Genomic DNA, 57,671 nt, shown 5'->3' on the forward strand with positions numbered 1-57,671 from the left:
CCGCAGTGGTTATCCGGTATTCACACCTGTGAATTATAAAAACAATGAAACCAACGGGCAAATTCCGCGGAGATTACGTTACCCACGTAGTGATTATGATGTGAACAGAACGAATATAGAAGCGGCAAATGCGGTTCAGGAACATGATGTTTTTATGACGCTGGTATGGTGGGATAAGCCATGAAAAATGCTGTTGAGCGCATTTAAAATCAAAAACACTTTTAGTTATTAATAATAAAGAAGTGGCTATCTCATTTGAGAGATAACCACCTTTTTATGCTGAAATTAGACGTAAATCCTTTACAGGTAAGAGATGTATTGGGGGCTTGCTGTTTTTCGCCAGATTGTTTGGCTGAGGAGTTTCGCATTTGTTTATACGGAATCGATTCGATAAATGTATTCGTTACGTTTATTTTAAGGCATTTTTAACAGTGTGACTTATTACGGATTGTGATGCTATTTTGATAGCTAAGAATAGTATTTTCTCTTTCTTAACGAGCTGTTAACTGAAAATAAAAAAATTGTTAAATCTTTTTTGCACTTCTCATAATTATCCCTAAGTTTGAAACCATTATTCTGACGGGTATGATAAACTTGGTGTGAAAAAGAAAAGTGAAAGAGATAMACCAGTTTTTTTTTAAGGTAGCATGCTAAAACGTTTTACCACTAATATGATGTCAAAATAACAATTAATGCCAATGGAGTAATTCCATTTTTTATTTAAGGACGGAAATCACGTATTTATCAAAAGGATACCTGTGCAATGCAGGTAACTATGATAGCGGAACCTCTGTGTCTTTTGCTTATGTGTCTGATTCACTTGTTATAATTCACTAAACCAAAAGGAAGCTATGCGAAGATCACTTCTTCTCACCACGTTGCTTTTCTTATGCTGCTGTATCACTGCGTGGGCGCAGGATAAGAAAACTTTTACGGGAGCCGTAAAAGATGCACAAGGAACGCCTTTGCCAGGCGTAACTGTAAAAGAGAAAAACGCCTCCAACGGTGCTACCACAGGCGCCGATGGAACATTCAAAATCCAGGTAGCACCTACTGCTACACTCGTTTTTTCCTATATCGGATTTATCAACCAGGAAGTAGCTGTTAATGGACAGTCTACCGTAAACATTGTATTAAAAGAAGACAACAAGAATCTGAACGAAGTGGTGGTAACCGCTATGGGTATTAAGAGAGAAGCCAAAGCATTGGGTTACTCTGTTAGTACTGTAACTTCCAAAGAAATCACTGAAAGTGGAAGCACTAACTTCGCTTCTGCATTGTATGGTAAAGCCGCCGGTGTGAAAATCGTTTCTGCTCCAGGTGGTGCCGCCAGTGGTGTTTCCGTGCAAGTGAGAGGTGTATCCTCCGTGGGCTTAAGTACACAGCCACTGTATGTAGTGGACGGTGTGCCTTTGAGAAACTTTAACGATCCTACTACTAACACTTTCGGCACCAGCAATTCAAGAATTGAGGGAAATGGTATCCTGGACATCAATCCGGAAGACATCGAAACAATGACGATCTTAAAAGGTGCGAGTGCTTCCGCCCTATACGGTTCTGAAGCCACTAACGGTGTGGTGGTAATAACCACAAAGAAAGGTGTAAAAGGTAGTGGTTTGAATGTGGATGTTAACTACGTTTATAACCAGGAGAAATTGGCCTTTTCACCAGATTATCAGAATGAATACGGTCCAGGTTATGACCCCGCCACCAATCTGCAGGTAGGTGCCACTTCTGACGGCTGGATCAAAGATGCAGATGGAGCCATGCACCCTTATTACAGAGCGTACGATCAGTTCGGACCTAAGTTTGATGGTCGTGATGTGAAATACTGGGATGGTACTACCCGCAAATATGAAGCACAGAAAAACAACTACAAGGATTTCTTCCAGAATGGTTACAACTCTGCTGCAAACGTGGCGATTTCCAACGCCAGCGATAAGGGTAGTTTCCGCTTTTCTTACAGTCGTGTAGATTATAAGAGTATCATGCCGGGAAGTAATCTTTATAAAAATAACTTCAACTTCAACGGTACTTTAAAACTGAGCGACAAAGTAAGTGTGGACCTGGTGTCTACCTATAACAACAGTTTCGTTCATAACCGTGCAAATGTGATGAGCAACATATTCGGTTCCTTCGATGGCTTCTTCAGCCGTTTCGATGATATGAATACGTTCTTCAATAAATACCAGACAAGTAACGGTTACAAATACGTAGCCGCGGACAATACACAATACGATCAGGACCAGAAAATGGCCTACCGTTTCCGCGCTACCAACCTGATGGATTATCTGTGGAATAACCTCCGTAACAGATATGATGAAACTCAGAACAGGTTCATTAACAGCGCCACACTGAATGTAAGTCTGCTGAATAGTCTGCGTTTCAGAGGCCGTGTAGGTGGTGATTTCACTAATGTGACTATCACTGATCAACAGTACAATACCAAGCCGGTTGTATACGGATATACTGGTCAGTATGCGTTGACTACCCGTAATAACAATTCGTTTTATGGCGATGCGATGTTGATCTATAACCCTAAAGTGACGAAGGATTTAGATGTATCGTTCACTGCTGGTGTTACCGGTCGTAAACAGAAATACAAAAATCAGTATACACAAACCAAAGGTGGGTTAATGGATGAAAACTGGTTCAGTTTAGTGAACTCAGCAGATCCTATATATGCAACAGGTATCCGTGCAGAACAGATTGATGCAGCTGGTTTTGGTATGGTAAATCTGGCTTATAAAGGCTTTCTGTTCCTCGAAGGAACCGGTCGTTATGAGTCTACCTCTACTTTGCCGGTAAAGAATAACAAATACTTCTATCCTTCTGTTAATGCTGGCTTCCTGCTGTCTGAAGTTGTGAAGCTGCCTTCTTTTGTTGATTATGCCAAGTTCAGGGCTTCCTACGGTCTGGTAGGTAACCATCCGAACATGTACCAGTCCAACGTAGCATACAATCCTTACACCGTTACCATCAGTAAGAACAATATTCCTTACCAGCAAACGAATCCTAATGCTTTTGGTAATGAAGACCTGAGGTCTGAAAAGAAAAGAGAAGCAGAGATTGGTTTCGAAGCCCGGTTCCTGAAAAATAAAATTGGCGTAGACTTTAGCTACTACAACAATAAAATCGTTGATCAAATTTTATTCATGAGTACACCGGCATCCGCAGGTGCTACCTCTCAGATGATGAATGCGGGAGATTTGAGTAACTATGGTTACGAAGCAGCAATTAACGCTACTCCCATTACCACTAAAGACTTCCGTTGGAGTACCCGTTTTAACTTTGCTATAAACAAGAATAAGCTGTCTGCATTGAGAGATGGTCAGACTACCTTGACGATGCAGAGTTATGACGGTGGTTATCTGCTGCTGCAATCTAATGTAGGTGACCCATTGGGTAATATTTATGTACACCCACGCGATAAAGATGCCAACGGTAACTACCTGGTAAATGCGGATGGTATCTATACTGCTAATACCAAAGAATGGGAATTAGCAGGTAACATTATGCCTAAAATTGTAGGTGGTTTCTCCAACTCCGTAAGTTATAAAAATTTTACGCTTGACTTTACAATGGATTACCGCTTAGGTGGTGACCTGGTATCTATTCCTTACTATTACCAGATCGGCGCAGGTATGTTTAACAGTACCCTGCAATACAGGGATGCAGCACATGGTGGTCTTGGTTATGATGCCGTGGACTATGCCAGTGGTAACCTGGTGGCAAACCCGAACGGTGCACATCACGATGGTGTGATCCTGCCTGGTGTAACTGCGGACGGTAAAAAGAATGAGAAGATAATTACTGCTGCACAATATTACATGAATCAGTACGATTGGCAAACCAACGGTTTGTATGAAAATGCCGTAATGAAAAACAGCTATATCAAGCTGCGTGAGGTAACCCTTACGTATAACATGCCTAAACGCATAGTTGAGAAAATGCATTTCCAGGGTCTGCAGTTGTCACTAATAGGCAGAAACCTTTTCTACATATGGAAAACATTACCAAAAGGTTTAGACCCGGAAGTAGCAGTAGGTTCTCAGTGGTTTAGTCAGGGTATTGATGGTGGTACTGCAGGACCAACAAGAAGCCTTGGGGCCAGCCTGCGTGCCCGTTTCTAGTGGATACTGATTTGTAAACGAACTTAACAGCTTAAAATGAAACGTTTTTTAATAAATACTTCTCTGCTCGTTCTACTGGTCGCTACATTCAGTGCCTGTAGGAAACAAATCGCAGATAACTACCCGAATCCGGAGCTAACTACCACCGGTTCTATGAGCAAACTGCTCAGCGGTATGTACATCAACAAGCGTATGCGTCCATCTTATTGGGATTACGCTACGTTCATATTGCCTACGACCGCCGCTTTTGCACAAACAACTGCGCTTTCTCCATCCATTAAAATGTATATTCCTTCTCCAACTTATACGGAGAATCGCTGGATAGATTTTTATGCAGGTGGTAAAAGTGATGATAATGATCTGAACTATGTTGGCCCTGGTATCATGGCTAACTACCGGGAGATGGAGACAACTTTCAGTAAATTAACGCCAGCGCAACAAGCAGATCAACTGGTTTTCCTGAACTGCGCTAAAGTAGTGTTGTATGATCAGGCAGCACAAATGGTAGACCTGTGGGGAGATATTCCTTTCACCAAAGCTGGGTCTCTGAATACTGACCGTGTTGTAATACCTGCGCCTTTTGACAATGCAGCTGCGATCTACGATACGCTGATCACCGGACTGAACAACCTGAACAATTATTTTGAAACCGCCGCTGTTTCTGTTGAAATCCAGGCTAGTTTGACGAAAGCTGATTTCATGCTGAACGGTAGCCTGCCAGCCTGGAGACGTTACGTTAACTCTCTGCGTCTGCGCCTGTTAATGCATACTTCTTATGTGAAAGAAGCCAGCGCAAAAGCTGCAGTAACTACTATGTTGAGTAATCCTGCGAAGTATCCCCTGATCAGCGATAATACTCAAAATGTGCTAATCAAAATGAGTTCGCCTACTTTGAAAAGTGATCTCCAGAGCGCTTTGACAGGTAGCCCATTTGCACCTGCATTTCTGCTGGATACTGTGATGGCTACTAACAGCGATCCACGTACCGATGTATACTGGGATGCCGGTAAGCTTCATGGTATGAAGGGGTTCCCTTCTAACGGTACTGCCAACGATTATGAGAAGTTAGGTTATGCTACCTACGATACAGCTACTTTCTTTAATAACTATAATGTACCAGGTGTAATATTAACCGCCTCTGAAGTAAGTTTCCTGAAAGCAGAAGCAGGTGAAAGATGGGGTATTGGTGCTCCACAAACTGATTATGAAAATGGTATCACACAATCAGTAGGTTTTTACTACAGTATTAACCAGTCTGCTGTATTCAGCTCAGGTACCTGGCCAATATTGCCTACGCCATCCGGTACTGCTATCAGTAGTTTCATTGCTAAGCCAGCTATTGCCTACACAGGTACTACCCAGCAGAAACTGGCGAAGATCTGGACACAGAAATGGGTGAACTTTTTCATTCTGCAGGCAGGTGAAGCATGGACGGAAGTAAGACGTACAGGCTATCCTGTATTGCCTTTCGCCACAGGTACAGCTTCTGGTTCGACTGTTGCACCACAGCGTTTACTGTATCCGTCTACAGAGCAGATTTACAATCCTACCAATTATGCTCAGGTAGCCGGAAAAGATAAAGCAGATATCAAGATCTTCTGGGACGTGCGTTAAGCCCTGTTATCAGTCATCTTGTTACAATAAAAAAACGTCCCGGATTTTCCGGGACGTTTTTTTATGATCCTATAGAAAGATATTACCCAATCATATTCTTAATCTCACTCAGCTTCAGCAAGGCCTCCACTGGTGTTAACCGGTTAATGTCCACAGTTTCCAGCTTTTCACGAATTTCCTTGAAAGTATCACTATGCGCATCAAATATATTCAGCTGTAATTTCTGCGAAGGCGTATTGAGTTGTTTTACATTTTTCTGTAAAGGTGCGTCAATATGTTTTTCTTCCAGGTTCGCCAATACTTCGTTGGCACGGTTGATCAACTCAGGCGGCATCCCTGCCATGCGGGCCACGTGAATACCAAAGCTGTGGCGGCTTCCACCTGGTGCCAGTTTACGCAGGAAAATAATTTTATTGCCGGACTCCATATTGGTGATATGGAAGTTCTTCACCCGGCCATGTTTATTTTCCAGTTCATTCAACTCATGATAGTGGGTAGCAAACAGTGTTTTAGGGCGATGCTCCGTCATATCGTGGAGGTATTCCACAATGCTCCAGGCAATGGAAATACCATCGTAGGTGCTGGTTCCACGGCCTATTTCATCAAGTATTACCAGGCTACGCGCGGTGATGCTGTTGATGATGCTGGCGGTTTCGTTCATTTCCACCATGAAGGTAGATTCTCCTCCACTCAGGTTGTCAGACGCGCCTACGCGGGTAAATATTTTATCCGTCAGGCCAATGTCTGCACTGGTGGCTGGTACAAAACTGCCCATATGTGCCATCAGGGTGATGAGGGCTGTTTGTCGTAACAGGGCGGATTTACCACTCATGTTGGGACCGGTAAGGATAATGATCTGCTGGTTTTCTTTATCTAACTGCAGGTCATTGGATACATATGTTTCACCGGCAGGCAGTCCTCTTTCTATCACCGGATGCCGTCCTTCTTTGATCAGGAGGTCAAAGCCATCGGTGATGTTGGGGCGACGGTATTTATATTGTACTGCATTCTGCGCAAAACATAAGAGGCAGTCAATTCTGGCAAATACCTGCGCATCTTCCTGTACCGGTTGAATAAATGCCTGCAGTGCCAGGACGAGTTCTTCAAACAGCCTGCTTTCGAGTACCTGTATTTTATCTTCTGCCCCTACAATCTTTTCTTCGTATTCTTTCAGTTCGGGGGTAATATATCGTTCGGCGTTGGCGAGCGTTTGTTTACGCATCCAGCGATCCGGTACTTTGTTTTTATGCGTGTTGGTTACTTCCAGGTAGTAGCCAAAAACGTTGTTGAAGGCTATTTTCAGGGAAGGGATGCCGGTAGCTTCTGATTCTTTTTGTTGTATCTGCAGGAGATAGTCTTTGCCTTTGTTGGCGATGTTGCGTAGTTCGTCCAGTTCAGCATTTACGCCTTCTTTAATACAGCCGCCTTTGTTTACCAGTACCGGCGGGTTCTCCATGATTTCATTGAGAATACGGTCCAGCAGGGGAGTGCAGGGATCCAGTTTTTCGTTCAGGCGTTTCAGGTAGTCGCTGCTGCTATCAGCGAGGAGTGCCTGTACGGCCTGTACCTGTTGCAGGGAGCGGGCCAGCTGCATCACTTCGCGTGGATTTATTTTTCGCAGAGGTATTTTGGATACCAATCTCTCCAGGTCGCCGGTTTGTTTCAGGTGATGTACCAGTGATTTGGAAAGATCTGTTTCTTTGATGAGGTATTCTACGGTATCCAGTCTTTCGTTGATTCCTTTGATATCGCGGAGCGGGAATACCATCCAGCGTTTGAGTAACCGTGCGCCCATAGGCGTTACGGTGTTATCCAGTACTTTTAGTAGGGTATGACCGTTTTCCACACTGCTGTTCAGCAGTTCCAGGTTACGCACAGTGAAGCGGTCCATCCAGAGGAAGTCTTCCTGGCTGATACGTTGCATGCGGGTAATATGCTGGAGGTGGGGGTGTTCGGTATCTTTCAGGTAGTGGAGAGTAGCACCGGCAGCGATGATAGCGGCTGGTAGTCCTTCTACACCATAACCTTTCAGGGAATGTGTTTCAAAATGTTTGAGCAGTATTTCTTCTGCATAGGTGGTGGTAAAGATCCACTCATCCATGGTGTAGGTATAGAAGCGGGTGCCGAAAGTAGCTTTAAAATGTTTCTGCTGCTGTTTGGCGAACAGTACTTCTGCGGGGCGGAAGCTTTGCAGGAGTTTATCCACATATTCTATACTGCCTTCTGCGATAAAAAATTCGCCGGTAGAGATGTCCAGGAAAGATACGCCGGTGGTATCTGCTCCAAAATGTACGGCTGCCAGGAAGTTGTTGCTTGAATTTTCCAGGAGTTTATCATTGATCGCTACGCCGGGAGTCACCATTTCGGTAACACCACGTTTCACAATGCCTTTTACTGTTTTGGGATCTTCCAGCTGATCGCATACGGCTACCCGGTAGCCGGCTTTTACCAGTTTATGCAGATAAGTATCTAACGAATGGTGTGGAAATCCTGCCAGGTCTACATAAGAAGCGGAGCCATTGGCTCTCTTGGTTAATACGATGCCCAGTACCCGGGCGGCTATAACTGCATCCTCATTAAACGTTTCATAAAAATCGCCAACACGGAACAACAGTACGGCATCAGGGTATTTATCCTTGATGGCTTTATGTTGTTGCATGAGCGGTGTTTCTTCCGTTTTACTTTTTGCCATGGCGCAAATATATAAAACTCATCCCATCCTATTATCTTTGCAGGTGATGAGAAAATTAAGCATGGATGAACTGGGCCGTAAAACGGTGGCTGAGTTTAAGGCGGCCAATAAAACGCCTATCGTACTGGTACTCGATAATATACGCAGCATGCACAATGTGGGCTCCGTATTCCGTACCGCAGATGCTTTTTTGGTGCAAGGCATCATTCTTTGTGGATATACGCCGGTACCTCCACACCGGGATATCAACAAAACAGCGCTGGGTGCCACTGAAACGGTGGAATGGCAGTATTTTGATACCACGGTGAATGCGGTAGAAGAGCTGAAAGCAGCTGGTTACAAAGTGATGGCCATAGAACAGGCGGTGAACAGTCACATGCTGGATAGTTTCCAGCCTCCGGCGGATCAGCCACTGGCGCTGGTTTTTGGTAATGAAGTGAGCGGAGTAGACGGCGAAGTGATGAAAATAGTGGACGGCTGTATCGAAATTCCTCAGTTGGGTATGAAACATTCTTTGAATATTTCGGTGACGACGGGTATTGTGGTTTGGGATATCTTTGTAAAGCTGTTAGCTATTAGCCGTTAGCTTTTAGTTATCAGAAAGCAGTAATTATTATTAATAAGCAGCTATTAGCAGTTTAACACTAAAAGCTAATGGCTAAAACCTAAAAGCTAGTATGATTTCTACGGTTAACAAATACTTGTCGCTGGTAAAGTTCAGTCATACCATCTTTGCCATGCCTTTTGCCCTCACCGGCTTTTTCATGGCCACTACCAAAGGTGGTGGTAGCTTTAGCTGGGCTACATTTGGCCTGGTGATATTATGTATGGTGTTTGCGCGCAGCGCCGCCATGGCGTTCAATCGCTGGCTGGATGTGGATATTGATAAGCTCAACCCACGCACGGCGAAAAGAGAGATACCAGCAGGTATCATTTCTCCCAAAAATGCCCTGTTTTTTATTATTGCCAATGTTGTTTTATTTATTGTAACTACCTGGTTTATCAACCGTGTCTGCTTTTTCTTATCACCGGTAGCTTTACTGGTGGTACTGGGATATAGCTATACCAAGCGTTTTACGGCCCTGTGTCACCTGGTATTGGGTGTTGGATTGTCGTTGGCGCCAATAGGTGCCTACCTGGCTGTAACGGGCGAATTTGCCCTGTTGCCGGTACTGGTATCTTTCCTGGTACTGTGCTGGGTGTCAGGTTTCGATATTATCTATTCCCTGCAGGATGAAGACTTTGATAAGTCACAGCAATTGAACTCTATTCCGGCGTGGCTGGGGCTTTCCGGAGCGCTGCGTTTTTCGGAATTATTACATGTGGTGGCGGCAGCGTTGGTGGTGACTATCGGGTTAACCGGCCATTTTCACTGGCTGTTCTGGATAGGTGCTGCTGTATTTGTAATAATGCTGGTATCGCAACACCTGCTGGTAAAACCGGATGATCTCAGCAAAGTCAATATTATGTTCATGACCACCAATGGTATTGCCAGCGTGGTATTTGCCGTATTTGCCATTGCCGATATGCTCATTTTTATATAAACCCGGCGGATCGCTTAGATCTCCGCTGCATTTACTAAAAGCTAAAAGCTAACATCTAAAAGCTCATTCATGGCCCGTTTAATGGCAATAGATTACGGAAAAAAAAGAACCGGACTGGCCGTAACAGATCCCTTGCAGTTGATTGCCAGTGGGCTTACCACCGTTGCTACGCATGAACTGATTCCTTTTCTCAAAAAATACTTAGCTGCAGAACCTGTGGAAACGATTGTCATCGGCGAACCTAAAAACCTGGATGGGAATGCTACCCATGCTACGCCACTGGTGATAGAGTGTATCAGGATCCTTAAAAAGAACTTCCCTGATATTCCGATAGTGAAAGTAGATGAGCGGTTTACGTCAAAAATGGCATTTCAGACAATGATAGACAGCGGTCTGAAGAAAAAAGACCGCCAGAACAAAGCCCTGGTGGACGAAATCAGTGCTACTATTATATTGCAGGAGTATCTTCGGAATAAAACATAGTAAAAAATAAATATAACAACCATCATCAGGCAATCCCGGCGCCAGACAGAATTCTAAAATGTCTATCTTTGCGGATTAAACCAAGTATTTGAACATGATTTTGCCAATAGTAGCTTACGGGCACCCGGTTTTGAGGAAAGTAGCGGAAGATATCACACCAGAGTATCCTAACCTGAAAGAATTAATTGCCAATATGTGGGATACCATGTATGGTTCAAATGGCGTGGGCATTGCAGCTCCGCAGGTAAATAAAGCCATTCGCCTGTTTGTAATTGATAGCGAACAGATTATTCATAACCTGGAAGAAGACGAGAAAAACGACTATCCCGGCGATACTGGCGTGAAAGGTGTATTTATCAATGCACATATCGTGGAAACAGGAGGAAAAGACTGGGCGTATAACGAAGGCTGCCTGAGCATTCCTAAAGTACGGGAAGATGTAAACCGCGCAGAAACCGTTACCTTGAGCTACGTAGACGAAAACTTCACACCACATGAAAGAACATTCACTGGTGTTACCGCCCGGGTAATCCTGCACGAATACGATCATATAGACGGGGTTTTATTTATCGATCACCTGAAGCCATTAAAGCGCAGGATGCTGAAGAGTAAGCTGGATGACATCACCAAAGGCAAAATCCGGGTAGATTACAAAATGAGCTTCCCTAAATAGGAAATAATTTTGTAATGTAAAGAAAACCTGTTATTTTGGTATCGTAAAGTATAACATCCATATCCTCAAACTTGGGAGCGACCTTAACATACACTGAAGTTGAATTGATTCAGGGCCTTTTGGCCAGGGATGAGAAAATATTTACTTATTTGTATGACCATTACTCACCGGCACTCTATGGTGTAGCCCTCAAAGTAGTAGGAGAAGAAGCCGCAGCAGGAGATGTTTTACAGGAAGTCTTTGTAAAAATCTGGCGCAATATTGATCGTTACGATGCCTCAAAAGGACGTTTATTCACCTGGATGTTGAATATTACGCGCAACACAGCAATCGACAGTCTTCGCTCAAAAAATCACAAACTGGAACAACGGGTACAGGATGTAAACAGTGTATCACTGATGTATGAACCGCAACTGGCGGTGCATTTGTCGGTAGACCATCTCGGCCTCACAAAGGTGATTGAACGTCTGCAAAAAGATCAACGCATTATTATAGACATGGCTTATTTCAAGGGACATACCCAGGAAGAAATAGCCAGGTCCCTTGAAATACCATTGGGTACCGTGAAAACGCGTATGCGCAATGCTATTATACAATTGAGAACACTCTTAAAACAATTGTAACTTTACAAAATAGTGGATGTACAACGCTACATATCATCCGGAATTCTTGAAAGCTACGTATTCGGTATGTTACCGGAAACGGAGCAGAATGAGGTGGAAACGGTCGTGCTACAATACCCTGATGTAAAAGCTGCAGTAGATTCGCTGCAACTGGACAAAGAAAGGTTTGTACAACTATACGCTGTTCCTCCACCCGCTGGAATTAAGGAGCGCCTGACAGAAATTATTCGTCAGGAAAATACGCAGGAAGGTAACGACCGGCTGCCTGAGGAGCTACGTGTGCCCCTTTCTGACATTGCTCCCGCAAAAAAGAACGGTAAACAGGTAATAGCGAAGGAAACACCAGTGAAAAAGCTACCCGCCGTAAAAAACTCTTCTGACCGCATCTGGAAATATGCCACCGCCGCCATTGTAATTCTGTTACTGGGCAGTGTGATCATGAATTTCTTTTTCTTCCAGAAATCCACCGACTATAAAAGCCGTTATAAATCATTAATAGCCACCAAGGAAAAACTGGAGGCAGACAAAGAACACCAGGCACTTACGAGTTTAAAAGAAACAAATCCTCTTCCAAAAGATCCGGATCCACTCACTAATCCTGATTTTAAATGGACCAGGATGCAAGGTGGTGGCGAATTTGCTGGTAAATCCATTTCCGTTGGCTGGAATGCACGTACACAAGCCGTTTACCTGCAGGCACAACTCATGCCCCTGCCTCCTTCAGGTAAGCAGTTTCAGTTATGGGCCATCGTGAATAAAAAGCTGGTAGATGCAGGCGTTTTTGATACAGGCGCCAACGTATCCCAGCAATTGCAACAAATGAAAGCTATTGCCGTAGCCCAGGGTTTTGCAGTTACATTGGAAAGAAAAGGCGGCAGTCCGGAGCCATCCATGGACCAGGTATGCATGTCTGCCAAAATAGCCAGATAAAAAAACGAGTGATTATTTAAGAATCTGTTTACCACTAGAAATCATTATATTGCTTAGATAATAAGCCCCGTTAATTAAGACACAAGTACAATAACTATTGAAAGATATCCTTGAAAGCTGAAGTCATGAAGATGAAGTTCCGTTATGTCATGTGCAGCACTCAGTTTCAATATTAAACACCCATAAAATTATATCCAATCTGTTTTGGAATACGCTCCTACATATACAGAAGCTGAACTGGTACAGGGCTTAAGAGCCCGTGACCAGAAGGTTTTTAGTTATTTATATGATCACTATTCGCCGGCTTTATATGGTGTGATCGTAAAAGTGCTGAACGATAACAGTTCTGCAGGGGACGTGTTGCAGGAGGTATTTCTTAAAATCTGGCGTCATCTCGACCGCTACGATGAGGAAAAAGGACGTCTTTTTACCTGGATGCTGAATATTGCGCGTAATACTGCCATAGATATTCTCCGCTCCAAATCTCATAAGCTGGAACAAAAAATCCAAAATATAACGGATGCCGTACATTCAGTCAACGGACCATTATCCGTTCATCCATCTACCGACTACATAGGTTTTTCCCGGATCCTGGAAAAGCTAACCAAAGAACAGCGTACCCTTATAGATTTAGCATATTATAAAGGCTGTACTCAGGAGGAAATCTCCCGGGTATTGGAGATCCCATTGGGTACAGTGAAAACAAGAATGCGCAATGCAATCATTCAGTTAAGAAATATTTTAAACAAGTAAATTTTTATAGCAATAGTGGACTCACAACACTTCATATCGTCCGGAATTATTGAGCTTTATATGGCAGGCATAGCTACCGAAGAAGAGGTACGCGAGCTGGAAGCTGCTATGGCACAATATCCGGCTGTGGCAGCACAGGTAGAAGCCTACCGCCGCAGTATGGAGGCGTATATCGAGATGCAGGGGATAGATCCGGAACCGGATATCAAAACAAGTTTATTCTCTAAAATCAATAATGAACCCAATTTGCAGGAGGGTGAGCCTGTACCCGATCAAGAACTGCAACAACCAAAAGTAGTGTCCATGCAAGAAACTAAAAGCCTATCCTGGAAATGGATTGCCACCGCCGCTGCCGTGCTGCTGATCGGCAGTCTAGTCCTAAACTATGTGTTCTTTAACCGGTACAAAGAATTCAGAGAGTACAAAGACAAATATCAGTCTTTACTCGTATCTCAGAACTCCATTTTGTCAAAGAGCAATCTTTACAAAACCCGTTTAGAACAAATGCAGGAATCTATGGAAATTATCCAGGATCCTAAAGTATTGAAAGTGCCGATGCCAGGTACCAAAGCGTTCCCTGAAGCATTAGCCACCGTATTCTGGAACCCGTCAAGCCAGCAGGTGTATCTGAAAGTTAATAAACTGCCAGAACCAACCGCTGACAAACAGTATCAACTCTGGGCTATCGTAGATGGTAAACCAGTTGATATGGGCGTGTTCGAAATGGGTGATACGGCCAGCCTCCTCCAGAAAATGAAAGTAACCGGCAAAGCACAAATGTTTGCCATTACCCTGGAGAAAAAAGGTGGTGCGCTGTCGCCAACTATGGAACAAATGTACGTGGCCGGGAAAATCCCTGGTTGATTGAAGAGCTGAAAGCGTAAAGCATAAAGCTATTATAGCGAAGATTTAAGCGATATTATAGAAATATAACCGCTTTTATCCTCGCTATAATAGCTTTTTGCTTTATGCTTTACGCTTTCAGCTTTTTTATTAAATTGCAGCCATGTCACATTTATGGAAAAGTATAGGCGGAACCGTGGTGCTCTGTCTGTTAACCTACTTACAACTTACAGCTCAGGACACTGCCCGGTATAAAGGAATGACGGTTAATCTGGATGAAGTAATTGTTGCTGCAAAACGTATAGGCTTCGACGTTAATAGTTTTATTAAAAGGGTGGAAGATGACACCACCTTTTATCGTGCATTCAAAAATTTACATATTGTAGGTTTCGATGCCGTAAACGATATACAAATCCTGGATAAAAAGGCCGCCATACAGGCATCCCTGTACAATGAAACCCACCAGGACGTAAAAGGGAAATGCATGACCATGAAGGTGGCCAATGAAAAAATAACCGGCGACTTCTACACCCGCAAAGGCAATTACAATTATTACACCGCAGAATTATATGCTAATCTGTTTTTTACCAAAGGCACTATTTGTGTAGATGATGCCGGCGAAGCACCGGAACGCTCTAACGGGAGCCTGGCCAGGCACAAAGCCCAGTTGAAACAACTGATCTTTAATCCCGGAAAACCTATCCGTGGTGTACCTATCGTAGGACAAAAAGTAGCTATCTTCAGCAATGAAGTGATGCGCTTTTATGACTTCTCTATCTCCGCAGAAAATTATGTAGATGGCACCCCTTGCTATGTGTTTACTGCCAAAGCAAAACCCGGCCTGAGTCGTATTGATAGAGCCGATGTGGTAATTGATGAGCTGATCACCTGGTTTAACAAAGATAATTTTGAAATTGTAGGCCGTAAATATGCCCTCTCCTATAAAACAATGCTGTTTGACTTTAATGTGAAGATGAACGTGCAGATGACCAAATTTAACGGACTACTCATACCTTCACTGGTTACCTATAATGGTACCTGGAATGTGCCTTTCAAAAAAAGAGAAACCGCCATTTTCGTAGCGAAATTTGTAAATTTTACTGCTGCACAGTAACTAATTAATCAGCGTGATCGTCCCGGACTTATGCACCGGTATTCTTGTGTCTACCTCTTTATAATCTACTACCCACACATAGGTAGCTACATCCGCCATTTTGCCATTTACACGCCCTGTCCAGCCCACCTGCGGATCGGTGGTGTAAAACACCCGTTCGCCCCAGCGATTGTAAATACTTATGGTATAATCGTATATGGGACACCGGTAGACCGGCCGGAAATAATCATTCCTGCCATCACCGTTAGGCGTGAAGGCGGTTGGGAAAAATAACTGACAAGCACAGTCGTGGTACCGGACTACAATGGAATCGGCAGTTTTACCGCAGCTATTATAAGCTACAATGGCGTACAAACCAGGCTGTGTAACAGTGTACATAGGCGTGCTGGTACTGTCCTGCCATTTGTAAATACCGCCGCCGGCGCCGGTAGCGCGTAACTGGTATACTTCATTTCTGCAGAGCAGCGTATCCGGACCAAGGTTCACCCGTAGGGTATCTTCATATGATACGGAGATACTATCGAAAGATTCGCACCTGCCTATTTTGGCATGCACATAATAGTAGCCCGGTTTGGTAACATAATAGGTGGCCTGATCGGATCCATCCTGCCAGAGATAGGTGCCATTACCGAAATCCGCTGTCAGCACAAGGAAATTGCCTTTGCAGATAGTGGTGTCATTACCCAGGTTCAGTTTCTTGAGCCGGTTATAATTAATGAAAATAGTATCGACAACGCTACAGATATGATTGATTTCCACCAGTGCCCAAAGATTGGTGGTGTTATTAATCGTTACTGCCGGTGTGGTTGCGCCGGTACTCCATTCCCATTTGGTGGCTTCCGGAATATTGGGTGCTATCCTGATAGATTCACCCGGACAAAGCAGGGTATCCGCTCCTAACGAAAAAGGATAGGGCGTACCGGTAAAGGTAATGGTGATATCGTCTGAAATCGGGGCGCAACCTTTCGGAAACACATCTACATGATAGGTGCCTGATGTTGTTACCTCCTGTGTAGGCTCTGTATTACCAGTGTTCCATTTATATGTGCAGTTCTGCGCTGTAGCATCCAGTGCAATATGTTCTCCGGTACATAAAATAAGATCCTTGCCCAGATCTATTTTTGGAATAGGAGTATAAAAAACATTCACAGAATCCGGGTTAGGACATCCGTTGATGGATACTTTATAGGTTTTAGAGGTATCTACGAGGATGCTGCTACCGGTGGAACTGTCCTGCCAGAGATACCTAGCGCCGGGTATTACCGGGGCATTCAGCGTCATGGTGGAGCCTTCGCACAAAGTGACATCCTGTGGACCGAGATCAAAAAAAACAGGTGTTACAATCGTTATTTGTTGGATGGTAGTATCAGGTATCCCTCTGCGCCAGGCCACCAGCGTGTCTGTATAAGTACCAATATTATGGTAGATATGGAACGCGCGCATGGTTTTGGAAGAATCCTTATCAGCGGATAATGGATCTCCGAAAAACCACTTTACAGAATCAATGCCTGCAGGGGTGATTATCTGGAAGAAGGAAGTATCATTCACACAGGTAGATGATACCGTAAACGGTGTTTTGCCTTGTGCGGCGGTGCTGTTGGTAAACAGGCAGCATACCAGTAAAACCGGTAAAAGATATAGGATGCGAAAGGATCTTGGTAATTGGCTTCTCATGCAATGACATGGTAATTGCTGCTAAGATAGCTTAAAGTATGTAGAATATTTATAATAATAACAATGAATTATCTGATTTCTTTGTTAAGTAAAGTGCTAAGTGTATGAAACTAAAAGGCGTCAGATGGTTTATCAACCGCTCTGACGCCTTTTAAATAACAATTATATCATTACACTTCATCGTCTTTCAGCGGTCTCGCTGAAATATATCTTTTCCATTTTTCCAGTACGGAGGTAAAGTCGGAAGGTAAAGCACTTTCGAAATACATCTGCTCGCGGGTGCGGGGATGTATGAAGCCCAGCTGTTGTGCATGCAGGGCGTGACGAGGCATGATTTCAAAACAGTTTTCTACAAACTGTTTGTACTTGGTGTATACCGTTCCTTTTACAATCCGGTTACCACCATAGGTTTCATCGTTAAAGAGCGAGTGACCTATATGTTGCATATGTACACGGATCTGGTGGGTACGGCCGGTTTCCAGTCTGCATTCCACCATCGTTACATAATTAAAGCGTTCCAGTACGCGGTAGTGGGTGATGGCTTCTTTACCATATTCCCCATCAGGATATGCATCCATGATTTTACGTAACCGTTGGTGGCGGCCTACGTGGGCTACTACGGTTCCTTCATCTTCTTCAAAATCGCCCCAAACCAGTGCAATGTAGCGGCGATGCACGGTGTGATCAAAAAATTGTTTCGCCAGGTCGTTCATCGCTTTGGGAGATTTGGCGATGACCAGCAAGCCACTGGTATTTTTGTCGATACGGTGTACCAGTCCAAACCGGGGTATTTCCGGTTCTGTTACCTGGGTTTTATCGCCCAGATACCAGGATAATCCATTTACCAGTGTACCATCGCGGTTACCGCAGCCGGGATGTACTACCAGGCCGGCAGGTTTGTCGATGATCATGATATCCTCATCTTCAAATACAATATTCAGTGGTAACTCCTGTGGGATAATGTCCGTATTCTCCGGGTTCCGGTTAGAAAACACAACAATCTTGTCCAATGGTTTGATCTTGTAATTTGCTTTAACGGGTTTATCGTTCACAATTACCATTTCACCATCGAGGGCTTGTTGTATCTTATTGCGGGTGGCGCCTTCTATGCGGGCCGTGAGGAATTTATCAATACGCAGTGGCTCCTGACCTTTGTCCACCACCATATTGATTTTCTCATATAGTTCCTCGCTGCCATCACCATTATCCAGCTCATCTTCCAGTTCCAGCAATTCTTCAGCCATTAATATAATTTTTTGCAAAGGTAAAGTTTAGTTGCCAGTTTAGCAGCCATCTGTGCAAATGTTCCGTATCACGGCGATTTGGCGTACCTTTGCGCAGCTGAAAAGACCAATAATGACCATGGAAAAAGTAAAGCAACAGATTGTAGTAAAAGACCTCGGCGTAATAGCATACCAGGCAGCCTGGGATTACCAGGAACAGTTGTTGAAGGAAAATGTGCAGTTGAAGTCCCATGTGGCCGATCAGTCACCCAAGCCTACTACTAATTACCTGTTGTTTTGCGAACATCCTCCGGTATATACTATTGGCAAAAGCGGACATATGGAAAACCTGCTGATCTCTGAAAAGGAGCTGCAGGAGCAGGGGATAGGCTTTGTACCTACCAACCGCGGCGGAGATATTACCTTTCATGGGCCTGGTCAGGTAGTTGGCTATCCGATTATGGACCTGGAGAATTTTTTTACCGACATCGGCAAATACCTGCGCTTTCTGGAAGAAGTCATCATTCGCACCCTGGCGGATTACGGTGTAACCGGCGACCGCTCCAAAGGAGAAACCGGTGTATGGCTTGATCCCCACGATAAAGAAAAGGCCCGTAAGATATGCGCTATGGGCGTGCGTTGCAGCCGCTGGGTAACCATGCACGGCTTCGCTTTGAATGTAAATACCCTTATGGATTATTTTAATAATATCATCGCGTGTGGGATAGCAGATAAGAAGGTGGCTTCACTCGACAAAGAGCTGGGCCGGGAGGTAAGTATGGAAGAAGTGAAAGCAAGACTGAGCAAGCACTTCGGAGAAGTGTTTGAGGCAGAGATGGTGTAACATAACAATATAAAAATGAAGGCCCGTATGGTATTCCATACGGGCCTTCATTTTTATGCCAGTACGGCAAATTAATTACATTTTATAGTTCAGCGGAATAAACAGGTTCCACTTCTCTTTCAGTTTACCTTCTTCAAATATTTCAAAGTTAAACCAGCCTGCATGCAGGAAAATGGCTTTCTCCAAAATAAGGAAGGGAGCTTTGATACGATCTATGTCAAAAAGAAAGGCGCCGTTGGATTCGTAAAACTTAACGGAGTATTTCTTTTGCAGGGCATCCGGCAGTTTGATGTTGATGTTGCCATCGGCAGTAGTATAAATATAGTTAGATGGGTGCCACAGCACTCTTTCCGGTTCTTTGTTTTCCTGCTCTTTGCCTCTCAGACCTTTGGCGGCATCTTTAATATCAGCATACTGCAGTTTCTGATCAGCACGGATGGTGCTGTCGGACAATGCCAGTACGGTTTTGCTATACATAAACCGGCCATTGGTGAATAAAATGAACAAACGATAATAGTTACTGCCAGGTAAAGGCTTGTTGTCCAGGTAAGCATTCCTTGTTTGAGTAGGATAGCTGGCGTAGCCAATGGTATTGAAGTTCAGTACGCTGTCGAGCGACCGTTGTATACCAATTTCTTTTACCTGTGTAAAGCCGGATATCCAGTCCAGCTGTATTTTGCCGGTTTTAATGGAGGCCGCGAAGTTAGGGAGTACCGGTGGAACATACTCCTGTTCCTGGGCCTGTCCTGTAAATGCGGTCAATAAAAATATTCCAATAACAAAAGTTATACGCACTAATTGCTTCATACTGATTATTCCGTGAGGCGCTTTAAGTTGGCAAAAATACACTACCGTTCAAATATAATGAACAGTTTTTAAAAGGATAGAACGCCGGGTGATAGGGAAAGATTGCCTTGCAGTCCACCGGTATGTATTAATAATACTTTGCTGTTGTCCGGAAAGTAGCCCTGCTGGACCAAATCACGGAAAGCCATGACAAGTTTACCCGTATAAATTATATCAGTAGGAATGCCGGTGTCTGCATAAAAAGTATTGATAAAATCTATAAGTGCAGGTGATTTCTTCGCATATCCTCCACCGTGATAGTCATGTAATAGCTCCCAATGCGCGGTAGTACCGGGGTGTAGCAGGTCGCTGACTTCTTTTTCCAGGTATTGTGCCCCTTTTAATACCGGGATACCAATTACCTGCTGATGTGGCAATGCACTGTTGATGAGGCCAGCAAGGGTAGTACCGGTGCCTGCTGCACAGAGGATATGTGTGAAATCAGTAGTGGGGAAGATGGGAAGAATTTCTTCGCAGCCTCTGGCACCCAGAGCGTTATGACCGCCTTCGGGAACTACATGGTAGTCCGGATAAAAGGTTTCCCATAGCTCTTTTGCTTTGCCATTGCGATAATCTTCCCGGCTAACGAAAATCAACCCCATGCCGTTATCGTCTGCTGTTTGAAGTGTGTGGTTCAGTTGGGGATAATGTTCTTCTCCCCGAATAATCCCCACACAGGGTAGTCCTGCTTCCTTACAAGCCAATGCAGTGGCAGCAATATGATTGGAATAAGCGCMGCCATAAGTGAGCAAACCGTTGTTTCCATGGGAGATGGCCGTTGTTATATTTTCTTTCAGCTTAAACCATTTATTCCCTGATACTTCCGGATGAATCTTATCCAAACGCAGCATGGCTGCCTGGATACGATCCGGCAGCCATGTGGTATGAATTGCTTCTAAAGTAATATTATCGTAAGTGAGCATTGTCAATTGTCTGAGTTGCGAAGGTCAGACAAACTTCACTTAATCATTCGTTAAAAATCCTCCCTGTCCTCTGTACAGCTTTACGGCCTTATCCAGCTTCACTTTCAGCACGGTGATGTATTTATCCTGTCCTTGTTCCGGTACATCTATAAATACGAGTCCGGGTACCGGGCTCCAGGAAATTTTACCAACTACTTTGTGGGTCAGCTGTTGTCCGCTGCCTAACATCGTAATGCTTTCAATTTTATTGGTGAGCCCTTTCACCATTACCTGGCCGCTGGTTTTGGCGGGCAGGAACAGGTAGAGGGTGCTGGAATCTTTAGAGAGGGTAGTTGGACCATAGAAGTGGCCCTGCGGAATACCGGCGTTGGTATTGAACACTGCTTCTCCGTTGCGTTGGTTCCAGGCGCCCAGTTCTTTCAACATTGTTACTTCTTCTGCAGGGATCGTACCATCGGCTTTAGGGCCTATGTCCAGCAGGAGGTTACCGCCATTGCTGACAGCATCTACGAAGATGGTAATGATTTCGAAAGGTGTTTTCCAGTTGTTGTCCTGTGGCTGCCATCCCCAATTGTTGTTGATGGTCATGCAAAGTTCCCACCAGTGGTACTTTGGACGGGATACCGGAAAATTCTGTTCTGGTGTTTCATAATCTCCATAACCTTGTAAACGCCCGTTGATGATGGTTTTGGGGTTATGGGTGGTGAGCATGTTACGCATTTTGGGAGCTTCCCATTCTTCGGGAGAGTGTTCCCAGTCGCCGTCAAACCACCACAGGTCCGGGTTGAACTTGGTCATCACCTCAGCCATTTGTCCTTCGTAGTACTTCAGGAAGCGCTGCCATCTTTCAGGCTGGGCCTTGATATCGTAGCGGTTACTGTCTTTCAGGAACTGCGGATAATCGTTATGACTCCAGTCGATCAGGGAAAAATAGGCACCACATTTGATACTATCGCGCCGCAATGCAGCGTAGAAGGGCGTGAGCACGTCTCTTTTAGCGGGAGTACTGTTAGCAACATCCAGTTTGCTGTATTTGCTATCCCACAAAGCCACGCCATCGTGGTGTTTGGTGGTCATTACTGCATAACGGGCGCCGGATGCTTTGATCAGATCGGCCCAGGCTTGTGGATCGTAATTACTTGCAGTAAAGCCTTTCAGCTGCTGCATGTAGTCAGGATAAGATATTTTTTTGTTGTGGAATGACCAGGATTCATCGATTCCGTTGACTGAATAAATGCCCCAGTGGATAAATATGCCCAGTTTGGCATCGGCAAACCATTGCATTTTTTCTTTAATCTCTTCCGGATTTGTTTTCTGTTGCGCATTGGCAGTAGTTAGAAGCTGCATGGCAAAGGCTCCCAGCACTAGTAATCTCTTCATTGTTCGGTTTAATTAATCTTTAAAAAAGGTGTTCTCCACAAAAAGAAAGTGTGAAAATAGTTTTAATGATTAAATTTAACGCCGATATTTTTAGGTAAATAATTGACAATTATAAAACTAATATCAAAAAAATGCAACCGACTTTATTGATTTTGGCGGCCGGTATGGCCAGTCGATATGGCAGTTTAAAGCAGATCCAGGAATTTGGCCCCAGCGGAGAAACTATCATAGACTACTCTATTTACGACGCTATCAGCGCCGGTTTTGGAAAAATAGTGTTCATCATCCGCGAAAATTTTGCAGCTGATTTCAAAGAAATCTTTGAACCTAAGCTCAAAGGCCGCGTGGCTGTTGATTATGTATACCAGGAGATGGATGCATTTGTAGGTGACCATGCGGTTCCTGCCGACAGGACCAAGCCATGGGGCACCGCGCATGCTGTCCTTTGCGCGAAAAACGCTATCAATGAACCATTTGCGGTAATTAATGCAGATGATTTCTATGGTACCGATGCTTTCGTTAAAATGGCTGCTTTCCTGAATAATGAATGCAAGCCGGACGTATACAGCGTGGTAGGCTATGAACTGGGCAAAACGATCAGTGAGCACGGTTCTGTTTCCCGCGGCGTATGCGAAGTGAGTGGTGGCAATCTTGCTGCTATCAACGAAAGAACAAAAATATACCCGGAAAGCGGTCAGATCGTTTATGAAGAAGCAGACGGCAGCAAACATCCGCTGGCTGCAGATACCCCGGTATCCATGAACTTCTGGGGATTTCATCCGAGTGTATTTGAACTGAGCCAGGGCCTATTCAACGAATTCCTGGATAAAAACCTCAGCAACCCTAAATCGGAATTCTTTATTACGATCGTTGCTGACGAATTTACCCGCCGGAATATAGGCCAGGTAAAAGTAATACCTACCAGCGCTAAATGGTTTGGTGTAACTTACAAAGAAGATGCACCAGGAGTGCAGGCCAGCTTATCGGCGCTGGTTGAGAATGGAGAATATCCAGACAATTTATGGAAATAAAACCCAACACGAAGATCCTTCAGGCTTTTGGACTTGAGCCTGAAGGATTAAATGTCCGAAAATTTGGATCAGGACACATCAACAACACTTTTTTGCTCGAAAAAAAGCAGGACGGCAGTAGATACGTTTTACAAAAAATCAATGTAAACGTATTTAAGGAACCAGATGTTATCGCCGCCAACCAAAGAATGGCAGCAGATTACCTGGCAGTTCATCATCCCGGCTATCTGTTTATTACGCCGATCCCCACGGTTAATGGGGAAGAGCTCTTTGTAATTGACAACGAATACTGGAGAATGATCCCTTTTATTGCGGATTCCGTAACGGTAGATCAGGCCGACAACCCAAAGCAGGCGTTTGAAGCAGCCAAACAGTTTGGCCGCCTCGCCAGTTACCTTTCGGGAATTGACCTGAAGCCGTTTAAAGCTTCTATTCCAAACTTTCACAACCTTACCCTACGGTACAGCGCCTTCCAGGATGCCATCCGTACTGCTAAGGAAGACAGGAAAGCTGAAGCAGAAGAGATGATTGAAGAATTCCTCCGCTATTCTGACATCGCTGTAACGTATGAACAACTGAAAACGAATCCCGAATTCAGGGACCATCTGATGCACCACGATACCAAAATCAATAACGTATTGCTCAACAAGGATACTTATGAAGGTATATGTGTTTGCGACCTGGATACCCTGATGCCCGGAAAAATCATCTCAGATCTTGGTGACATGGTACGCACTTATGTTTGCCCGGTTTCTGAAGAAGAAAGAGATTTCAGCCAGATCGTTATCCGCGAAGAATACTACGAAGCCCTGATGCAGGGGTACCTCGCAGAGATAGGCGGTACTTTAACAAAAGTAGAAAAAGAACAACTGTTCTTTGCCGGGAAGTTCATGATCTATATGCAGGGTATCAGGTTCCTCACCGACTACTTAAACGGTGATGTATACTACCCAATCAAGTATCCGACACACAATTACGACCGCGCCCAAAACCAATTGGTACTATTACAGCGGCTCATGGAAAAAGAAACGGTGCTGCAGGGAATCATTGACAAATGCCTGCACGTCAGCGTAACAAGTGAACAGTAAATGAAATCATTTTTAGAACGTGAACAGTAAGTGAAATGAAATCATTTTATCCCGGTGCTTCCTGCACCGGGATTTTTTTTGCCCCCAATTTACCCCCTGCTTTCTGAAAACAGGGCCCAAAATCCCCCTTATCCGCGTCTTTTGTACACAAAATCAGCAGATTAATTTATAACGATATATTGATTTGTTTAGAAAACACACAACTATCGACCTCTTTTTTTAAATATTTTCAAAAACGCTTAATGTGATTAATTTTTCACGAAATATTGGGGAGGTTATTGTTTTTTATTTTTTTCACGAATACTTTTGTAGAAACACTAAAGAAAATAAGACCTCCCATGTGGGTAAATAAAGACAACATAAAACTTAATCACATCGTACCTCAGCTCAACTGGGCTATCACGAAGGTCGTGATTATCGTCGTTGTCATTATTAGCCACCAGTATGGAGGATAGGTAAACGTGCATATAATCACAAAATATAACGCCTTCCTCCGCAAAGAGGAAGGCTTTTTTTTGGACTGTATATTCCCTTGTATAATTTCAATTTTATGTATAGCTATTACAACGACAACACCTTTCTTTACATCAACGGTGAGTACACCAAGGCAAACGCAGCTACAACAGACCTGTATGGCCAGTCACTCCACTACGGTTATGCAGTATTTGAAGGCATCCGCGCCTACAAAACCGCTAACGGTGAAGTGAAAATCTTTAAAGCGAAAGAACACTTCGATCGCCTGAAGCGCTCCTGTGAGCTCATCCACATCCCGTACAAGTTTGATAACGAAGAGCTGATCGCTGCTTGTTATAAAATACTGGAGATGAACAACATGGAAGAAGCTTACATCAGACCACTGGTTTTCTGTCCGCCTAACATGACCCTGAAAGCCGCTGCAGAATCACAAATCCTGATCTGCGCATGGGAATGGGGAGCTTACCTGGGAGAAAAACTGTTGCGCGTAATGACTTCCTCTTACGAACGACCCAATCCCAAAGCCTTCAAAATTGAATCCAAGTCGGCCGGCCTCTACGTAAACTCCATACTGGCCTCGCAGGAAGCAAAAGAAAAAGGCTACGATGAAGCACTTCTCCTCGATATGAATGGCTACGTTGCAGAAGGCCCCGGTGCTAACATCTTCTTCGAAAAAGACGGCAAAATATATACTCCTCCCGCCGGTAACATCCTCCCAGGCATCACCCGCGCCACTGTTATCGAGCTTTGCCAGGAACTGAATATCCCACTGGAAGAAAAATTATTTACCATTCCTGAACTCAAAGAAGCCGAAGGTGCTTTCTTCTGTGGTACCGCTGCAGAACTGATTGGCCTCGACTCCCTGGATGGCCAGTCTTTCAGCAAACCATGGGCACAGTCACTGGGTAAAGTGCTCCAACAGGCCTACAAAGCCAGAGTATTGGGAAAAGTATTTCAACGCGAAGCGCAGTTGGCGTAAAGCGTAAAGCAGAAAGCAAAAAGCTATGGAAGCGGACGCCTTTAGCGACTGTGCTAACAAATAATGGCAAAAGGCCTTCAGACTACACAATAGCTTTCTGCTTTCTGCCTTCAGCTTTCACTCTTGAAGGTTGTAAATCGAAAAACTTACAATCCTTTACTGTAAAGGATATGAAGACTCAAAAGACAGATTTGAAGACCGGTTTATTGGAAATTGTTGGTTTGAATATGAGGACGCTACCGGGTAATTTGTGGAGAAGTTTTAAAATAGGGTTACTATAAACAGCAGTAACCCCGGTAATAACTAAAAGCAATGGAATTAAATAAGTATAGCAAAACGATCACACAAGACCCTACACAACCAGCTGCCCAGGCTCAGTTGTACGGAATTGGTTTAACAGAGGAAGACCTGAAAAAAGCACAGGTGGGCATCGTCAGCATGGGCTATGATGGTAACACCTGCAATATGCACCTGAATGACCTGGCTCAGGACGTGAAAAAAGGCGTCTGGGCAAATGATCTGGTAGGACTTATTTTTCATACCATCGGGGTCAGTGACGGTATGAGCAATGGTACTCCAGGTATGCGTTATTCCCTCGTTAGCCGTGATCTGATTGCAGATTCCATTGAAACTGTTGCAGGCGCGCAGTATTACGACGCGCTGATCACCGTTCCAGGCTGCGATAAAAATATGCCCGGTTCCCTGATGGCTATGGGTCGCCTTAACCGCCCTTCTATCATGGTGTACGGCGGAACCATCGCTCCCGGAAAATACAAAGGCCAGGATCTCAACATCATCTCAGCATTTGAAGCTTTAGGTCAGAAAATGGCCGGCAAGCTGGATGAAGGCGATTTCAAAGGCATCGTACAAAATTCCTGCCCCGGTGCAGGTGCCTGTGGTGGCATGTATACCGCTAATACCATGTCTTCCGCTATCGAAGCACTCGGTATGAGCCTGCCCTACAGCTCATCCAACCCCGCGTTGAGCAAGGATAAAAAGGAAGAATGCCTCGCTGCAGGCCAATACATCCGCCTGCTCCTCGAAAGAGATATTAAGCCAAGAGACATCATGACGAAAGAGGCATTCGAAAATGCGCTCACCATTATCATGGCTTTAGGTGGCAGCACCAACGCTGTACTGCATTTCATTGCTATCGCAAAATCAGTAGGCGTTTCCGTTAGACTGGAAGATTTTCAGCGCATCAGCGACAAAACACCGCTGATCGCCGACCTTAAACCAAGTGGTAAATACCTGATGGAAGACCTGCACAACATTGGCGGCGTTCCACTGGTAATGAAATACCTCCTGAAGAAAGGATATATACACGGCCACTGCATGACCGTAACTGGTAAAACAATCGCCGAAAACCTGGAAAACGTGGCAGATATAGATTTCAGCACCCAGGACATTATCGTTCCGCTGGAAAAACCACTGAAACCAACTGCACACATACAAATCCTCTACGGTAATCTCGCTACAGAAGGTTCCGTTGCTAAAATCACCGGCAAAGAAGGCGAGCGCTTCAGAGGCCCTGCCCGCGTATTTGACGGCGAATTTGAACTGATTGCCGGTATCACCTCCGGTAAAGTGAAAGAAGGAGATGTGGTGGTGATCCGCCAGGTAGGCCCTAAAGGTGCACCTGGTATGCCGGAAATGCTGAAACCTACCAGCGCCATCATGGGCGTGGGATTAGGCAAAAGCGTGGCACTGATCACCGATGGCCGCTTCTCCGGTGGTACCCACGGATTTGTAGTAGGACATATTACCCCCGAAGCTTTTGAAGGTGGTAACATTGCCCTCGTAAAAGACAACGACATCATCGAAATAGATGCAACAAAGAATTTTATCAATGTGGAAGTAAGTGAGGAAGAACTGGCAGCCCGCAGGGCACAGTGGATACAACCCGCATTGAAAGCATCCAATGGAATCTTATTTAAGTACGCAAAACTTGTTAAAAATGCAACAGAAGGATGTGTTACCGATGAAGCCTGAGATAGCAGATAAGCAATTAACTGTTAAACCTGTGATTACAGGCTCCGAAGCAGTGATCCGCGCCCTCGTAGAAGAAGGTGTAGACACTATTTTCGGTTATCCCGGCGGGGCGATCATGCCTATTTATGATGCCCTCTACGATTTTCAGGATCAGGTTCGTCATATACTCGTCCGTCATGAACAGGGTGCTACACACGCCGCTCAGGGATATGCACGCAGTTCCGGCAAGGTAGGAGTGGCATTTGCTACTTCAGGTCCTGGCGCTACCAACCTGGTAACAGGTTTGGCAGATGCATACATGGACAGTACCCCAATGGTATGCATAACCGGCCAGGTAGCCGCTGCCCTGTTAGGTACCGATGCTTTCCAGGAAACAGATGTGATTGGTATTACCATGCCTATCACTAAATGGAATATTCAGGTAACCCGCGCAGAAGATATTCCAGGCGCTATGGCCAAAGCATTTTATATTGCCCGTAGCGGCCGTCCAGGCCCGGTACTGGTAGATATCACCAAAAATGCCCAATTCGGCGAGTTCGAATATGAATACAAAAAATGCGATTATATCCGCAGCTACCGCCCCGTTCCTGAATTAAATCCGGAAGCAGTAGCCGCTGCAGCAGCACTGATCAATAACGCGAAAAAACCATTCATTCTTTGCGGTCACGGTGTATTATTATCCGGCGCCGAAAAAGAACTGATTGCACTGGCTGAAAAAGCACAGATTCCTATGGGGATTACACTGCTCGGCCTTTCTGCTGTACCGGTAGATCACCCGCTGTATGTAGGTTTACTGGGTATGCACGGTAACTACGGTCCTAATATGCTCACCGGCGAAGCCGATGTGATTATTGCAGTTGGGATGCGCTTCGATGACCGTGTAACCGGTGATGTGGAAAGCTATGTACCCAACGCCAAAGTGATTCATATCGAAATCGATGCCGCTGAGATACATAAAATCATTAAAGCGGACGTACCCGTACACGCAGATGCTAAAGAAGCCCTGACGGCATTGATACAACAGGTAAACCCTGCTGAACATGCGGCCTGGCTGGAAGAATTCCGCGCCGCTGATAAAAAGGAATATGATAAAGTACAGCATGCAGAACTGTATCCGCAGGAAGGTGAACTGAAGATGGCAGAAGTAATCCGCCTTATTTCAGAAAAAACCAAAGGCGAAGCAGTATTGGTAACAGATGTAGGTCAGCACCAGATGGTGGCTTCCCGCTATTACCGTTTCAAAAATCCTAATACCAATATCACTTCCGGTGGTATGGGTACTATGGGCTTTTCACTGCCGGCTGCTATGGGCGCCAAAACAGGCACCCCCGAAAAAGAAGTAGTAGCGATCATCGGTGATGGTTGCTTCCAGATGACCCTGCAGGAACTGGCCACTATTCACCAGTCACAGATCGGTGTGAAAATAGTGATCCTGAATAACAATTTCCTTGGCATGGTAAGACAATGGCAGCAACTGTTCTTCGACAAACGCTATTCCTCTACTGAAATGGTCAATCCCGACTTTGTACAGGTTGCCAAAGGATTTTATATCCCCGGCAAAAAAGTAACTGCAAGGGAAGATATATCCGCCTGCATTGACGAAATGCTGGCTCACCAGGGCGCTTATCTGCTGGAAGTAGTGGTGGAAAAAGAAGACAACGTATTCCCCATGGTGCCTGCCGGCGCTCCTGTCAACACCATCCGGCTCGAGTAGCATTGCAGGAAGGATTCATATTGATCATTTGTAATTCACAACAGGTATATGCAAAAAGAATATACAGTAACGGTATATACGGAAGATCGTATAGGTATAACCAACCGTATCACCATTATATTTACCCGCAGGGGCATCAATATCACCAGCTTAACAACGGCTGAAACGGAGATCCCCGGCGTATATAAGTTCATCATAACGGTGATGTCTACACGTGAAAAGCTGGATAAAGTGGTAGGCCAGATAGAAAGACTCATCGAAATACACCGCGCCTTTGTACACGAGGAAGAAGAAGTCGTTTACCAGGAACTGGCGCTGTACAAGATTTCTACCAAGTCATTACACACCGGTGATGTAGAAAGACTGATCCGCGAAAATAATGCGCGTATTCTGACGATCACCGCTGATTATTTTGTCATTGAAAAAACAGGCCACCAGCAGGAACTCACAGATTTCATTAAGAAACTGGAACCATACGGCCTGATCGAGTATTCAAAGAGCGGTAGGGTAGCCATCGTAAAATGGAGCCGCCGTTTCCACGAACACCTGAAAGAACTGCAGGAACAAGACGCAGAAAACAGTCTTTAGCTTTTTAGCATTTAGCCATTAGCAGTTAGCTTTTAACAAGCATGCTAAAAGCTAACTGCTAATGACTAAAAGCTATCAAATTATAAATCATTATTCATTCAAATCAATCCTCAGCTAATAGCTAACTGCTAATAGCTAACAGCTAAAAAAAACTACACATGGCAACCATCAATTTTGGAGGGGTACTCGAACAAGTAGTAACCAGAGAAGAATTCCCTATGGAAAAAGCAAGGGAAGTGCTGAAGAACGAAGTGATTGCAGTAATTGGTTACGGCGTACAAGGTCCCGGCCAGGCACTGAACCTGAAAGACAATGGCTTTAACGTTATTGTAGGTCAACGTAAAAATTCTAAAACCTGGGATAAAGCAGTAGCTGATGGCTGGGTTCCTGGTGAAACTTTATTCGATATCGAAGAAGCTGCTCAGAAAGGTACTATTCTTCAGTTCCTGTTGTCTGATGCCGGACAAATCACCCTGTGGCCTACTTTAAAGCAACACCTGACTCCTGGTAAAGCATTATACTTTTCCCATGGATTTGGTATCACGTATAAAGAACAAACCGGTATTATTCCTCCGGCTGATGTAGACGTTATCCTGGTAGCACCTAAAGGCTCCGGTACTTCTCTCCGTCGCCTGTTCCTGGCTGGTCAGGGTCTGAACTCCAGCTACGCTATCTTCCAGGATGCTACCGGCCGCGCTAAAGAACGCGTTGTAGCACTGGGTATCGGCGTTGGTTCCGGTTACCTGTTCGAAACAGATTTCAAAAAAGAAGTATTCTCCGATCTGACCGGCGAACGTGGTTCACTGATGGGTTGTATCCAGGGTATCTTCGCTGCTCAGTACGAAACACTGCGTAAGAATGGTCACTCACCTTCTGAAGCTTTCAACGAAACAGTAGAAGAACTGACACAATCCCTGATGCCACTGGTAGCAGAAAACGGTATGGACTGGATGTATGCTAACTGCTCTACTACTGCTCAGCGCGGTGCGCTCGACTGGTGGAAGAAGTTTAAAACTGCTACCCAGCCAGTATTCGATGAACTGTACGCCAGTGTTGCTGCAGGTAAAGAAGCTGCCCGTTCTATCGCATCCAACAGTACACCTGATTATCGCGAAAAACTGAACGAAGAACTGAAAGAACTGCGCGAAAGCGAAATGTGGCAGGCAGGTGCGGCTGTACGTAAGCTGCGTCCTAACAACGCGTAATAGCAACTATTATAAATTACAATGGCAAAGCATTTTCGAATTATTGAAATTATTGGTGCTGGTATTTAGTACAGAAGAAAAATATTCTTGCTGTTTACTAAGTACGGTTCCATGATTTCGATAGCCCCGGAAATGCTTTGCCATTTGTATTAATTACATTTTATGTCTGAAGTAATGAGTAGTGTCAATTCCCTGAATATCCTCGATGCTGCAGTGAAGCTGAAGCCAGTGATCACACGCACGCCGCTGATGTATAGTGCCAATCTTTCCCGGCGCTATAACTGTGATGTATATCTGAAAAGAGAGGACATGCAGATTGTACGCTCTTATAAATTGAGAGGCGCCTATAACCTGATCAGTAGCCTGCACGGGGATATTCTGGCCAAAGGCGTTACCTGCGCCAGCGCCGGAAATCATGCCCAGGGCTTCGCTTACGCCTGTAAAGCCATGAACATTAAAGGCGTGGTATTCATGCCTGTCATTACACCGAAACAAAAAGTTAACCAGGTAAATATGTTCGGCGGCGATAATATAGAAATCCGCCTCGTAGGTGATACTTTTGATGATTGCTCTGCGGAAGCCCAGGCTTTCACAAAAGCAAATGGTATGACCTTCATTCCACCATTCGATAATCCAAAAATTATAGAAGGACAAGGTACCGTTGCAGTGGAAATACTTGAAGATCAGTCAGCGATCGACTACCTCTTTGTACCCGTTGGTGGCGGCGGTTTGGCTGCCGGCTTAGGCACTTACTTTAAAACCTATAGTCCCAAAACCCACATCATTGGTGTAGAACCGGAAGGCGCTCCCTCCATGCTCCGGGCGCTGGAAAACGGAGCACCCATTACCCTCGATGAAATTGAACGCTTTGTAGATGGTGCTGCTGTAAAAAGGGTAGGTACCCTCAACTATGAAATCTGCAAAGATGTACTGGAAAGAATGCACCTGGTTCCGGAAGGTAAAGTATGCTCTACTATCCTCCGGTTATATAATGAAGATGCAATAGTGGTGGAACCCGCCGGCGCTTTATCCATTGCAGCACTGGACGATTTTGCAGAAGAGATAAAAGGCAAAAAAGTAGTATGCGTGATCAGCGGCAGCAACAACGATATTGACCGCATGCAGGAAATAAAAGAACGCTCCCTCCTCTACGAAGGATTAAAGCACTATTTTATTGTACGCTTTGCACAGCGCCCCGGCGCACTGAAAGAGTTTTTGAATCATATCCTCGGCCCCACCGATGATATCACCCGCTTTGAATACATACAAAAACATAATAAAGAAATCGGCCCCGCCCTGGTAGGTATAGAACTCAAGTACCGCGAGGATTACGACAAGCTCATGGCCAATTTCAAAAAGTATAATTTTCAGGTTACTGAACTGAATAAGGATGACAGCTTATTTGGGTATCTGGTGTAATAATATAGCTCCTGTAAAACCGGGGGCTATTTTATTTTAGCTGTAGTTACGGGCATATCCAGCAATTCACAGTCCTCAATTTTAAGATCCCATATCTGCCCCCGGCAGTACCCCTTTATTAACAAGGGATTGCCCTTTACCAGGAACACTTCTTTATGATTCGACGGGAAGCATTTAATGGCATGAAACCCGTCATTGCTCCTCAGGAGCAGATATACGGTTCCCATTGGATCCAGACCGGTACCAATATAGGTTCCCGTGACATAAACTGTTTTATTACTATACTTTTCATTGACTTCAGGATCATTGGAAAGATAGAGTTTTTGTAATGCCATGGCACTGATCGGATATTGAAGGCATCTGCCGATACCGGTATCTTCCGGAGAAGTATCCAGCATGATGTTGGAGGAGTCGCTTCGGGACACATTGTCTGGTTGATGAATAAAATACCAGGCCATTACTCCTGCTACGAGGAGCAGTAATAAACCGACTGTAACAGTTATCAGACGACTGGACCTGCGATAGGTATTGGAGGTAATCTTCGTCATCATTTGAGGTTTTGGGATATAGCAGTTGTAAAGGTATCGACAAAATTGTATGACAGGCTTTGCTTAACGAATGTATAACAAAAAAGACCCGTTATGGTTCAACCATAACGGGTCTTTTTACTATTAGTATACCCTACCAACCTCGGCAGGGTTATTTTAAACTCGCGATATCAATCACAAACCGGTATTTCACATCTCCTTTCAACATGCGCTCATAAGCCGTATTGATTTCATTGATATTGATCACTTCCACATCACTGKTAATATTATGCTCCGCACAATAGTCCAGCATCTCCTGTGTTTCACGGATACCACCAATCAATGACCCCGCAATACTACGGCGACCCATGATCAGGTTGAAAGCCGGTACTATAGATGGTTCCGGAGGAACACCCAGGCAGATCATCACTCCATCCAGGTTCAACAAATTCAGATAGGTAGTATAATCATGCGGTGCAGAAATAGTGTTGATAATAAAATCAAATTTGCTCCGCAATTGTTTCACCTGCTCTTTATCGGTCATCAGTGCAAAATGATGAGCACCGAGTCTTTTGGCATCTGCTTCTTTGGAAGGAGAAGTACTTAACATAGTCACCTCTGCACCCATAGATGCTGCCAGCTTTACCGCCATATGCCCCAAACCGCCCAAACCTACTACCGCTACTTTATGACCTTTGCCAACTTTCCAGTGACGCAGGGGAGAATAAGTAGTGATGCCAGCGCATAATAATGGTGCTACACCTTCCAGTGGTAATTTATCAGAAACCTTCAGGGTATATTTCTCATCTGTTACAATATGCGTAGAGTAGCCGCCGTAAGTATGTGTTTTACGATCCATCTCATACCCATTGTAAGTACTGGCGCCGCCGGTTACACAGTATTGTTCTTCACCTGCTTTGCAGGGATCACATTCGCGGCAGGAGTCTACAAAACAACCAATACCAGCCAGATCTCCTACTTTGAAACGGGTAACATGATCACCTACTTTGGTAATTCGGCCTACTATTTCATGGCCGGGCACCATTGGGTAAATGGAATTGCCCCATTCATTTCTTACCTGGTGTATATCGGAATGGCATACACCGCAATATAAAATTTCAATCTGTACATCATGCGGACCGGGTTCTCTGCGCTCAAAGTTCCATGGACCCAGCGGTGAAGCAGCATCCTGCACAGCGTAAGCTTTTGTTGCAATCATGGTGTAAAATTTTAGGCCCCGAAGCTACGTAATTTGTGCAATTCGGGATAAGTTCACCTCCGCACTCCCGTCTTTTTACCTTTTTTTCAATAACTTATACTGTAAATCCCCTCATCGCATCTTTTACTTTTGATATAAAATAATAGAATCATGGAGCTCAATTTAAAAGGAAAGGTCGCCATTGTTACAGGTGGCAGTAAAGGTATAGGCAAAGGCATTGCTGCGGCTTTACTGAAGGAAGGCGCTATTGTGGTGATTACCGCCCGCAATGCAGATGAACTGGAAGACACTGCCGCCATGTTCCGCTTACAGGGTAATGAGGTATTGGCAATAGTAGCGGATATGGCAAAAGAAGCTGACTTGCAACGTCTTGTCACCACTACGATACAGCAATACGGACATATAGACATACTAGTAAATAATGCAGGAGGTATAGATGCTTTTGGTCCGTTGGAAACCATTACAATGGATCAATGGCGACGTATTTTTGAAGTGAATTTCTTTGGCCAGGTAGCGCTCACCAACCTGGTAATCCCTCATCTGAAAAAACAAGGTGGTGGACGTATCATCAATATCTCCTCCGAAAATGCAGAGCAGCCCGATCCTAACATGGGCCACTACAATGCCACCAAAGCTGCACTGAATAATTATTCCAAAACCCTGTCGCAGAATTATGGTAAGGATAATATACTGGTGAACACCGTTTCTCCGGCATTCATTAAAACACCTTTGGTAGATGATATGCTGGAAGGCATCTCCAAAGAAAAAGGTATTTCTATCGCGGATGCTGCTAAACAGTTCCTGAAAGAAAACCGGCCTTACCAGGTGCTGGGACGGGTAGGATTGCCGGAAGAAACCGGCGGTATCGTGGCTTTTCTGGCCTCAGATCATGCCGCCTTTATCACAGGTGCCGTATTCCGGGTGGATGGTGGATCTGTAGGAACAGTGTAAATTACAGGTATGCTCAGCTATTGGGAAAAACAAAGTCTTTTGCAATACGACTATATCATCATCGGCAGTGGTATAGTAGGCTTGTCTGCTGCCGTCAGTCTGAAGGAAAAGGCGCCGCAAAGCCGCGTCATGGTGCTGGAAAGGGAAGTGCTGCCTACCGGTGCCAGCACAAAAAATGCAGGCTTTGTCTGTATTGGAAGTCTCACCGAAATCCTGGCTGATCTGCAAACCATGCCGGTGGCAGCGGTACTGAACCTGGTAAACCTTCGGCTGTCTGGTCTGCGTTTACTTCGGAAGCGTTTGGGAGATGACCGTATCGGATATCGTGAAAATGGCAGTTTTGAACTCATCGGCTCCCGGGAGGAATGGGCGCTACAGCAACTTCCCGAAGTCAATAAAATACTCGGTGACCTGTTCGGTGAACAGCCTGCCTTTACACGAACAGATGAAAAGCTGGCAGCTTTTGGCTTTGAGCGGCAATACATCAAAGCGCTTATCCGTAATAATTTCGAAGGCGAACTGCATACCGGCAAAATGATGCGTGCCCTGATAGATACGGCTATCGCCTGTGGTGTGGAAATTAAAACAGGATGCACCGTGAGCAGCATCGAAGATTTTCATACAGGGGTGAACGTTATTGTGCCCAATCATACTTTGAAAGAAGACATTATATTCACCGCCCATAAAGTACTGATCTGTACCAACGCTTTTACCCGGCAGTTGCTACCGGAGGAAGAGGTGGTGCCAGGCAGGGGACAGGTACTGATCACCGCGCCTGTGAAGGATTTGCCGTTTAAAGGCATCTTTCACCTGGAAGAAGGGTATTACTATTTCCGGGAGCTGGATGGCCGGGTATTGCTGGGCGGCGGCCGGCAGCTGGACTTTACCGGCGAAACCACCACCGAATTTCATTTCAACGATCGTATACAGCATGAGCTGGAAGTGTTACTGCATACTATCATCCTGCCCGGCCGAGAGGTAACGATCGCCGACCGGTGGACGGGTATCATGGCCTTCGGCAAAACCAAACAACCTTTGGTGAAAACACATACAAAGAATGTCATCATGGGAGTGCGCATGGGAGGAATGGGCGTAGCCATCGGATCTATGATCGGAGAGCAGATTGCAGTGATGGCGCTGAACAGTTAGATCCTGATAGAACTACTGATCTGAAACGCTCATAGCTAAAAGCTGTCTCCTATCCCAAACACCAGACTATAATCCGACTTCGAAAATATTTTCGTCGACGGCCCTCCCAAATAACAGGGTAACAGTAAATGACAGGCTAACGGCTAATAGCTAAAAGCTAACAGCTAAAAAAAAGCTTGGTTCCCGAATATCTCTTTTCTATATTTAAATTTTATTTCCACGCTATCAGGCATTCAGTTGACCATTCCCACCTCATAAAGGAAAGGAAATCAAGCTGAAAGAATATTTATTATAGTGTTCACAGGTACCTTTTGTGTAAGTAAAGGGTATTAATTGTTTCTTTTTTTATAAACGAGCTATGACAAGTAATTTAAATTAATAGTTTTATCACCCGGAGAACCGCGGCAGCTGTCGCGGTTTTACTTTTCGCGTTAAAAAAAAACTTTGTAAGCGTATTTTATACATTTATTATGTATATTGATTCGCTAAATTTTTTATAACCACGTTTGAACGTTATGCAAACAAAATCCTTACACATCTTTGATTACCTGGTATTCCTGGTATATTTTGTAATAGTGGCAGGCTATGGCTACTATATTTATCGCCGGAAGAAGAAGGCGACCACGGATTCGAAAGACTTTTTCCTCGCGGAAGGATCTCTTACCTGGTGGGCAATTGGTGCCTCCCTGATCGCTTCCAACATTTCTGCGGAACAATTTATCGGGATGTCCGGAAATGGTTTCAGTATAGGATTAGCCATTTCTACTTATGAATGGATGGCTGCCGCCACGCTGATTGTGGTAGCGGTATTTTTCCTGCCCATTTATCTGAAGAACAAGATCTATACGATGCCCCAGTTCCTGGAGCGGAGGTATAATCAAACCGTAAGTACCATTATGGCCGTGTTCTGGCTGTTGTTGTATGTGGTGGTAAACCTTACGTCTATCCTGTACCTTGGTGCATTGGCGGTATCCACTATTTCTGGTATTAACTTTTATGTCTGTATGGTGGCACTGGCCTTCTTTGCCATCCTGATTACACTGGGAGGCATGAAGGTGATTGGTTATACGGATGTAATACAGGTGTTCTTCCTGATCCTGGGCGGTCTGGCTACTACTTACCTCGCTTTACAACTGGTATCCGAGCATTTTGGTACAACAGGTGTATTGAAAGGCTTCTCCCTGATGACCCAACATGCCAGCGAACATTTCCACATGATCCTGCACAAGGAAAACCCCAAGTACCTGGATCTGCCCGGATTGAGCGTATTGATTGGTGGTATGTGGATTGTGAACCTGAACTACTGGGGTTGTAACCAGTATATCACGCAACGTGCACTGGGCGCGGATCTGAAAACCGCACGCAGTGGTTTACTGTTTGCTGGTTTCCTGAAATTGCTGATGCCTGTGATCGTGGTATTACCTGGTATCGCGGCTTATGTGCTGTACTCTCAGAACCATGGCGATTTTGCGCAGTCCATGATGAAAGGAGGCTCGCTGAATGCAGATAATGCTTACCCGGTATTGTTGAACCTCCTGCCTGTTGGGCTGAAAGGTCTGGCATTTGCTGCACTCACAGCGGCGGTAGTAGCTTCTCTGGCAGGTAAAGCCAATAGTATTTCTACCATTTTCTCTTTGGATATTTATAAGAAGATATATAACAAAGAGGCCGATGAGAAGAAGATTGTAAGCGTAGGGCGTTTGGTAGTGATAGTGACTATGATCATTGCGATCGTGATTTCCAACTTCCTCGGTATTGATAAAAAAGGAGGCTTCCAGTTTATCCAGGAATACACCGGTTTTGTGTCCCCGGGGGTATTTGCCATGTTCGCCCTCGGATTTTTCTGGAAACGTACTACTTCCAGCGCGGCGATGTTTGCGATGATTGGTGGTTTACTGCTCTCTTTCTTCCTGAAATTTATGCCGGCATGGGTCAACCTGGAGCCTTTGCACCAGATTGGTTTCTCCGCATTAAATCCGGACAGCGGCTTATGGGAAATGGCTTTCATTGACCGTATGGGCCTTGTGTTTGTGGTATGTGTAATTGGTATGGTGATCATTACCCTGAGTGATAAAGCCAGCGCTAATAATCCAAAGGGTCTGGCGATCGACAGCAGCATGTTCAAACCCAATATGGGCTTCACTGTTGGCGCATTGCTCATTATAGGTATACTGATCGCGTTGTATACTGTGTTCTGGTAATAGAAACATTTTGTTATTTTGTTACCGGTCATTTCCCGGTTCTGAGCAGTTAATCGGAACCGGGAAATATACCGGTCTTATATTGATGATCGCTAATTCTTCACGTTATGTACTTTATTGGATACGATATCGGGTCCTCATCTATCAAGGCAGCCTTGCTCAATGCCGATACCGGCGTTTGCGTAGCTACTGCTACCTGTCCTGAAAAAGAGATGGCCATTGATGTGCCTCACCTAAGCTGGGCCGAACAGAACCCGGATAGCTGGTGGCAGGAAATCATTAATGCCACAGGGATTTTGCTAAATCGATTTACAGTAGCTCCGGAACAGATCAAAGGAATAGGCATTGCCTATCAGATGCATGGGCTGGTATGTGTGGATAAAAACCAGCAGGTATTAAGACCCGCTATTATCTGGTGCGACAGCCGTGCCGTAGACATCGGCAACGCTGCTTTTAAAGCGCTGGGAGAGCAATATTGTTTGTCACACCTGCTGAACTCGCCCGGCAACTTCACCGCCTCCAAACTGCGCTGGATCCAGGAAAACGAACCACATATCTATGAGCGCATTCATAAAGTAATGTTGCCCGGCGATTTCATTGCCATGAAATTAACCGGTGATGCCTGCACCACTATTTCCGGTCTATCTGAAGGCACCTTCTGGGATTTCGCGGAAAATAGTGTATCCAAAGCATTACTGAAACATTATAATATTGACGAAAACCTGTTGTCCGCCTTGGTACCCACTTTTGGTGTGCAGGGACAATTAACTGCTGCTGCTGCCGCCACGTTAAAACTGGTACCAGGCACACCAGTCACCTATCGTGCCGGTGATCAGCCTAACAATGCTTTCTCTCTCAATGTACTGCAACCCGGTGAAGCTGCTACTACCGCAGGTACTTCAGGCGTGGTATATGCTGTGCATGACAAAAATAGTTTTGATCAGCAGAGCCGTGTTAATGCGTTTGTACATGTTAATAACGATGACGCACATACGAGAAACGGTGTGCTCATGTGTTTGAACGGTACAGGTATTGCCAACAGCTGGCTGAAAAATATGGTTGGGGATATCACCTATCCCGAAATGAATGCCCTGGCTGCGCAGGCGCCTATTGGCGCGGACGGTCTGCAGGTATTTCCTTTCGGCAACGGCGCCGAACGAATCCTGGAAAACAGGAGTATAGGCGCTACCGTTAGTCACCTGAATTTCAATCGCCACCAACGCTCGCATATGATGCGTGCAGTACAGGAAGGTATTGTATTCGGGCTCAACTACGGCATGGATATCATGGCGGAAATGGACCTGAACATTCACCGGGTAAGGGCAGGACATGCCAACATGTTCCTCAGCCCCCTGTTCCGGGAAGCATTTGCCAATACCGCCAATGTTGTCATAGAATTATATAATACAGACGGCGCTCAGGGCGCTGCCCGCGGAGCCGCGGTAGGAGCAGGCTATGTAAGTACTAAAGATGCTTTCCGCGGCATGGAATGCCTGTCTGTAATAGAACCGGATGCAGCCCTGCAATCACAATACCGTGATGTATACGGCAACTGGCTAAACGGACTGCGTACTTTGATGCATTAACGGAAACATATAAGTCAAGCATTTTAAAAAACCACACTAGTTATGAGTATTACATTAGGAAACACCGAGTATTTTAAAGGAATTGGTAAAATACAGTTTGAAGGAGTACAGTCAGATAATCCACTTGCCTATAAATGGTATGATGAAAACCGCATCATTGCCGGCAAATCCATGAAGGAACTGTTCCGCTTCGCAGTATCTTACTGGCATACCTTCTGTGGTACCGGTGGAGATCCATTCGGTCCGGGTACTAAAAACTTCCCCTGGCTGGCATCAGCTGATGCAAATCAGAGCGCGAAAGATAAGATGGACGCAGCTTTTGAGTTCATCACCAAAATGGGTCTTCCTTACTATTGCTTCCACGATGTGGATCTGGTAGATGAAGGCGCTAACGTAGCAGAATACGAAAGCCGTATGCAGCAGATCGTTGCTTACGCAAAACAAAAACAACAGGCCAGCGGCGTAAAACTGCTGTGGGGAACCGCTAATGTATTCAGCAATCCACGCTACATGAATGGTGCTGCTACCAACCCCGACTTTGCTGTACTGGCATACGCAGGTACACAGGTGAAAAACTCCCTCGATGCTACTATCGCATTGGGTGGTGAAAACTATGTATTCTGGGGTGGTCGCGAAGGCTATATGACTCTGCTGAATACAGACATGAAACGCGAACAGGAACACCTGGGCCGTTTCCTCGGTATGGCCCGCGATTACGCGCGTGCACAGGGTTTTAAAGGTACTTTCTTCATTGAACCTAAACCTTGCGAACCTACCAAACACCAGTACGATTATGACGCAGCTACGGTAATAGGTTTCCTCCGTCAATATGGCCTGGATAAAGATTTCAAATTAAACCTCGAAGTAAACCACGCAACACTGGCAGGACATACCTTCCAACACGAATTACAGGTAGCCGTAGATGCAGGCATGCTGGGTAGCATCGACGCCAACCGCGGTGATGCACAGAATGGCTGGGATACAGACCAGTTCCCAACCAACCTCAATGACCTCATCGAAAGTATGCTCGTTATCCTGGAAGCAGGTGGATTTGCAGGTGGTGGCGTTAACTTCGATGCTAAAACACGTCGTAACTCTACTGATCTGGAAGACATCTTCCACGCACACATCGGCGGTATCGATACTTTCGCAAGAGCTGCGATCGTTGCAGAAAAAGTGCTGACAGCCACCCCATATAAAAAATTCCGTCACGATCGCTACGATTCTTTCAACAGCGGTAAAGGCCAGGAATTTGAAGCCGGTAAACTGACATTGGAAGACCTCCGCAATTTTGCAGCTGCAAATGGAGAGCCTAAACAAACCAGCGGTAAACAGGAATGGCTGGAAAATCTGATCAACGCCAGCATCTGATGATGTGGTAAATAATATAACAGCAAGCATCTGTCCTTACAGGACAGATGCTTGCTTGTTTATAAACCATCTGCTTGTTCGTTTAATCCCTTCATCTCAGTAAAATTTTTATTATTTTGTCTGGAATTCAAAATATTGAACAATGAAATTTGGCATCCATTCTTTTAAAGAAGCAGGATTTGATATCATCGCACTACAGGATCTGACAACAGGAACACAGGTGGAAATCATCCCTGCCTACGGCGCACTGCTGCACGCATTTAAGGTAACGCGTCAACAGGAAACCCTCAACCTGATCGACAGTTATAAAGATCTGTCTGACCTGGAAGCAAATCTTCGCATCAGCTTCAAAAGTGTAAAATTGAGTCCTTATGCTTGCCGCATTAAGGATGCACAATATACCTGGGAAGGAACTTCCTATAGCATTCAGAAAACGCTTGCTCCTGGCAACGCCATCCACGGCCTATTATACGATGCGCCTTTTACTATTACCGCACAACAGGCAGATGATCAACAGGCAACGGTTACCCTGACACATCATTTCAAGCAAACAGATGATGCAGGATATCCTTTTGCTTACGATTGCATCGCTACGTTTACACTGCGCGCCAATAATGACCTGCAGATGAATACCACCATCATCAATCAGAGCAGCAGTACAATTCCGGTAATGGATGGTTGGCATCCCTACTTCAGCACCGGTACACATATAGATGAACTGGAACTTACTTTTGCTTCTAAACAAATAGTAGAGTTCAACGAAAAACTATTGCCTACCGGTAATCTCCTGCCATATACAGAATTTGTTGCAGGCAAGTCGCTGAAAGGGGTAGAACTCGATAATTCCTTTATACTGGACCAAAGCAAGGCACAACCGCTGGCCACAATCCACGATCCGAAGAAAAATATCAACATCACATTTTATCCTGGCAACAATTACCCGATACTGCAAATATATATTCCACCTCACCGTACCAGTATCGCAGTGGAGAACCTCAGCGGCGCGCCGGATGCCTTTAACAACGGGCTTGGACTGGTTCAGCTGGCTGCGGGTGAAAGTCGTGTTTTTGATACCCGTATCCAGGTATCCTTGTAAACTCGTCTGGTGGATGGCATAGTTGTTGGCTTTCCCTCCTTTGTAAGTAACCAGATTATATCACCATATAAATTGAAAAATTATGGACAAGTTACAGATCAAAGGAAAGTGGAATGAACTCAAAGGTACCCTCAAACAGAAGTATGCAGATTTAACCGATGATGACCTGTTATATGAAGAAGGTCAGGAAGATAAGTTGATCGGAAAACTCCAGCAGAAATTGGGTAAAAGCCGTGAAGAAGTGATCAGTTTACTGAAATCAGCCTGATTGGTATATATCCTGAAATGCAATTACAACAATCCTTCTGCCAGCGGCAGAAGGATTTTGTTTTTTAACACCGGGGCATTTCCTTTAATTTGTAACTTCAAATAAGGATATGAACAATGTCAATATTGATCTGTTTGTAAGGAGAGGAAAGGATTMAACAGTTAAATTTATTATACTCTATATGAAGGTTTTATTACGCATCATAGCATTGGGCTGTATTTTCAGTATGGCATTTGCTTCCCTGGTGAACGCACAGGTGACGGTTACAGGGATGATTTCGGACAGCAATAAACTGGTGCTACCCTATGCCACTGTCAGCAACCTGAACTCCGGCAAACGTTCGCTCTCCGATCAGGGCGGATACTACAAAATAACCGGTAACCGCAATGATCGCATCGTCATCACATTTGTAGGCTATGTTCCGGATACGGTGATCGTGACCCAAACAATGGGTACCCAAACGACTAATGTAATCCTGGTATCTGCCGGTAAATTTCTGAAAGGGGTGGAAGTTACTTCTCAGTATTCACCCTACCAGATAGATTCTATAGAAAGACGCAACCAGTACGGTTATATTCTCGATAAGCCCAACCAGCAACTGGCGGGCGGTAGCACACCACAGGGGGCCGGTATCGTCATCAGCCCTATCACCCGCTTCTCTAAAAAAGAAAAACAAAAACGGCAGTTTAAGACAAATTATGAGAAGATGGAAAAAGAAAAGTACATCGACTCCCGCTTTACACCAATACTGGTAAATAAAGTAACGGGTCTTACCGGCGACTCCCTTCAGTTATTTATGCGGGATAATTATCCTGATTATAATACCATGCGTACTATTGGAAACAACGATCTGCTTTACTGGATAACAGATAAGTACAAAGCGTGGATAGCGAAACAGCATTAAGCTTTTAGCCATTAGCTTTTAGCAAAAAATGCAGCGCAGATCATATCTACGCTGCATTTTTTGCTAAAAGCTAATGGTTAAAAGCTGTTTCAATTATAGACCTTCACCATATATACAAAGTCTTCGAGTTTCTTAATCTGATCTACCCTGTTGATCCCGTCCAGGTGGCTTTTATGACTCCAGTCTTTCCTGGTCTGCTTGTCTTTCGGCATTTCATCCAGCAGGTGTTTGAGATGGGCAGACTTTACTGCAAAGGCAATACCGTCGGAGGTCGTTTGTTTGCCGGTAACGATACCTACTACATCGCCTTTGCTGTCGAGCAGGGGCGCGCCGCTGTTACCGGGATTCACCGGAATGGATACCTGATAAGCAGTAGTGTCGCCGTTAAATCCTGTTTTGGCGCTGATATAACCTTTGCCATAAACAATTTCATCGCGGGGGAAGCCCATAGTAAATACTTCTTCACCAAGTCTGACATTCTGTGGTTTCAAAGCGTAGGGCAGTGGTTGACTTTTAAAAGTGGAGTCAGCTATCTTTAATATAGCCAGGTCACTGGAAATATCTTCAAATATGCTCACTGCTTTAAAAGCTTCTCCTTTATTATTTTGAACATATACAGAGTCGGCGCCGGCTACTACATGATAGTTGGTAACGATATAACCATTGCCGGATACCGCGAAACCAGTACCACCATAGGTGCCTGGGTTTAACGGTGCTTTGCTTTTACTGTTCATATCATTAATGAGTGCATTCTGGGAGCGTTGAATATTATTCAGCACTCGTCTTACATCTTCATATTGAGCAGTAGATTTATTCCTGGCTACATTCTGTATTACCGCGATGGTAGACAGAGAGGTGACCAGAGCAATACAGGCGGCAGCTGCCAGGTTGGTGATGGTTCTGCGGCGGATAGACAATCTTTTTGCAGCCTGGTTTCCTTCCTGCGCTTGTTTGCGGAGAGTAGGCATATCCAGTTGCTGATGTATCTTTTCCAGTTTGGCCTGTAAGTTTTGTCTTTGCCCGTAATTGCCCAGGTGCTGCAGAAACAACTGATGTTCTTCTACTTGTCGGTTAATCAATGGGTTAGTACGGCGTAACTCATCGAAAGCAGTTTTTTCCTGTTCGCTCATTTCCCCTTCCAGGTAACGCTCAATTTCACGTAATAAGATCATATCTTCTTTCATGGCTGCTTTCTTCTTATAATGGTGTATTGTACTGATCAAAAAATAACTTCTTCAAACGCATCAGGCACTTATATTTCTGGTTCTTGGCGTTTTCAGCGTTGGTGTATCCAAACTTCTCTGCTATTTCCTGCATCGATTTCTTGTGCAGGTAATAATCTTCGAGGATGGTCTGGCAGGGCTGACCAATACTGCTCATTGCCCCTTCCATGATCCTGAATTCCTGATCCCTGGCATAATGTTCTTCCAGTTCCTCTGTGGCAGGAATAACTTCTTCCAGCTCAGGGGTTAAGGCGTATAGTCCGTAAGTGCGTTGAACTTTCTTAAGCCACAGGTGGCGGCAAACCGAATAAAGGAAGGTTTTGAGCCTGCTGCTGAGCGTAAAATCATTGTTTTGCACCTTTTCATATAAGACTATAATAGCCTCCTGGAACACATCTTTGGCATCATCTTCTGAACCGTTGTGCTGAAGGATCATTCTCAAAACCACTGGAAAATTTTCTGAATAGATGATTTCCAATGACTTATCTTCACCTTTTGCCAGTCCCAGCAATAATTCCCTATCTCTTGTTATGTCTTGATTTTGCTTCACTCTTAATACAGTTATTAGGCATTTGGTAACCCAAAGTACCGAAAAAAAATATTTTTAAAAGTTTGGGTTACCTTTTAGGTGATCCCGGTATAAAGGTTAAATCATTCAAAAAACAACTTAAATAATTGTATCATGAAGAACGTAATTAAAATCGGTTTCCTGGCTCTGTCTTTCGGTATTTTCGCAGTTGCTTGCGGTGGTGGTGCCACAAAAACTGAAGGTGATTCTACAGCTACTGCTGCTAGCAATGTTATCGATTCAGCTGCAAAAACTGCAACCACTGCTGTTGATTCAGTAGCTACTGCTGCTAAAGCAACCGTTGATTCTGCTGCTAAAACTATCGATTCAGCTGCTGCAAAACACTAATTTAACTTTAGGTTTTATAAATAACCGTCCCGGCTTGGCCAGGACGGTTTTTTTGTGCCCGGTAGATTTAAAGATCACGTTTTCTTGAAAGTTATTCAATAAATGCCCTTTATTATTAAAAAAAGTATATTTTTTGATATTACCCCTTGGATAATTAAAATCGTGCCGTATTTTTGTCCTACACTCAAAAGGATTACAATAATTACATGAAACAACAAACGACTTTTGGATTTTTTGGCTTTTATTATTTCTGGTACCAGAAATAGGAAGGTCGTTTGTGTAAAATAAAAGATACTACAAAAGGGCCTTCCGGTAAATCGGAAGGCCTTTTTTAATAACATTAATAAACAGTAGGTATATGTTACAGCCAGCTTTAGGCAATTCTTTTTTTTATTACTTCTCTTACTTCTTTTATGCGAAGAAGCAGGGGACTCGTTTGCAATAATATACTTACAACATAAAGTACTACGCAAAAGGGTCCCAACTAGGGGCCCTTTCTGTTTTTAATAGCTAGTTGCTGTAGCAACTATAAATAAATAAAATCAATCACATACACATGAAAATTGCCATACAGGGGTTTGAAGGATGTTTTCACCAGGTAGCTGCCCAGGGATATTTCGGAAAAAATGTCGAAATAGAATGCTGTGCCTCCTTTTCAGAACTGGTTAAGAAAGCAAAACAGCAACCCGATGTGGATGCAGGTATCATGGCCATCGAAAACTCTATTGCTGGCAGCATTTTACCCAACTATAGCCTCATCAAAAATTCAGGCCTGCATATTACCGGTGAAATCTACCTACAGATTAATCAGCACCTGATGGTATTACCGGGTCAAACAATGGAAGACCTCCGGGAAGTACATTCCCACCCGATGGCATTATTACAGTGTATGGACTTCCTGGAAAAATACCCACACATCAAACTGGTAGAAACAGAAGATACCGCCCTTAGCGCCAAACACGTAAGACAGAAGAAACTGAAAAGCACCGGCGCCATTGCAGGTAAACTGGCGGCAGAAATCTTCGAGCTGGATATCATCGCTCCTAATATTCATACAAACAAAAATAACTATACCCGTTTCCTGGCTGTATCCCGCATACCAATGGCTACACCGGAAGATGCCAACAAAGCTTCGGTATATTTTCAGACCAGTCACGACAGAGGAAGCCTGGCCAAAGTACTGACCCAGATCGCAGTAGCAGGTATTAATCTCTCTAAACTGCAATCCTTTCCTATCCCGGCAAAAGAATGGAACTATTATTTCCACGCCGATATGGAATTTGATAACGCCGCTCATTTTGAAAAAGCATTGTCTAAAATAGAGCCGCTCACCGAACACCTCACAGTACTTGGTATTTATAAAAAAGGGAAAACACATTAATCAGTTTTATGCAGATACAGGTTGCTAAAAGATTACAAGGCACAGAAGAATACTACTTCTCCAAAAAACTCAGGGAAATAGAGGAAATGAACCAAACAGGTACAAAGGTGATCAACCTGGGCATCGGTAGCCCGGATTTACCTCCTCATCCTTCTGTGGTGGCTGCATTAAACGAAAATGCTGCTTTGCCAAATACCCATAACTATCAGGGCTATAAAGGTATTCCTGCCTTGCGTAAAGCAATGGCGGAATGGTATCAGCGCTATTATAACGTAACCCTGAATCCGGATACAGAAGTGTTGCCACTGATAGGTTCCAAGGAAGGGATTATGCATATCTGCATGACTTATCTGCAGGAAGGAGATGAAGCACTGATTCCTAACCCGGGTTATCCAACCTACCGGTCTGCGGTAAACCTGAGTGGTGCCACGGTAGTAGATTACGACCTGACAGCAGAAAACAGCTGGTTGCCGGATCTGGATGCCCTGGCAAAAAAAGACCTGAGCCGTGTAAAACTGATGTGGGTAAACTATCCGCATATGCCTACCGGTGCCAAGGTAAATAAAGAGTTTGCCGCTAAGCTGATCACTTTTGCAAAGCAACATAACATCCTCATCTGCCACGATAATCCATACAGTTTCATTTTAAATGAACAACCGGAAAGTCTGCTGCAGTTTGAAGACGCAAAAGATGTGGTACTGGAACTGAACTCTCTCAGCAAATCTTCCAACATGGCAGGCTGGCGTATAGGCATGCTCGTTGGTAAGGCAGAATGGATTGCAGAAGTACTACGCTTTAAAAGCAATATGGATTCCGGTATGTTCCAGCCTATGCAAATGGCTGCAGTAAAGGCTTTACAGCTGGGGAAAGACTGGTACGATGATCTGAATAAAATATACCGTGCACGCCGCGAAAAAGTATTTCAACTACTGGATCTGCTGCATTGCACCTATGATAAAAACCAGGTAGGAATGTTCGTATGGGCAAAAATACCTGTGACTAACGAAAATGGTTATACGCTGACTGATGAAATACTGCAAAAAGCCCGTGTATTCATTACACCCGGAGGAATATTCGGTAGTAACGGTAACGGCTATATCAGGGTAAGTCTTTGCCAGGATGAAAAAGTTTTCCAGGAAGCGATAGAACGCATCAAAACAAACATACAATGATCGTAACAATAATAGGTACCGGATTAATAGGTGGCTCACTTGCCATCACGCTGAAAGAAAAAGGCGTGGCGGAGCGGATCATCGGCGTAGATCAGAACCAGGAACACCTGCAGCGTGCCCTGGATCTGAACATCATCGATGAGGGGGCTACTCTGGAAGAAGCGATGCTTCGCTCCGACCTGGTAGTACTGGCCATTCCTGTGGACGCAGTACTGCAGGCGTTGCCCGGTATTATGGACAAAGCACGCCCCGGCCAGGTAATTATGGATGTAGGTTCTACGAAAGAAAAAATATTGCAACTCGTTGCCGGTCATCCCCACAGAGGTCGCTTCGTAGCTGCCCATCCGATGGCCGGCACCGAGTATTCCGGTCCCGATGCTGCCGTACGCAATCTTTTCGTACACAAAACCATGGTATTATGTGACGTGAAAAACAGCGATGAAGATGCCCTGGAAGTAGTGGAAAACATGGTAGACCAACTGCAGATGCGTACTGTATATATGAATGCGGAAGAGCATGATCTGCACACGGCCTATGTATCACATATTTCTCACATCACCTCTTTTGCGCTGGCACTCACCGTGCTGAAAAAAGAAAAGGAATCAGGCCGCATTTTCGAACTGGCCAGCGGTGGTTTTGAATCTACCGTGCGCCTTGCGAAAAGCTCTCCTGATATGTGGGTACCCATCTTCAAGCATAATCGCAACAATGTGCTGGACGTACTGGAAGAACATATCAACCAGCTACAGCAAATGAAAACATTGCTCGAAACAGAAGACTACGATACCTTTTATAAACTGATTCAAAAATCCAATAAAATCAGGAAGATCCTGAAATAATTTAATTCTGATAATCTACTTAACTTCAATACTATGGTACAGACAATGGAACAGATATTATCTAAAACCAAATTCTCCGATCCGTCTTCCGATAAAAAGCCGTTGATCATTTCCGGACCCTGCAGTGCAGAAACCGAAGAGCAGGTATTAGCCACCGCACTGGCCCTGCAAAAAACAGGTAAAGTAGACGTGTTACGCGCTGGTATCTGGAAACCACGTACCCGTCCCGGTTCTTTCGAAGGTATCGGTACCAAAGGTCTCGCATGGTTGCAGAAAGCCCGTGAAATCACCGGTTTACCACTGGCAGTGGAAGTAGCTACTGCTAAACAGGTAGAAGATGCGCTGCATTTTGGTGTAGATATTCTGTGGGTAGGTGCACGTACTACAGTAAACCCTTTCTCCGTACAGGAAGTAGCTGATGCGCTGAGAGGTGTGGATACTACCGTGTTAATTAAGAATCCTATCAATCCTGATCTGGAACTGTGGATCGGTGCCGTAGAAAGAATTCAGAAAGCTGGTATCAACAAAGTTGGTTTAATCCACCGTGGTTTCTCCAGCTATGGCAATACCCAATACCGTAATGCACCGATGTGGCACCTGGCTATTGAGCTGAAACGCCGTATGCCTGAACTGCCAATGATCTGCGATCCTTCTCACATCTCCGGCCGCCGCGATATCTTACAGGAAGTTTCTCAGGAAGCAATTGACCTGGATTACGATGGTCTGATGCTGGAAACACACGTAGATCCGGACAACGCATGGAGCGATGCAAAACAACAGATCACACCGGAAAAACTGGCGGACCTGCTGGATGGTATCGTTTGGAGAAGAGAACATACCGATAAAAAAGACTTCAACTCTGCCCTGGAAAAACTGCGTGCGCAAATCAACCAGGTAGATGATGAAATTATGCTGTTGCTCGGCAACCGTATGAAAATTGCAGAAAAGATCGGTACCTACAAGAAAGAAAATAATATCACCATCCTGCAAACAAACCGCTGGAATGAAATCCTGGATCGCAACATCGCGAAAGGTGAGAAACTGGGCCTGACAAAAGAATTCATCCTGAAATATTTCGATGCAGTTCACCTGGAATCTATCAATCGCCAGAACAAAGTGATGAACGAAGAAAAATAGCGAACCAGCTGTTAGCCATTAGCTTTTAGCTTTTAGTAAATGCAGCGAAGATTAACATATTGCAGTCTTCGCTGCATTTACTAAAAGCTAAAAGCTAATGGCTAACAGCTATCAAAATGCCGATCTTCTTTTTTTCTAACAGCTAAAAGCTAAAAGCTAAATGCTAGTAAAACAGACCCACCAGTTTGAACAACAGGAAACTACCTATTTTTTAGGAGAAAGCCTGCTGCAGCTGGGCAATCATGTAGACCGTAACAGGGCAGTACTGGTAATAGATGAAAATGTAGAACGACATCACGGTCATCATCTGCACGACTGGAAAAAAATTGTGGTACCGGCAGGAGAGGAGATGAAAAACATGGCTACCGTTGAAACAATCATTGATGGTTTGACGGCACATGAGGCCGATCGCAAAACCACCCTGGTGGGTATTGGCGGCGGTATGATCACAGATGTAGCCGGGTTTGCAGCCAGCATTTATATGCGCGGTATTCCCTTTGGATTTGTACCCACTACTTTGCTGGCCCAGGTAGATGCTTCTATTGGTGGCAAAAATGGAGTGAGTCATGGTAAACATAAAAATCTGCTCGGCATTATCCGCCAGCCGCAGTTTATTTTGTTCGACTATACTTTACCACTCACCATGCCGGCAGAAGAATGGCATAACGGCTTTGCAGAGATCATTAAATACGCCTGCATCATGGATGCAGAACTGTTTGATTTCCTCGAAAAGAACCGGGAAAAAGCATTGTCGCGTGATGTGGCTATACTGGAATACCTGGTGGAAAAATCTGTTGCAGCAAAAACAAAAGTAGTACTGGAAGATGAACTCGAAACCGGCCCACGCCGCTGGCTTAACTTCGGTCATACCCTCGGACATGCAGTGGAAAAGCTGGAACATATTGCACACGGTAAAGCAGTGGCAATAGGGATGGTAGCAGCTGCCCGTTTTTCTGAGAAGCTGATGAATTATCCCACGGAACAAACTATCCGTCTTATAAAACTGATCAGTGACTACCAGTTGCCGGTGGTTTTTACTTCCGATAAAGAAGCCGTGTTCGACATCTTTAAACTGGATAAAAAAAGGGAGAAAGACGTCATACATTTTGTATTACTGGAGCAGACAGGCAAGGCTACCACCATGCCCATACCCATTGCAGAACTGAAGTTGTTACTGCAGGAGTTGTAAAATTTTTTCTAATCAATTTAAAGGCGGACGAAATATACATATGCAAGTTACTGTATCACCAGCCAGCATTACCGGCACTGTTACGGCGAATCCTTCCAAAAGCGCTATGCAACGCGCTGTAGCAGCAGCTTTGCTGGCAAAAGGAACTACCATTATCCGTAATCCGGGTCTCAGTAATGACTGCCTGGCAGCACTGGAAGTAGCCGAAAATCTGGGCGCTAAAATCAAACGGGAACACGATTATTTTGAAATCACCAGCAATGGTGTAGCGCCGTTTTATGATGAAATCAACTGCGGTGAATCCGGTTTAGGTATTCGTATGTTTACCCCCATCGCGGCCTTGTCATCCCTGCCTATTACGATCGAAGGGCATGGTAGCTTAACTACCCGCCCTATGGATTTCTTCGAACAGGTATTGCCACAGCTGGATGTGAAATGTACTACACAAGGCGGTAAACTGCCTCTGCACATACAGGGCCCTTTACAACCTAAAAATATTACCATCGATGGTTCACTCAGCTCACAGTTCCTCACCGGCCTGCTCATGGCTTATGGTGCTGCTGCGGAAGATGTAACCATCACAGTAACAGATCTGAAGAGTAAACCATACATTGCGTTAACCCTGCAACTGATGGCACACTTTGGTGTACAGGTGGAAGAAAAGAATTTTGAAACGTTCCATTTTGGAAAGAAGCAGGCCTATAAAGCCTGCGATTATACAGTGGAAGGCGACTGGAGCGGCGCCGCATTCCTGCTGGTGGCAGCGGCGGTAGCTGGTAAAGCAGAAGTGCAGCATTTGAATGTTGCCTCCGCACAGTCAGATAAAGCGATACTGGAAGCATTGGAAAAAGCAGGTGCACAGATGATGTCCGGCGTTTTCACAGTGAACATAGAAAAAGGTGGACTGAACGCATTTGAAATAGACGCAACAGATTGTCCGGACCTGTTCCCGCCACTGGTGGCATTGGCTGCTAACTGTAACGGTACTACGAAAATTAAAGGCGTAAGCCGCCTTGCACATAAAGAAAGTGATCGTGGTTTAACACTGCAGGCTGAATTTGGCAAGATGGGTATTAAGATAGATCTGCAGGGCGATATCATGTTGGTACACGGTGGTACCGGTATCAAGGGAGCATCCGTACATTCACATAACGACCACCGCATTGCGATGGCCTGTGCAGTAGCCGCACTCACTGCAGATGGCCCGGTAGTGATCGACAATGCAGAGGCGATCAATAAATCCTATCCGGAATTTTATGATCACCTGGCGCTGTTAGGGGGTAAGGTAGCGGTAACCGTATAGCTTTAGCCGTTAGCGTTTAGCATCTCTCTAAAAGCTAACAGCAAAAGGTGTTTTTTCACTTTAAATTATCAGCGTGTGAACAGTTTTGGCAGATTATTCAGGGTAAATGTTTTTGGAGAATCGCATGGCGCCAGTGTTGGCGTAAATATAGATGGCATACCCGCAGGTTTGCCATTAAAGCAGGAAGACTTCCTGGCAGACCTGGAACGCCGTAAAGGTGGCTCCAGAGGTACTACCCCCCGCAAGGAGGAAGACCTGCCCTTCATCAAATCCGGTGTATTCAACGATCATACTACCGGCGCACCCGTGACTATTCTCTTTGAAAATAATAATACCCGCAGCGCAGATTACGACAAACTGCGGGAATTCCCACGCCCGGGGCATGCCGACTTTGTGGCAACCGAAAAATTCGGTGGCTTCGAAGACTTCCGCGGTGGCGGACATTTCAGCGGAAGGCTCACCCTCAACCTGGTTGCCGCCGGCGTGATTGCAAAGAAAATTTTAGGTAACGATATACAGGTAAATGCTACCATCACAGAAGTAGGTGGTTATGCCAACCCGGAAGAAGGTCTGGAAGCAGCCATCGCTGCGAAAGACTCTGTAGGCGGTATTGTGGAATGTGTGGTAAATGGCTTGCCTATCGGATTGGGAGAACCTTTCTTTGACTCCCTGGAATCAGCATTGGCGCATGCCGTATTTGCTATTCCTGCTATCAAAGGTATTGAGTTTGGCGCCGGCTTTGCTGCCGCAAAAATGAAAGGACTGGAACACAACGATGCCATTATTGATAAAACGGGTAAAACCGCTACTAATCATGCAGGTGGTATTGTTGGCGGTATCAGCAATGGTAATCCGCTGGTATTTCGTATAGCCGTTAAGCCTACCTCCAGCACCCCTAAAGAACAACAAACACTGAACATAAAAAGTGGGGAAGTGGAAACTTTCAGCGTAAAAGGCCGCCATGACCTGTGCATCGCGCTCCGCGTACCAGTGGTACTGGAAGCTGTAACCGCCATGGTGTTGGCAGATTTTATGCTGCTGGAACAACACAGACCACGCGTATGGAAAGGATAGTGATGGTATAAGTTATAAAAAGGAATGGCCGGAAATATTTCCGGCCATTCCTTTTTATAACTTATAAAGTTTACTGTTCTATTGCCAGTAATTCTACATCAAAGACCAGTGTGCTTCCGGGGCCGATTTTTGGACCAGCACCGCGGTCGCCGTACGCCAGCTCAGAAGGGATGAAAAGACGCCATTTAGAGCCTACAGGCATTAATTGCAATGCTTCTGTCCAGCCTTTGATTACACCACCTACCGGGAAGGAGATAGGTTGACCTCTGTCTACAGAGCTATCGAACACAGTACCATCAATTAAAGTACCGTGATAATGTGTTTTTACTTTGTCGTTAATAGTTGGTTTAGGACCATCACCTGCTTTCAGGATCTGGTACTGTAAGCCATCAGGCAGTGTTACTACGCCTGGTTTTACTTTGTTCTCCGCCAGGAATTTAAGTCCCGCTTCGCGGTTTTTTGCAGATTTGTCAGATTTTAACTGCTGCAGATAATTACTTATGCTCATATCACATTGTTCTTTTGATAGTAATAATGTTTGATTCTTCAGTGCATCCTGTATGCCTTTGGCTAATATAGCGGTATTAACATTATCCAGTCCTTGTGCTTTCAGATTTTCAGCGATGCTGGCCCCTATACCATAGCTCACCGAATCCAGACGTGTTTTCAATACCGATGCTTTAACGGCGCTTTTCACGGCAGTTTTGGCGACAGGCTTCTTAGGTGTAGGTTTGGTTTGGCTGAAACCTTGTACAGACAAGCATCCCAGCGCACCGATGAACAGGTATTTTTTGTACATAAAAGAATTGTTGTCAGAAATATTATTTAAAATAAGGGTTTTATTGATGCCTGCAAGTTAATCAATAAAATATTTCACCGGGCAAGGCTTTTACAGCGTTGAGCTTTTAGCTTTTAGCAAATGCAGCGAAGACCAACATATAATGATCTTCGCTGCATTTGCTAAAAGCTAAAAAGCTAACGGCTAAAAGCTATTTCACTATCGGCAGTATCACACTTGACGGATGCTGTGCATCGTGGTAAATGCGGATGGTTGCCTTTTTAAAATCTTTATCAGTGGCTTTATAAATATCCATGAATTGCTGTGGATTGCGATCCACCAGTGGGAACCAGCTGCTTTGTACCTGGATCATCATGCGGTGTCCCTTCCCAAAAGTATGGGCTACATCCGGCAAAGTAAATTTCACCGTAGCAGGTTGGTTAGGCACAAATGCTTCCGGATTTTCCAGGCTGTTACGGAATTTGCCTCTCATGATTTCTGCACGCACCAGCATCTGGTAGCCTCCCATAGGGTAGGTAGCAGATGGTACGCGGCGATGTTCGCTGCTGGCATCTTCTTCATATTTAAAATCATTGGGAAACACATCAATCACTTTTACGATGAAGTCGGCATCTGTAGTGCTGGTACTGGCAATGAGATCGGCTACCACCGGACCTGCCAGGGTGATATCATTGTTCAGTACATCACTTTCAAATACAGCTACATCCGGTCTGCGGGCAGCAAAGCGCTGATCATCCGTCATGTAGTTAATGGTGCGGTTAAAATGCACATCTTCTGTATAGGGAACAGGTTTAGCCGGATCACTTACGTATTCGCTGAAACTATTGCTGACAGATGGTTTGGTGAAAGCAAGCTTGCCATCTTCCTGCAGGTAAACAGGTTGTTCTTCTACATTGGCCGGCGGCCATTTAGGGAGTTGTTTCCATTTGTTTTCGCCGGTAAAAAAGATGGTAGCTTCTGCAATACCAGCGGCTTGTCCTTTACCTTTCAGGTAATAGTTGAAGAAAGGAATCTCGATGTTGTTGGCGTAATACTCAGAAGTATTGCTGCCAAAGCGCACATTACCCAGGTGGGTACCATCAGTAGAACCCCACTGACCATGATACCACGGCCCCATAACGAGGCGGTTGTTGGTACCGGGACTTTTCTCTTCTATTGCTTTATAGGTATTCCAGGCGCCGAAGCAATCTTCTGCATCAAATAAACCACCTACTATCAGCATAGCAGGCTTTACGTTTTGCAGGAAGTTACGCACGTTACGCGCTTTCCACCAGGCATCGTAAGTAGGGTGAGCATACATCTCGTGCCAGAAGGCTACACTGTCGCCGATGATTTTGGCGAAGTTAGGCAGTGCACCGGTTTCCAGGTAATATTTGTAGTTGTCGTGTGTATAGTAGCTGATACCTTTAGGTCCTACAGTTGTTGGTTTTGGATGCGGCTGATCAAAAACGGTGTAGAAAGAAAAGGCGTCAGCAATAAAGAATGCACCGTTGTGGTGGAAATCATCTCCTATAAACCAATCTGTAACAGGCGCCTGCGGGCTTACTGCTTTCAGTGCAGGATGACCGCTCAGTGCAGCCATGGTAGAGTAGAAGCCGGGATAGGAAGTGCCGAGTACGCCTACATTACCGTTGTTACCGCTAATATTTTTTACCAGCCAGTCAATGGTATCATAAGTGTCGCTGGCTTCATCAATTTCTTTCTTCCCTTTTTTAGCAGGATTAAAAGGACGCACGTTTACAAACTGTCCCTCGCTCATCCAGGTACCTCTGACATCCTGTGTTACTATAATATAACCCTCTTTCAGGTAGGTATTAAAGTGGTTTTTGTAATAAGGACGAAAGTCGTTTTCGCCATAAGGCGCGCAGGAATACGGCGTGCGCGTCATTAAGATGGGGTGTTTTTCCGATTGATCTTTTGGTAAGTAAACGGAGGTAAACAATTTAACCCCATCCCGCATTGGGATATATAATTCTTTTTTGGTGTAGTGCTCATACATCCAGAGGGAGTCCTGGTTAACGGCTTTACACGCAATGGGTAACAGGAACAGCGTGGCGCAGGCCAGCAGCAGCCATTTTCTCATAAACAGTTTATTTAAGATTTAGATCGTGTCTAAAGTAACAAAAAAATGTGGATAGCCAGGCAGGTATATGGGGAACGGTTATTGACCCAGTTTTTCCCTTTCTTTTTTAGGAAGACTGGCCACTACCAGGTTGTAAGAATTTTTAATCCATTGCAACAGGAGTTTATTGGCAATGCCGGAATGTACGTCCACGGTATTCCAGTGCTTTTTATTCATGTGATAGCCTGGAATTACGCCTTCATAGCGCTCGCGCAGCTCTATGGCTTCTTCCGGATCACATTTCAGGTTAATGGAGTGGAAGTCGGATAGTCCACTGAGGGCAAACACTTTGCCGCTTACTTTATACACAAGGGTTTCATCTCCAAAAGGGAATTCTTCGGTTACACCGGGAAGAGAAAGGCAATATTCCTGAAATTGAGCGAGGGTCATGGGTGATAATGATTTACTGATTTTTGTAGTCAGATGTTGACCACAAAAATCAGTAAATTTTTGGAATTATAG

Annotated in this window: 50 protein-coding genes (1 of these 50 cut by a window edge); 37 read left to right on the forward strand and 13 right to left on the reverse strand. The window is 44.7% G+C overall.

Translation table 11 applies throughout. From position 1 onward, the window contains the following. From AC1DCV_RS02655 to AC1DCV_RS02665, 3 genes are all read left to right on the forward strand, one after another. Positions 1–184, forward strand: partial view of a SusD/RagB family nutrient-binding outer membrane lipoprotein gene (locus AC1DCV_RS02655; protein ID WP_477022073.1) — the final stretch only. It extends 290 nt beyond the left edge of the window; 184 of the gene's 474 nt are visible here — the last part of the coding sequence; its start codon lies beyond the left edge, outside the window; the stop codon is at positions 182–184. Between the two features lie 667 nt (positions 185–851). Beyond that, positions 852–4,133: a SusC/RagA family TonB-linked outer membrane protein gene (locus tag AC1DCV_RS02660; protein WP_477021712.1), complete on the forward strand. Its 3,282-nt coding sequence runs from the start codon at positions 852–854 to the stop codon at positions 4,131–4,133. A gap of 36 nt (positions 4,134–4,169) precedes the next feature. Next, entirely contained in the window at positions 4,170–5,747 is a 1,578-nt protein-coding gene (locus AC1DCV_RS02665; RefSeq protein ID WP_477021713.1) for a SusD/RagB family nutrient-binding outer membrane lipoprotein, read from the forward strand. A gap of 82 nt (positions 5,748–5,829) precedes the next feature. Here the strand turns inward: AC1DCV_RS02665 and mutS are convergent, their stop codons facing one another. Then, the gene (gene mutS / locus AC1DCV_RS02670; RefSeq protein ID WP_477021714.1) at positions 5,830–8,439 is read right to left on the reverse strand and encodes a DNA mismatch repair protein MutS; all 2,610 of its coding nucleotides are present in this window, start codon (positions 8,437–8,439) and stop codon (positions 5,830–5,832) included. Positions 8,440–8,485: 46 nt separating this feature from the next. Here mutS and AC1DCV_RS02675 point away from each other — a divergent pair, with 46 nt between their 5' ends. The 9 genes from AC1DCV_RS02675 (at position 8,486) to AC1DCV_RS02715 (ending at position 15,402) form a co-directional block, all read left to right on the forward strand. Next, on the forward strand, positions 8,486–9,025 hold the full coding sequence (locus AC1DCV_RS02675; RefSeq protein WP_477021715.1) for an RNA methyltransferase: 540 nt from the start codon (positions 8,486–8,488) through the stop codon (positions 9,023–9,025). A 91-nt stretch (positions 9,026–9,116) separates the two neighbouring features. Further along, positions 9,117–9,983, forward strand: coding sequence for a UbiA-like polyprenyltransferase (locus AC1DCV_RS02680; RefSeq protein WP_477021716.1), 867 nt, complete (start codon positions 9,117–9,119; stop codon positions 9,981–9,983). A gap of 69 nt (positions 9,984–10,052) precedes the next feature. Further along, positions 10,053–10,466: a Holliday junction resolvase RuvX gene (gene ruvX / locus AC1DCV_RS02685; RefSeq protein ID WP_477021717.1), complete on the forward strand. Its 414-nt coding sequence runs from the start codon at positions 10,053–10,055 to the stop codon at positions 10,464–10,466. A 94-nt stretch (positions 10,467–10,560) separates the two neighbouring features. Then, on the forward strand, positions 10,561–11,139 hold the full coding sequence (gene def, locus AC1DCV_RS02690; protein ID WP_441572350.1) for a peptide deformylase: 579 nt from the start codon (positions 10,561–10,563) through the stop codon (positions 11,137–11,139). Between the two features lie 149 nt (positions 11,140–11,288). Then, a complete protein-coding gene (locus AC1DCV_RS02695; RefSeq protein ID WP_441572349.1) occupies positions 11,289–11,762 on the forward strand; it encodes an RNA polymerase sigma factor in 474 nt (157 codons plus the stop codon). A gap of 66 nt (positions 11,763–11,828) precedes the next feature. After that, positions 11,829–12,692 carry an anti-sigma factor domain-containing protein gene (locus AC1DCV_RS02700; protein WP_477021718.1) on the forward strand — a complete coding sequence of 288 codons (864 nt, stop codon included), beginning with the start codon at positions 11,829–11,831 and terminating at the stop codon, positions 12,690–12,692. Between the two features lie 204 nt (positions 12,693–12,896). Then, the gene (locus AC1DCV_RS02705) at positions 12,897–13,445 is read left to right on the forward strand and encodes an RNA polymerase sigma factor (protein ID WP_441572347.1); all 549 of its coding nucleotides are present in this window, start codon (positions 12,897–12,899) and stop codon (positions 13,443–13,445) included. Between the two features lie 60 nt (positions 13,446–13,505). Further along, positions 13,506–14,309: an anti-sigma factor gene (locus AC1DCV_RS02710; RefSeq protein WP_477021719.1), complete on the forward strand. Its 804-nt coding sequence runs from the start codon at positions 13,506–13,508 to the stop codon at positions 14,307–14,309. Positions 14,310–14,451: 142 nt separating this feature from the next. Next, positions 14,452–15,402 carry a hypothetical protein gene (locus AC1DCV_RS02715; RefSeq protein ID WP_477021720.1) on the forward strand — a complete coding sequence of 317 codons (951 nt, stop codon included), beginning with the start codon at positions 14,452–14,454 and terminating at the stop codon, positions 15,400–15,402. On the opposite strand, the gene AC1DCV_RS02720 is transcribed toward AC1DCV_RS02715, so the two are convergent. Then, the gene (locus tag AC1DCV_RS02720) at positions 15,403–17,076 is read right to left on the reverse strand and encodes a gliding motility-associated C-terminal domain-containing protein (RefSeq protein WP_477021721.1); all 1,674 of its coding nucleotides are present in this window, start codon (positions 17,074–17,076) and stop codon (positions 15,403–15,405) included. A gap of 170 nt (positions 17,077–17,246) precedes the next feature. Then, on the reverse strand, positions 17,247–18,320 hold the full coding sequence (locus AC1DCV_RS02725; protein WP_441572343.1) for an RluA family pseudouridine synthase: 1,074 nt from the start codon (positions 18,318–18,320) through the stop codon (positions 17,247–17,249). 118 nt (positions 18,321–18,438) lie between these two features. Between AC1DCV_RS02725 and lipB the strand changes: the two genes are divergently transcribed. Continuing rightward, on the forward strand, positions 18,439–19,143 hold the full coding sequence (gene lipB, locus AC1DCV_RS02730) for a lipoyl(octanoyl) transferase LipB (protein WP_477021722.1): 705 nt from the start codon (positions 18,439–18,441) through the stop codon (positions 19,141–19,143). Positions 19,144–19,218: 75 nt separating this feature from the next. On the opposite strand, the gene AC1DCV_RS02735 is transcribed toward lipB, so the two are convergent. From AC1DCV_RS02735 to AC1DCV_RS02745, 3 genes are all read right to left on the reverse strand, one after another. Continuing rightward, positions 19,219–19,950, reverse strand: coding sequence for a hypothetical protein (locus AC1DCV_RS02735; protein ID WP_477021723.1), 732 nt, complete (start codon positions 19,948–19,950; stop codon positions 19,219–19,221). Between the two features lie 68 nt (positions 19,951–20,018). Continuing rightward, entirely contained in the window at positions 20,019–20,912 is an 894-nt protein-coding gene (locus tag AC1DCV_RS02740) for a 1-aminocyclopropane-1-carboxylate deaminase/D-cysteine desulfhydrase (protein ID WP_477021724.1), read from the reverse strand. A 39-nt stretch (positions 20,913–20,951) separates the two neighbouring features. Next, a complete protein-coding gene (locus AC1DCV_RS02745) occupies positions 20,952–22,292 on the reverse strand; it encodes an alpha-L-fucosidase (RefSeq protein ID WP_477021725.1) in 1,341 nt (446 codons plus the stop codon). A gap of 131 nt (positions 22,293–22,423) precedes the next feature. Here AC1DCV_RS02745 and AC1DCV_RS02750 point away from each other — a divergent pair, with 131 nt between their 5' ends. The 8 genes from AC1DCV_RS02750 to ilvA all read left to right on the forward strand — a co-directional run bounded on the left by AC1DCV_RS02750 (position 22,424) and on the right by ilvA (position 32,782). Beyond that, on the forward strand, positions 22,424–23,323 hold the full coding sequence (locus AC1DCV_RS02750) for a sugar phosphate nucleotidyltransferase (protein ID WP_477021726.1): 900 nt from the start codon (positions 22,424–22,426) through the stop codon (positions 23,321–23,323). Next, positions 23,314–24,411, forward strand: coding sequence for a phosphotransferase enzyme family protein (locus AC1DCV_RS02755; RefSeq protein ID WP_477021727.1), 1,098 nt, complete (start codon positions 23,314–23,316; stop codon positions 24,409–24,411). The genes AC1DCV_RS02750 and AC1DCV_RS02755 overlap by 10 nt, the downstream gene beginning before the upstream one ends. Before the next feature lie 550 nt (positions 24,412–24,961). After that, complete coding sequence (locus AC1DCV_RS02760; protein WP_477021728.1) at positions 24,962–25,864, forward strand: branched-chain amino acid transaminase; 903 nt, start codon at positions 24,962–24,964, stop codon at positions 25,862–25,864. A gap of 312 nt (positions 25,865–26,176) precedes the next feature. Then, entirely contained in the window at positions 26,177–27,856 is a 1,680-nt protein-coding gene (gene ilvD, locus AC1DCV_RS02765; protein ID WP_477021729.1) for a dihydroxy-acid dehydratase, read from the forward strand. Continuing rightward, positions 27,822–29,570 (forward strand): biosynthetic-type acetolactate synthase large subunit, encoded by a 1,749-nt coding sequence (gene ilvB / locus AC1DCV_RS02770; protein ID WP_477021730.1) that lies wholly within the window; start codon positions 27,822–27,824, stop codon positions 29,568–29,570. Before ilvD ends, ilvB begins: the two co-directional genes overlap by 35 nt. 48 nt (positions 29,571–29,618) lie before the next feature. Then, positions 29,619–30,158, forward strand: coding sequence for an acetolactate synthase small subunit (ilvN, locus tag AC1DCV_RS02775; RefSeq protein WP_441572334.1), 540 nt, complete (start codon positions 29,619–29,621; stop codon positions 30,156–30,158). Positions 30,159–30,316: 158 nt separating this feature from the next. Then, positions 30,317–31,363, forward strand: coding sequence for a ketol-acid reductoisomerase (gene ilvC, locus AC1DCV_RS02780; RefSeq protein ID WP_370912358.1), 1,047 nt, complete (start codon positions 30,317–30,319; stop codon positions 31,361–31,363). 162 nt (positions 31,364–31,525) lie between these two features. Continuing rightward, positions 31,526–32,782, forward strand: a complete 1,257-nt coding sequence (gene ilvA / locus AC1DCV_RS02785; protein WP_477021731.1) for a threonine ammonia-lyase IlvA — start codon at positions 31,526–31,528, stop codon at positions 32,780–32,782. Between the two features lie 26 nt (positions 32,783–32,808). Here ilvA and AC1DCV_RS02790 read toward each other — a convergent pair whose 3' ends face one another. Both AC1DCV_RS02790 and AC1DCV_RS02795 read right to left on the reverse strand, forming a co-directional pair. Then, on the reverse strand, positions 32,809–33,333 hold the full coding sequence (locus tag AC1DCV_RS02790; RefSeq protein ID WP_477021732.1) for a hypothetical protein: 525 nt from the start codon (positions 33,331–33,333) through the stop codon (positions 32,809–32,811). Between the two features lie 148 nt (positions 33,334–33,481). Further along, on the reverse strand, positions 33,482–34,528 hold the full coding sequence (locus AC1DCV_RS02795; protein WP_477021733.1) for an NAD(P)-dependent alcohol dehydrogenase: 1,047 nt from the start codon (positions 34,526–34,528) through the stop codon (positions 33,482–33,484). A 150-nt stretch (positions 34,529–34,678) separates the two neighbouring features. Between AC1DCV_RS02795 and AC1DCV_RS02800 the strand changes: the two genes are divergently transcribed. From AC1DCV_RS02800 to AC1DCV_RS02835, 8 genes are all read left to right on the forward strand, one after another. Continuing rightward, on the forward strand, positions 34,679–35,479 hold the full coding sequence (locus tag AC1DCV_RS02800; protein WP_477021734.1) for an SDR family NAD(P)-dependent oxidoreductase: 801 nt from the start codon (positions 34,679–34,681) through the stop codon (positions 35,477–35,479). 9 nt (positions 35,480–35,488) lie between these two features. Continuing rightward, the gene (locus AC1DCV_RS02805) at positions 35,489–36,628 is read left to right on the forward strand and encodes an NAD(P)/FAD-dependent oxidoreductase (protein WP_477021735.1); all 1,140 of its coding nucleotides are present in this window, start codon (positions 35,489–35,491) and stop codon (positions 36,626–36,628) included. A gap of 515 nt (positions 36,629–37,143) precedes the next feature. Next, a complete protein-coding gene (locus tag AC1DCV_RS02810; RefSeq protein ID WP_477021736.1) occupies positions 37,144–38,829 on the forward strand; it encodes a sodium/sugar symporter in 1,686 nt (561 codons plus the stop codon). Positions 38,830–38,936: 107 nt separating this feature from the next. Then, positions 38,937–40,415, forward strand: coding sequence for a xylulokinase (locus tag AC1DCV_RS02815; protein WP_477021737.1), 1,479 nt, complete (start codon positions 38,937–38,939; stop codon positions 40,413–40,415). A gap of 42 nt (positions 40,416–40,457) precedes the next feature. Next, positions 40,458–41,786, forward strand: coding sequence for a xylose isomerase (xylA, locus tag AC1DCV_RS02820; protein WP_477021738.1), 1,329 nt, complete (start codon positions 40,458–40,460; stop codon positions 41,784–41,786). 142 nt (positions 41,787–41,928) lie between these two features. Further along, positions 41,929–42,882 carry an aldose epimerase family protein gene (locus tag AC1DCV_RS02825; protein WP_477021739.1) on the forward strand — a complete coding sequence of 318 codons (954 nt, stop codon included), beginning with the start codon at positions 41,929–41,931 and terminating at the stop codon, positions 42,880–42,882. A gap of 82 nt (positions 42,883–42,964) precedes the next feature. Beyond that, positions 42,965–43,150, forward strand: a complete 186-nt coding sequence (locus AC1DCV_RS02830; protein WP_133810180.1) for a CsbD family protein — start codon at positions 42,965–42,967, stop codon at positions 43,148–43,150. Positions 43,151–43,331: 181 nt separating this feature from the next. Further along, entirely contained in the window at positions 43,332–44,054 is a 723-nt protein-coding gene (locus AC1DCV_RS02835; protein ID WP_477021740.1) for a carboxypeptidase-like regulatory domain-containing protein, read from the forward strand. An 89-nt stretch (positions 44,055–44,143) separates the two neighbouring features. Here the strand turns inward: AC1DCV_RS02835 and AC1DCV_RS02840 are convergent, their stop codons facing one another. Beyond that, complete coding sequence (locus AC1DCV_RS02840) at positions 44,144–45,277, reverse strand: S1C family serine protease (RefSeq protein WP_477021741.1); 1,134 nt, start codon at positions 45,275–45,277, stop codon at positions 44,144–44,146. Beyond that, positions 45,252–45,827 carry an RNA polymerase sigma factor gene (locus AC1DCV_RS02845; protein WP_477021742.1) on the reverse strand — a complete coding sequence of 192 codons (576 nt, stop codon included), beginning with the start codon at positions 45,825–45,827 and terminating at the stop codon, positions 45,252–45,254. Before AC1DCV_RS02845 ends, AC1DCV_RS02840 begins: the two co-directional genes overlap by 26 nt. Before the next feature lie 132 nt (positions 45,828–45,959). Here AC1DCV_RS02845 and AC1DCV_RS02850 point away from each other — a divergent pair, with 132 nt between their 5' ends. The 8 genes from AC1DCV_RS02850 to AC1DCV_RS02885 all read left to right on the forward strand — a co-directional run bounded on the left by AC1DCV_RS02850 (position 45,960) and on the right by AC1DCV_RS02885 (position 54,288). Beyond that, positions 45,960–46,193, forward strand: coding sequence for a hypothetical protein (locus AC1DCV_RS02850; protein WP_477021743.1), 234 nt, complete (start codon positions 45,960–45,962; stop codon positions 46,191–46,193). A gap of 556 nt (positions 46,194–46,749) precedes the next feature. Beyond that, positions 46,750–47,574 (forward strand): prephenate dehydratase, encoded by an 825-nt coding sequence (locus tag AC1DCV_RS02855; RefSeq protein WP_477021744.1) that lies wholly within the window; start codon positions 46,750–46,752, stop codon positions 47,572–47,574. 8 nt (positions 47,575–47,582) lie between these two features. Beyond that, on the forward strand, positions 47,583–48,746 hold the full coding sequence (locus tag AC1DCV_RS02860) for a pyridoxal phosphate-dependent aminotransferase (RefSeq protein ID WP_477021745.1): 1,164 nt from the start codon (positions 47,583–47,585) through the stop codon (positions 48,744–48,746). After that, the gene (locus AC1DCV_RS02865; RefSeq protein ID WP_441572317.1) at positions 48,743–49,585 is read left to right on the forward strand and encodes a prephenate dehydrogenase; all 843 of its coding nucleotides are present in this window, start codon (positions 48,743–48,745) and stop codon (positions 49,583–49,585) included. The genes AC1DCV_RS02860 and AC1DCV_RS02865 overlap by 4 nt, the downstream gene beginning before the upstream one ends. 33 nt (positions 49,586–49,618) lie before the next feature. Next, positions 49,619–50,722, forward strand: coding sequence for a chorismate mutase (locus AC1DCV_RS02870; RefSeq protein ID WP_441572316.1), 1,104 nt, complete (start codon positions 49,619–49,621; stop codon positions 50,720–50,722). A 160-nt stretch (positions 50,723–50,882) separates the two neighbouring features. Beyond that, complete coding sequence (gene aroB, locus AC1DCV_RS02875) at positions 50,883–51,911, forward strand: 3-dehydroquinate synthase (RefSeq protein WP_477021746.1); 1,029 nt, start codon at positions 50,883–50,885, stop codon at positions 51,909–51,911. A 40-nt stretch (positions 51,912–51,951) separates the two neighbouring features. Next, entirely contained in the window at positions 51,952–53,214 is a 1,263-nt protein-coding gene (aroA, locus tag AC1DCV_RS02880) for a 3-phosphoshikimate 1-carboxyvinyltransferase (protein WP_477021747.1), read from the forward strand. Positions 53,215–53,289: 75 nt separating this feature from the next. Continuing rightward, entirely contained in the window at positions 53,290–54,288 is a 999-nt protein-coding gene (locus AC1DCV_RS02885; protein ID WP_477021748.1) for a chorismate synthase, read from the forward strand. A gap of 70 nt (positions 54,289–54,358) precedes the next feature. On the opposite strand, the gene AC1DCV_RS02890 is transcribed toward AC1DCV_RS02885, so the two are convergent. The 3 genes from AC1DCV_RS02890 to AC1DCV_RS02900 all read right to left on the reverse strand — a co-directional run bounded on the left by AC1DCV_RS02890 (position 54,359) and on the right by AC1DCV_RS02900 (position 57,599). Continuing rightward, positions 54,359–55,087 (reverse strand): FKBP-type peptidyl-prolyl cis-trans isomerase, encoded by a 729-nt coding sequence (locus tag AC1DCV_RS02890; protein WP_477021749.1) that lies wholly within the window; start codon positions 55,085–55,087, stop codon positions 54,359–54,361. Positions 55,088–55,277: 190 nt separating this feature from the next. Continuing rightward, positions 55,278–57,170 (reverse strand): CocE/NonD family hydrolase, encoded by a 1,893-nt coding sequence (locus tag AC1DCV_RS02895; RefSeq protein ID WP_477021750.1) that lies wholly within the window; start codon positions 57,168–57,170, stop codon positions 55,278–55,280. A 78-nt stretch (positions 57,171–57,248) separates the two neighbouring features. Continuing rightward, the gene (locus AC1DCV_RS02900) at positions 57,249–57,599 is read right to left on the reverse strand and encodes an MmcQ/YjbR family DNA-binding protein (RefSeq protein WP_441572309.1); all 351 of its coding nucleotides are present in this window, start codon (positions 57,597–57,599) and stop codon (positions 57,249–57,251) included. Positions 57,600–57,671 lie beyond the last annotated feature (72 nt).

The organism is Chitinophaga sp. 10T418 (genome assembly GCF_056394125.1).

What these genes read in the sequence shown, in the direction of transcription:
- AC1DCV_RS02660 (WP_477021712.1), top strand. Translation starts at nt 852, where the DNA reads ATGCGAAGATCACTTCTTCTCACCACGTTGCTTTTCTTATGCTGCTGT.
- AC1DCV_RS02665 (WP_477021713.1), top strand. Translation starts at nt 4,170, where the DNA reads ATGAAACGTTTTTTAATAAATACTTCTCTGCTCGTTCTACTGGTCGCT.
- mutS (WP_477021714.1), bottom strand. Translation starts at nt 8,439, where the DNA reads ATGGCAAAAAGTAAAACGGAAGAAACACCGCTCATGCAACAACATAAA.
- AC1DCV_RS02675 (WP_477021715.1), top strand. Translation starts at nt 8,486, where the DNA reads ATGAGAAAATTAAGCATGGATGAACTGGGCCGTAAAACGGTGGCTGAG.
- AC1DCV_RS02680 (WP_477021716.1), top strand. Translation starts at nt 9,117, where the DNA reads ATGATTTCTACGGTTAACAAATACTTGTCGCTGGTAAAGTTCAGTCAT.
- ruvX (WP_477021717.1), top strand. Translation starts at nt 10,053, where the DNA reads ATGGCCCGTTTAATGGCAATAGATTACGGAAAAAAAAGAACCGGACTG.
- def (WP_441572350.1), top strand. Translation starts at nt 10,561, where the DNA reads ATGATTTTGCCAATAGTAGCTTACGGGCACCCGGTTTTGAGGAAAGTA.
- AC1DCV_RS02700 (WP_477021718.1), top strand. Translation starts at nt 11,829, where the DNA reads ATGTTACCGGAAACGGAGCAGAATGAGGTGGAAACGGTCGTGCTACAA.
- AC1DCV_RS02710 (WP_477021719.1), top strand. Translation starts at nt 13,506, where the DNA reads ATGGCAGGCATAGCTACCGAAGAAGAGGTACGCGAGCTGGAAGCTGCT.
- AC1DCV_RS02715 (WP_477021720.1), top strand. Translation starts at nt 14,452, where the DNA reads ATGTCACATTTATGGAAAAGTATAGGCGGAACCGTGGTGCTCTGTCTG.
- AC1DCV_RS02720 (WP_477021721.1), bottom strand. Translation starts at nt 17,076, where the DNA reads ATGAGAAGCCAATTACCAAGATCCTTTCGCATCCTATATCTTTTACCG.
- AC1DCV_RS02725 (WP_441572343.1), bottom strand. Translation starts at nt 18,320, where the DNA reads ATGGCTGAAGAATTGCTGGAACTGGAAGATGAGCTGGATAATGGTGAT.
- lipB (WP_477021722.1), top strand. Translation starts at nt 18,439, where the DNA reads ATGGAAAAAGTAAAGCAACAGATTGTAGTAAAAGACCTCGGCGTAATA.
- AC1DCV_RS02735 (WP_477021723.1), bottom strand. Translation starts at nt 19,950, where the DNA reads ATGAAGCAATTAGTGCGTATAACTTTTGTTATTGGAATATTTTTATTG.
- AC1DCV_RS02745 (WP_477021725.1), bottom strand. Translation starts at nt 22,292, where the DNA reads ATGAAGAGATTACTAGTGCTGGGAGCCTTTGCCATGCAGCTTCTAACT.
- AC1DCV_RS02750 (WP_477021726.1), top strand. Translation starts at nt 22,424, where the DNA reads ATGCAACCGACTTTATTGATTTTGGCGGCCGGTATGGCCAGTCGATAT.
- AC1DCV_RS02755 (WP_477021727.1), top strand. Translation starts at nt 23,314, where the DNA reads ATGGAAATAAAACCCAACACGAAGATCCTTCAGGCTTTTGGACTTGAG.
- AC1DCV_RS02760 (WP_477021728.1), top strand. Translation starts at nt 24,962, where the DNA reads ATGTATAGCTATTACAACGACAACACCTTTCTTTACATCAACGGTGAG.
- ilvD (WP_477021729.1), top strand. Translation starts at nt 26,177, where the DNA reads ATGGAATTAAATAAGTATAGCAAAACGATCACACAAGACCCTACACAA.
- ilvB (WP_477021730.1), top strand. Translation starts at nt 27,822, where the DNA reads ATGCAACAGAAGGATGTGTTACCGATGAAGCCTGAGATAGCAGATAAG.
- ilvN (WP_441572334.1), top strand. Translation starts at nt 29,619, where the DNA reads ATGCAAAAAGAATATACAGTAACGGTATATACGGAAGATCGTATAGGT.
- ilvC (WP_370912358.1), top strand. Translation starts at nt 30,317, where the DNA reads ATGGCAACCATCAATTTTGGAGGGGTACTCGAACAAGTAGTAACCAGA.
- ilvA (WP_477021731.1), top strand. Translation starts at nt 31,526, where the DNA reads ATGTCTGAAGTAATGAGTAGTGTCAATTCCCTGAATATCCTCGATGCT.
- AC1DCV_RS02790 (WP_477021732.1), bottom strand. Translation starts at nt 33,333, where the DNA reads ATGATGACGAAGATTACCTCCAATACCTATCGCAGGTCCAGTCGTCTG.
- AC1DCV_RS02800 (WP_477021734.1), top strand. Translation starts at nt 34,679, where the DNA reads ATGGAGCTCAATTTAAAAGGAAAGGTCGCCATTGTTACAGGTGGCAGT.
- AC1DCV_RS02805 (WP_477021735.1), top strand. Translation starts at nt 35,489, where the DNA reads ATGCTCAGCTATTGGGAAAAACAAAGTCTTTTGCAATACGACTATATC.
- AC1DCV_RS02810 (WP_477021736.1), top strand. Translation starts at nt 37,144, where the DNA reads ATGCAAACAAAATCCTTACACATCTTTGATTACCTGGTATTCCTGGTA.
- AC1DCV_RS02815 (WP_477021737.1), top strand. Translation starts at nt 38,937, where the DNA reads ATGTACTTTATTGGATACGATATCGGGTCCTCATCTATCAAGGCAGCC.
- xylA (WP_477021738.1), top strand. Translation starts at nt 40,458, where the DNA reads ATGAGTATTACATTAGGAAACACCGAGTATTTTAAAGGAATTGGTAAA.
- AC1DCV_RS02825 (WP_477021739.1), top strand. Translation starts at nt 41,929, where the DNA reads ATGAAATTTGGCATCCATTCTTTTAAAGAAGCAGGATTTGATATCATC.
- AC1DCV_RS02830 (WP_133810180.1), top strand. Translation starts at nt 42,965, where the DNA reads ATGGACAAGTTACAGATCAAAGGAAAGTGGAATGAACTCAAAGGTACC.
- AC1DCV_RS02835 (WP_477021740.1), top strand. Translation starts at nt 43,332, where the DNA reads ATGAAGGTTTTATTACGCATCATAGCATTGGGCTGTATTTTCAGTATG.
- AC1DCV_RS02850 (WP_477021743.1), top strand. Translation starts at nt 45,960, where the DNA reads ATGAAGAACGTAATTAAAATCGGTTTCCTGGCTCTGTCTTTCGGTATT.
- AC1DCV_RS02855 (WP_477021744.1), top strand. Translation starts at nt 46,750, where the DNA reads ATGAAAATTGCCATACAGGGGTTTGAAGGATGTTTTCACCAGGTAGCT.
- AC1DCV_RS02860 (WP_477021745.1), top strand. Translation starts at nt 47,583, where the DNA reads ATGCAGATACAGGTTGCTAAAAGATTACAAGGCACAGAAGAATACTAC.
- AC1DCV_RS02865 (WP_441572317.1), top strand. Translation starts at nt 48,743, where the DNA reads ATGATCGTAACAATAATAGGTACCGGATTAATAGGTGGCTCACTTGCC.
- AC1DCV_RS02870 (WP_441572316.1), top strand. Translation starts at nt 49,619, where the DNA reads ATGGTACAGACAATGGAACAGATATTATCTAAAACCAAATTCTCCGAT.
- aroB (WP_477021746.1), top strand. Translation starts at nt 50,883, where the DNA reads ATGCTAGTAAAACAGACCCACCAGTTTGAACAACAGGAAACTACCTAT.
- aroA (WP_477021747.1), top strand. Translation starts at nt 51,952, where the DNA reads ATGCAAGTTACTGTATCACCAGCCAGCATTACCGGCACTGTTACGGCG.
- AC1DCV_RS02890 (WP_477021749.1), bottom strand. Translation starts at nt 55,087, where the DNA reads ATGTACAAAAAATACCTGTTCATCGGTGCGCTGGGATGCTTGTCTGTA.
- AC1DCV_RS02895 (WP_477021750.1), bottom strand. Translation starts at nt 57,170, where the DNA reads ATGAGAAAATGGCTGCTGCTGGCCTGCGCCACGCTGTTCCTGTTACCC.
- AC1DCV_RS02900 (WP_441572309.1), bottom strand. Translation starts at nt 57,599, where the DNA reads ATGACCCTCGCTCAATTTCAGGAATATTGCCTTTCTCTTCCCGGTGTA.